Annotated in this window: 55 protein-coding genes (1 of these 55 cut by a window edge); 25 read left to right on the plus strand and 30 right to left on the minus strand. The window is 62.1% G+C overall.

Features of this window, described 5'->3' with window-relative positions:
* The 3 genes from rnd to AB8A33_RS11335 all read right to left on the minus strand — a co-directional run.
* Positions 1-1,023, minus strand: partial view of a ribonuclease D gene (gene rnd / locus AB8A33_RS11325; protein WP_439092816.1) — the 5' portion only. 126 nt of this gene lie to the left of the window's left edge; the window shows 1,023 of its 1,149 coding nt (coding positions 1-1,023); its start codon is at positions 1,021-1,023; the stop codon falls past the left edge of the window.
* 101 nt (positions 1,024-1,124) lie between these two features.
* Positions 1,125-2,600 (minus strand): protein adenylyltransferase SelO, encoded by a 1,476-nt coding sequence (locus tag AB8A33_RS11330; RefSeq protein WP_439092817.1) that lies wholly within the window; start codon positions 2,598-2,600, stop codon positions 1,125-1,127.
* Positions 2,601-2,650: 50 nt separating this feature from the next.
* On the minus strand, positions 2,651-4,330 hold the full coding sequence (locus AB8A33_RS11335; RefSeq protein WP_439092818.1) for a methyl-accepting chemotaxis protein: 1,680 nt from the start codon (positions 4,328-4,330) through the stop codon (positions 2,651-2,653).
* A 507-nt stretch (positions 4,331-4,837) separates the two neighbouring features.
* Between AB8A33_RS11335 and aspS the strand changes: the two genes are divergently transcribed.
* The 3 genes from aspS to AB8A33_RS11350 all read left to right on the plus strand — a co-directional run bounded on the left by aspS (position 4,838) and on the right by AB8A33_RS11350 (position 9,640).
* The gene (aspS, locus tag AB8A33_RS11340) at positions 4,838-6,610 is read left to right on the plus strand and encodes an aspartate--tRNA ligase (RefSeq protein ID WP_439092820.1); all 1,773 of its coding nucleotides are present in this window, start codon (positions 4,838-4,840) and stop codon (positions 6,608-6,610) included.
* A 67-nt stretch (positions 6,611-6,677) separates the two neighbouring features.
* Positions 6,678-8,987 (plus strand): NADP-dependent malic enzyme, encoded by a 2,310-nt coding sequence (locus AB8A33_RS11345; protein ID WP_439092821.1) that lies wholly within the window; start codon positions 6,678-6,680, stop codon positions 8,985-8,987.
* 197 nt (positions 8,988-9,184) lie between these two features.
* Positions 9,185-9,640 carry a DoxX family protein gene (locus AB8A33_RS11350; RefSeq protein ID WP_089263975.1) on the plus strand — a complete coding sequence of 152 codons (456 nt, stop codon included), beginning with the start codon at positions 9,185-9,187 and terminating at the stop codon, positions 9,638-9,640.
* A 7-nt stretch (positions 9,641-9,647) separates the two neighbouring features.
* On the opposite strand, the gene AB8A33_RS11355 is transcribed toward AB8A33_RS11350, so the two are convergent.
* The 4 genes from AB8A33_RS11355 to AB8A33_RS11370 all read right to left on the minus strand — a co-directional run bounded on the left by AB8A33_RS11355 (position 9,648) and on the right by AB8A33_RS11370 (position 13,528).
* Positions 9,648-10,208: a dihydrofolate reductase family protein gene (locus AB8A33_RS11355; RefSeq protein ID WP_439092822.1), complete on the minus strand. Its 561-nt coding sequence runs from the start codon at positions 10,206-10,208 to the stop codon at positions 9,648-9,650.
* Between the two features lie 22 nt (positions 10,209-10,230).
* Positions 10,231-11,175 carry a polysaccharide deacetylase family protein gene (locus AB8A33_RS11360; protein WP_439092823.1) on the minus strand — a complete coding sequence of 315 codons (945 nt, stop codon included), beginning with the start codon at positions 11,173-11,175 and terminating at the stop codon, positions 10,231-10,233.
* Between the two features lie 150 nt (positions 11,176-11,325).
* Positions 11,326-11,901: a glutathione peroxidase gene (locus tag AB8A33_RS11365; RefSeq protein ID WP_439092824.1), complete on the minus strand. Its 576-nt coding sequence runs from the start codon at positions 11,899-11,901 to the stop codon at positions 11,326-11,328.
* 97 nt (positions 11,902-11,998) lie between these two features.
* Entirely contained in the window at positions 11,999-13,528 is a 1,530-nt protein-coding gene (locus AB8A33_RS11370; RefSeq protein ID WP_439095911.1) for a L,D-transpeptidase family protein, read from the minus strand.
* Between the two features lie 346 nt (positions 13,529-13,874).
* On the opposite strand from AB8A33_RS11370, the gene AB8A33_RS11375 reads away from it, so the two are divergent.
* Positions 13,875-14,372, plus strand: a complete 498-nt coding sequence (locus AB8A33_RS11375; RefSeq protein WP_439095912.1) for a CreA family protein — start codon at positions 13,875-13,877, stop codon at positions 14,370-14,372.
* A 36-nt stretch (positions 14,373-14,408) separates the two neighbouring features.
* On the opposite strand, the gene AB8A33_RS11380 is transcribed toward AB8A33_RS11375, so the two are convergent.
* Complete coding sequence (locus AB8A33_RS11380) at positions 14,409-14,654, minus strand: hypothetical protein (protein WP_439092825.1); 246 nt, start codon at positions 14,652-14,654, stop codon at positions 14,409-14,411.
* A 333-nt stretch (positions 14,655-14,987) separates the two neighbouring features.
* On the opposite strand from AB8A33_RS11380, the gene AB8A33_RS11385 reads away from it, so the two are divergent.
* The 4 genes from AB8A33_RS11385 (at position 14,988) to AB8A33_RS11400 (ending at position 17,108) form a co-directional block, all read left to right on the plus strand.
* Positions 14,988-15,149 (plus strand): hypothetical protein, encoded by a 162-nt coding sequence (locus AB8A33_RS11385; RefSeq protein WP_439092826.1) that lies wholly within the window; start codon positions 14,988-14,990, stop codon positions 15,147-15,149.
* A 47-nt stretch (positions 15,150-15,196) separates the two neighbouring features.
* A complete protein-coding gene (locus tag AB8A33_RS11390) occupies positions 15,197-15,583 on the plus strand; it encodes a hypothetical protein (RefSeq protein WP_439092828.1) in 387 nt (128 codons plus the stop codon).
* 275 nt (positions 15,584-15,858) lie between these two features.
* Positions 15,859-16,272, plus strand: a complete 414-nt coding sequence (locus tag AB8A33_RS11395) for a nuclear transport factor 2 family protein (RefSeq protein WP_439092829.1) — start codon at positions 15,859-15,861, stop codon at positions 16,270-16,272.
* Positions 16,272-17,108 carry an SDR family NAD(P)-dependent oxidoreductase gene (locus AB8A33_RS11400; protein ID WP_439092830.1) on the plus strand — a complete coding sequence of 279 codons (837 nt, stop codon included), beginning with the start codon at positions 16,272-16,274 and terminating at the stop codon, positions 17,106-17,108. The genes AB8A33_RS11395 and AB8A33_RS11400 overlap by 1 nt, the downstream gene beginning before the upstream one ends.
* Positions 17,109-17,123: 15 nt before the next feature.
* Here the strand turns inward: AB8A33_RS11400 and AB8A33_RS11405 are convergent, their stop codons facing one another.
* The 3 genes from AB8A33_RS11405 to AB8A33_RS11415 all read right to left on the minus strand — a co-directional run bounded on the left by AB8A33_RS11405 (position 17,124) and on the right by AB8A33_RS11415 (position 19,149).
* Positions 17,124-17,369 carry a DUF6719 family protein gene (locus AB8A33_RS11405; protein ID WP_439092831.1) on the minus strand — a complete coding sequence of 82 codons (246 nt, stop codon included), beginning with the start codon at positions 17,367-17,369 and terminating at the stop codon, positions 17,124-17,126.
* Between the two features lie 13 nt (positions 17,370-17,382).
* Positions 17,383-17,535, minus strand: coding sequence for a hypothetical protein (locus AB8A33_RS11410; protein WP_165826841.1), 153 nt, complete (start codon positions 17,533-17,535; stop codon positions 17,383-17,385).
* Between the two features lie 120 nt (positions 17,536-17,655).
* On the minus strand, positions 17,656-19,149 hold the full coding sequence (locus tag AB8A33_RS11415) for a PLP-dependent aminotransferase family protein (RefSeq protein WP_439092832.1): 1,494 nt from the start codon (positions 19,147-19,149) through the stop codon (positions 17,656-17,658).
* A gap of 118 nt (positions 19,150-19,267) precedes the next feature.
* On the opposite strand from AB8A33_RS11415, the gene AB8A33_RS11420 reads away from it, so the two are divergent.
* On the plus strand, positions 19,268-19,975 hold the full coding sequence (locus AB8A33_RS11420) for a pyridoxamine 5'-phosphate oxidase family protein (RefSeq protein ID WP_439095913.1): 708 nt from the start codon (positions 19,268-19,270) through the stop codon (positions 19,973-19,975).
* 42 nt (positions 19,976-20,017) lie between these two features.
* Here the strand turns inward: AB8A33_RS11420 and AB8A33_RS11425 are convergent, their stop codons facing one another.
* The gene (locus AB8A33_RS11425; protein ID WP_439095914.1) at positions 20,018-20,800 is read right to left on the minus strand and encodes a cobalamin-binding protein; all 783 of its coding nucleotides are present in this window, start codon (positions 20,798-20,800) and stop codon (positions 20,018-20,020) included.
* A gap of 113 nt (positions 20,801-20,913) precedes the next feature.
* Here AB8A33_RS11425 and AB8A33_RS11430 point away from each other — a divergent pair, with 113 nt between their 5' ends.
* Both AB8A33_RS11430 and AB8A33_RS11435 read left to right on the plus strand, forming a co-directional pair.
* The gene (locus AB8A33_RS11430; RefSeq protein ID WP_439092833.1) at positions 20,914-21,312 is read left to right on the plus strand and encodes a PaaI family thioesterase; all 399 of its coding nucleotides are present in this window, start codon (positions 20,914-20,916) and stop codon (positions 21,310-21,312) included.
* 171 nt (positions 21,313-21,483) lie between these two features.
* Positions 21,484-22,113 (plus strand): GNAT family N-acetyltransferase, encoded by a 630-nt coding sequence (locus AB8A33_RS11435; protein WP_439092834.1) that lies wholly within the window; start codon positions 21,484-21,486, stop codon positions 22,111-22,113.
* Between the two features lie 105 nt (positions 22,114-22,218).
* On the opposite strand, the gene AB8A33_RS11440 is transcribed toward AB8A33_RS11435, so the two are convergent.
* Together AB8A33_RS11440 and AB8A33_RS11445 are read right to left on the minus strand one after the other, a co-directional pair.
* Positions 22,219-22,518, minus strand: a complete 300-nt coding sequence (locus tag AB8A33_RS11440) for a hypothetical protein (protein WP_089263988.1) — start codon at positions 22,516-22,518, stop codon at positions 22,219-22,221.
* Between the two features lie 126 nt (positions 22,519-22,644).
* The gene (locus AB8A33_RS11445) at positions 22,645-23,328 is read right to left on the minus strand and encodes a DUF2161 domain-containing phosphodiesterase (RefSeq protein ID WP_439092835.1); all 684 of its coding nucleotides are present in this window, start codon (positions 23,326-23,328) and stop codon (positions 22,645-22,647) included.
* 120 nt (positions 23,329-23,448) lie between these two features.
* Here AB8A33_RS11445 and AB8A33_RS11450 point away from each other — a divergent pair, with 120 nt between their 5' ends.
* Both AB8A33_RS11450 and AB8A33_RS11455 read left to right on the plus strand, forming a co-directional pair.
* A complete protein-coding gene (locus AB8A33_RS11450; RefSeq protein WP_439092836.1) occupies positions 23,449-23,928 on the plus strand; it encodes an MgtC/SapB family protein in 480 nt (159 codons plus the stop codon).
* A 264-nt stretch (positions 23,929-24,192) separates the two neighbouring features.
* Entirely contained in the window at positions 24,193-26,298 is a 2,106-nt protein-coding gene (locus AB8A33_RS11455) for a DEAD/DEAH box helicase (RefSeq protein WP_439092837.1), read from the plus strand.
* A gap of 137 nt (positions 26,299-26,435) precedes the next feature.
* On the opposite strand, the gene fabG is transcribed toward AB8A33_RS11455, so the two are convergent.
* The 3 genes from fabG to AB8A33_RS11470 form a co-directional block, all read right to left on the minus strand.
* The gene (fabG, locus tag AB8A33_RS11460; protein ID WP_439092838.1) at positions 26,436-27,116 is read right to left on the minus strand and encodes a 3-oxoacyl-ACP reductase FabG; all 681 of its coding nucleotides are present in this window, start codon (positions 27,114-27,116) and stop codon (positions 26,436-26,438) included.
* A 12-nt stretch (positions 27,117-27,128) separates the two neighbouring features.
* The gene (locus tag AB8A33_RS11465) at positions 27,129-28,346 is read right to left on the minus strand and encodes a multidrug effflux MFS transporter (RefSeq protein WP_439092839.1); all 1,218 of its coding nucleotides are present in this window, start codon (positions 28,344-28,346) and stop codon (positions 27,129-27,131) included.
* 259 nt (positions 28,347-28,605) lie between these two features.
* Positions 28,606-29,193 carry a TetR/AcrR family transcriptional regulator gene (locus AB8A33_RS11470; protein ID WP_439092841.1) on the minus strand — a complete coding sequence of 196 codons (588 nt, stop codon included), beginning with the start codon at positions 29,191-29,193 and terminating at the stop codon, positions 28,606-28,608.
* A gap of 199 nt (positions 29,194-29,392) precedes the next feature.
* Between AB8A33_RS11470 and AB8A33_RS11475 the strand changes: the two genes are divergently transcribed.
* From AB8A33_RS11475 to AB8A33_RS11490, 4 genes are all read left to right on the plus strand, one after another.
* Entirely contained in the window at positions 29,393-30,601 is a 1,209-nt protein-coding gene (locus AB8A33_RS11475; RefSeq protein ID WP_439092843.1) for an efflux RND transporter periplasmic adaptor subunit, read from the plus strand.
* A 126-nt stretch (positions 30,602-30,727) separates the two neighbouring features.
* A complete protein-coding gene (locus tag AB8A33_RS11480) occupies positions 30,728-33,958 on the plus strand; it encodes an efflux RND transporter permease subunit (protein WP_439092844.1) in 3,231 nt (1,076 codons plus the stop codon).
* A 193-nt stretch (positions 33,959-34,151) separates the two neighbouring features.
* The gene (locus AB8A33_RS11485) at positions 34,152-34,859 is read left to right on the plus strand and encodes a GrlR family regulatory protein (RefSeq protein WP_439092845.1); all 708 of its coding nucleotides are present in this window, start codon (positions 34,152-34,154) and stop codon (positions 34,857-34,859) included.
* Between the two features lie 82 nt (positions 34,860-34,941).
* The gene (locus tag AB8A33_RS11490) at positions 34,942-35,793 is read left to right on the plus strand and encodes a tetratricopeptide repeat protein (protein WP_439092846.1); all 852 of its coding nucleotides are present in this window, start codon (positions 34,942-34,944) and stop codon (positions 35,791-35,793) included.
* A gap of 13 nt (positions 35,794-35,806) precedes the next feature.
* Here AB8A33_RS11490 and AB8A33_RS11495 read toward each other — a convergent pair whose 3' ends face one another.
* The gene (locus AB8A33_RS11495) at positions 35,807-36,271 is read right to left on the minus strand and encodes a ClpXP protease specificity-enhancing factor SspB (RefSeq protein WP_439092847.1); all 465 of its coding nucleotides are present in this window, start codon (positions 36,269-36,271) and stop codon (positions 35,807-35,809) included.
* A 144-nt stretch (positions 36,272-36,415) separates the two neighbouring features.
* Between AB8A33_RS11495 and AB8A33_RS11500 the strand changes: the two genes are divergently transcribed.
* Positions 36,416-36,697, plus strand: a complete 282-nt coding sequence (locus AB8A33_RS11500; RefSeq protein WP_092143777.1) for a hypothetical protein — start codon at positions 36,416-36,418, stop codon at positions 36,695-36,697.
* 2 nt (positions 36,698-36,699) lie between these two features.
* On the opposite strand, the gene AB8A33_RS11505 is transcribed toward AB8A33_RS11500, so the two are convergent.
* The 7 genes from AB8A33_RS11505 to AB8A33_RS11535 all read right to left on the minus strand — a co-directional run bounded on the left by AB8A33_RS11505 (position 36,700) and on the right by AB8A33_RS11535 (position 43,696).
* Positions 36,700-37,317: a lysostaphin resistance A-like protein gene (locus AB8A33_RS11505; protein WP_439092849.1), complete on the minus strand. Its 618-nt coding sequence runs from the start codon at positions 37,315-37,317 to the stop codon at positions 36,700-36,702.
* Between the two features lie 162 nt (positions 37,318-37,479).
* Complete coding sequence (locus AB8A33_RS11510) at positions 37,480-38,508, minus strand: Bug family tripartite tricarboxylate transporter substrate binding protein (RefSeq protein ID WP_439092850.1); 1,029 nt, start codon at positions 38,506-38,508, stop codon at positions 37,480-37,482.
* A complete protein-coding gene (locus AB8A33_RS11515; protein ID WP_439092851.1) occupies positions 38,501-39,640 on the minus strand; it encodes a mandelate racemase/muconate lactonizing enzyme family protein in 1,140 nt (379 codons plus the stop codon). Before AB8A33_RS11515 ends, AB8A33_RS11510 begins: the two co-directional genes overlap by 8 nt.
* A 7-nt stretch (positions 39,641-39,647) precedes the next feature.
* The gene (locus AB8A33_RS11520; RefSeq protein WP_439092852.1) at positions 39,648-40,601 is read right to left on the minus strand and encodes a hydroxyacid dehydrogenase; all 954 of its coding nucleotides are present in this window, start codon (positions 40,599-40,601) and stop codon (positions 39,648-39,650) included.
* Between the two features lies 1 nt (position 40,602).
* On the minus strand, positions 40,603-41,508 hold the full coding sequence (locus AB8A33_RS11525; RefSeq protein WP_439092854.1) for a fumarylacetoacetate hydrolase family protein: 906 nt from the start codon (positions 41,506-41,508) through the stop codon (positions 40,603-40,605).
* A gap of 16 nt (positions 41,509-41,524) precedes the next feature.
* On the minus strand, positions 41,525-42,664 hold the full coding sequence (locus AB8A33_RS11530; protein WP_439092856.1) for a mandelate racemase/muconate lactonizing enzyme family protein: 1,140 nt from the start codon (positions 42,662-42,664) through the stop codon (positions 41,525-41,527).
* Between the two features lie 57 nt (positions 42,665-42,721).
* On the minus strand, positions 42,722-43,696 hold the full coding sequence (locus AB8A33_RS11535; protein ID WP_439092858.1) for a Bug family tripartite tricarboxylate transporter substrate binding protein: 975 nt from the start codon (positions 43,694-43,696) through the stop codon (positions 42,722-42,724).
* Positions 43,697-43,817: 121 nt separating this feature from the next.
* Here AB8A33_RS11535 and AB8A33_RS11540 point away from each other — a divergent pair, with 121 nt between their 5' ends.
* Complete coding sequence (locus tag AB8A33_RS11540; RefSeq protein WP_439092860.1) at positions 43,818-44,522, plus strand: GntR family transcriptional regulator; 705 nt, start codon at positions 43,818-43,820, stop codon at positions 44,520-44,522.
* Between the two features lie 9 nt (positions 44,523-44,531).
* Here the strand turns inward: AB8A33_RS11540 and AB8A33_RS11545 are convergent, their stop codons facing one another.
* Positions 44,532-44,990, minus strand: coding sequence for an MEKHLA domain-containing protein (locus AB8A33_RS11545; protein ID WP_439092862.1), 459 nt, complete (start codon positions 44,988-44,990; stop codon positions 44,532-44,534).
* Positions 44,991-45,100: 110 nt separating this feature from the next.
* The gene (locus AB8A33_RS11550) at positions 45,101-45,655 is read right to left on the minus strand and encodes a TetR/AcrR family transcriptional regulator (RefSeq protein ID WP_439092864.1); all 555 of its coding nucleotides are present in this window, start codon (positions 45,653-45,655) and stop codon (positions 45,101-45,103) included.
* 213 nt (positions 45,656-45,868) lie between these two features.
* On the opposite strand from AB8A33_RS11550, the gene AB8A33_RS11555 reads away from it, so the two are divergent.
* The 6 genes from AB8A33_RS11555 (at position 45,869) to AB8A33_RS11580 (ending at position 52,747) form a co-directional block, all read left to right on the plus strand.
* Complete coding sequence (locus AB8A33_RS11555) at positions 45,869-47,014, plus strand: efflux RND transporter periplasmic adaptor subunit (protein ID WP_439092865.1); 1,146 nt, start codon at positions 45,869-45,871, stop codon at positions 47,012-47,014.
* Positions 47,015-47,025: 11 nt separating this feature from the next.
* Positions 47,026-50,187: a multidrug efflux RND transporter permease subunit gene (locus AB8A33_RS11560; RefSeq protein WP_439092866.1), complete on the plus strand. Its 3,162-nt coding sequence runs from the start codon at positions 47,026-47,028 to the stop codon at positions 50,185-50,187.
* Between the two features lie 9 nt (positions 50,188-50,196).
* Positions 50,197-50,451: a hypothetical protein gene (locus AB8A33_RS11565; protein WP_439092868.1), complete on the plus strand. Its 255-nt coding sequence runs from the start codon at positions 50,197-50,199 to the stop codon at positions 50,449-50,451.
* Positions 50,448-50,777 (plus strand): DMT family transporter, encoded by a 330-nt coding sequence (locus AB8A33_RS11570; RefSeq protein ID WP_439092870.1) that lies wholly within the window; start codon positions 50,448-50,450, stop codon positions 50,775-50,777. The genes AB8A33_RS11565 and AB8A33_RS11570 overlap by 4 nt, the downstream gene beginning before the upstream one ends.
* A gap of 161 nt (positions 50,778-50,938) precedes the next feature.
* Positions 50,939-51,922, plus strand: a complete 984-nt coding sequence (locus tag AB8A33_RS11575; protein WP_439092872.1) for a Bug family tripartite tricarboxylate transporter substrate binding protein — start codon at positions 50,939-50,941, stop codon at positions 51,920-51,922.
* A gap of 30 nt (positions 51,923-51,952) precedes the next feature.
* Positions 51,953-52,747 carry a class II aldolase/adducin family protein gene (locus tag AB8A33_RS11580; protein ID WP_439092873.1) on the plus strand — a complete coding sequence of 265 codons (795 nt, stop codon included), beginning with the start codon at positions 51,953-51,955 and terminating at the stop codon, positions 52,745-52,747.
* 133 nt (positions 52,748-52,880) lie between these two features.
* Here AB8A33_RS11580 and AB8A33_RS11585 read toward each other — a convergent pair whose 3' ends face one another.
* The 3 genes from AB8A33_RS11585 to AB8A33_RS11595 form a co-directional block, all read right to left on the minus strand.
* The gene (locus tag AB8A33_RS11585) at positions 52,881-53,198 is read right to left on the minus strand and encodes an NIPSNAP family protein (RefSeq protein ID WP_439092874.1); all 318 of its coding nucleotides are present in this window, start codon (positions 53,196-53,198) and stop codon (positions 52,881-52,883) included.
* 33 nt (positions 53,199-53,231) lie between these two features.
* On the minus strand, positions 53,232-54,206 hold the full coding sequence (locus AB8A33_RS11590) for a Bug family tripartite tricarboxylate transporter substrate binding protein (RefSeq protein ID WP_439092875.1): 975 nt from the start codon (positions 54,204-54,206) through the stop codon (positions 53,232-53,234).
* 215 nt (positions 54,207-54,421) lie between these two features.
* The gene (locus tag AB8A33_RS11595; RefSeq protein ID WP_439092876.1) at positions 54,422-55,321 is read right to left on the minus strand and encodes a helix-turn-helix domain-containing protein; all 900 of its coding nucleotides are present in this window, start codon (positions 55,319-55,321) and stop codon (positions 54,422-54,424) included.
* Positions 55,322-55,653: the final 332 nt, after the last annotated feature.

A 55,653-nucleotide genomic window follows, 5' to 3' on the forward strand; every position in this document is an offset into this window, starting at 1 on the left:
ATTATCGTCGGTGGCGATCTGCTCGAGATCGTCGACGGTGGCGATGACCTTGCTGGCGACGGCGTGACGTTCCGACGTCATGCGTAGCAGCACCTTCAGCAGCTCGACGGTGGCCGCGCCGTTGGAATTGCCGCGCGGCTTCTCGATCTTCGGCAATGTGTTGGGATCGCGGGCGACACCACGCTGGACGGCGGCGACAATGTCGCTGCCCCACTTGGAGCGATCAAAGCCCTTCGGCAGCGAACGCAGATTGGCAAGCTTCTCCAGTGAGGTCGGTGCGTGGGTCGCGATATCGCCGACGGCATCGTCCTTCAGCACGCGCGAGCGCGGCACATCGCGGCTCTGCGCTTCCTGTTCGCGCCAGGCAGCGACTTCCATCAGCACCGCGAGCTCTTTCGGCTTGCGGACGCGGGTTTTCAGCCGCTCCCAGGCGCGCTCGGGATGGAAATCATAGGTCTTCGGCGAGGTGAGAATTTCCATTTCCTCGCTGACCCAGTCGCTGCGGTCGCGCTTCTTCAGATCGGCATCGAGCTTGGCGAAGACGTCGCGCAGATGGGTAACGTCGGAGACGGCGTAGTGCAGCTGTTCTTCGGTCAGCGGGCGACGCGACCAGTCGGTAAAACGGTGGGTCTTGTCAGGCCGGTGGCCGGTGACGCGTTCGACGAGCTGGTCATAGGCGATGCTGTCGCCATAGCCGAGCACCATGGCCGCGACCTGGGTGTCGAAGATCGGATGCGGCACTACGCCAGCGCGGTGCACGATGATTTCGATATCCTGCCGGGCAGCGTGGAAGACCTTCAGCACGGCCTCGTTGTTCATCAGGGCGAAGAACGGTGCGAGGTCGATGCCATCGGCCAGTGTGTCCACGACCACGGCATCCTCCGCGCTGGCCATCTGGACCACGCAGAGCAGCGGGTAATAGGTGGTCTCGCGGAGGAATTCCGTATCGACCGTAATGACGGGGTGCTTGGCAAGTCGCTCGCAGGCGGCGGTCAGCTGGGCAGTGGTCGTGATCAGTTCCATGGACGGTCCATAACGCTTTGGCCAAGGCGTTCGGCCGAAAAACCTGTTGAGTCAAGGTGTTTTGGCCAGATTGGAGGTTTGCCCATGTAGAATGGGGGTGATCACGTACCGCAAAAGGTGCGCAACACGCGCTGATCCGGCTCCGGCGGCTCAGCATAATCCGCCATCTCCGGTTGATCTTCATAGGGTTTCGCCAGCACGGCCATCAATTCCTCGAACGGGGCGTAGTCGTCGGCCATGGCCGCTTGGATCACCGCTTCGACGCGATGATTGCGGGGGATGAAGGCCGGATTGACCGCCTGCATGGCCAGATAGCGGGTATTTGCGTCCTGCGTCTCCTGGCCGAGTCGCTGCCGCCACTTCACCGCCCAGGCGTCGAACGCTGTCGGATCGATAAATAGGCCGCGCACTGCTTCATCGTTGTCGGCGTCAAGCGCGGCGGCGCCTAGGCGGCGGAAGGTCAGGGTGAAATCGGCCTGATTGGCGGTCATGGCGGTCAACAGATCCTGCGCCAATGCAGCATCGTCCGGCTGACTGGTGAACAGGCCGAGCTTCCGGCGCAGACCGGCTTGATAAGCCGTGTCGAAAATATCCGAGAATTCGCCAAGCGCTGCCTGTGCGATCTCGATGGCGGTCTTCTCGTCGCTGTCGATAAGCGGCAGCAGTGTCTCGGCGAAGCGCGTGAGATTCCATAGCGCGATGCGCGGCTGGTTCGCATAGGCGTAGCGCCCCATCTCGTCGATCGAGCTGTACACCGTCGCGGGATCGTAGGCGTCCATGAAGGCGCAGGGGCCGTAATCGATGGTCTCACCGGATACCGAGCAGTTATCGGTGTTCATCACGCCGTGGATGAAGCCGACATGCAGCCAGCGTGCGACGAGTTCGGCCTGACGCCGGATCACCGCATCGAGCAAGGCGCGAATGGGATGTTCGGCTTTCGCTGCGTCGGGATAGTGCCGGACGATCACATGATCGGCGAGTTGCTTCACCCCGGCGATATCCTCGCGCGCGGCGAAAAACTGAAACGTGCCGACCCGAATATGGCTCGAAGCGACGCGCGTCAGCACGGCGCCCGGCAGCATCGTCTCACGCTGAACCCGTTCGCCTGTGAGGACGGCGGCGAGGGAGCGTGTTGTGGGAACGCCCAAGGCCGCCATGGCTTCGCTGACGATATATTCCCGGATCACCGGACCCAATGCAGCACGGCCATCGCCGCGGCGCGAGAAAGGCGTCGGACCGGAGCCCTTGAGCTGGATGTCGCGGCGCACACCGTCGCGGTCAATGACCTCGCCGAGCAGGATTGCGCGACCATCGCCGAGCTGCGCCACGAAATGTCCGAACTGATGTCCCGCATAGGCCATCGCGAGGGGATCGGCGCCATCCGGCACACGCTTGCCGGCAAGGACTTCGACGCCCTCCGGACTGGCCAGCCAGTCCGGATCAATGCCGAGTTGTTCGGCGAGTGCGTGGTTCAGCTTGATCAGCCGCGGCGCTGCCACTGGCGTCGGCGTGACGCGGGCAAAGAAATTCGCGGGCAGGGCGGCATAGCTGTTGTCGAACGGGAAGTGGACTGTCATGGCCCCAAGATGGGGGGCCATGACGTGTTAGGCAACCGCTGAAAGCGATCTCAGGCAGCGCGAACCGTGTCGAGGAACCGGTCGACTTCGCCCTTCAGGCGATTGCTTTCGAGCGACAGCGACTGCGCTGCGGCCAGCACCTGGGTCGATGCGGAGCCAGTCTCGCTGGCGCCGCGATTGACCTCGGTGACCTCGCTGGCGACCTGGGTCGAGAGCTGCGCCGACTGCTGGACATTGCGCGCGATTTCCTGCGTCGCTGCGCCCTGTTCCTCGACCGCCGCTGCGATAGCCGAGGAGACTTCGGAGATCAGCGTGATGGTCGAGCCGATTTCCTTGATGGTCTCGACGGTTTCCGCACTGGCCGCCTGCATGCCGGCGATCTGCATGCTGATTTCGTCAGTGGCCTTGGCGGTCTGCGACGCCAGCGCCTTCACCTCGGCGGCGACAACTGCGAAGCCGCGGCCGGCTTCACCGGCACGCGCGGCCTCGATGGTGGCATTGAGCGCCAGCAGGTTGGTCTGTTCCGCAACGGCGGTGATGAGCTTCACGACGTCGTCGATGCGTGCCGTGGCCTGCGTGAGTTTGGTAATGCTTTCATTGGTCTTCTCGGCCTGCAGTACGGCGGTCGAAGCGATGCGGTTCGATTCATGAACCTGGCGGCCGATTTCGTTCACCGACGAGGTGATCTCTTCTGTTGCCGCGGCCACCGACTGAACGTTGCTCGACACCGTATGCGACGCAGACGCTGCCGAGCCCGACAGGGTCATGGTGATATCCGACGTGCGGGTCAGCGTGGTGGCGGAGGCTTCGAGCTCGGTCGAGGCCGATGACAAGGAGTTCACCAGTTCGCTGATCATTGACTCGAAGTTGCTGGTTGCCTTCGTGATGGTTTCCGCACGCGCAGCCTTGACGGCGGCTTCGGCGCCGGCCGCCTGATCAGCAGCGCGCTTGGCGATGAGGGCGTCCTTGAAGATCTGCAACGCAGTGGCGATGCGTCCGATCTCGGTGCTCTCGCCCTGATGCGGGATAACGGCCTCCAGCTGGCCATCGGTCAGTTCGCCCATAGGCTTCAGGATCGAGGCGATGCCGCCGGAGATGTCGCGCACCAGATACATGGCAGCGCCGAGGCCGAGGACGACGGATGCGCCAAGGATAGCGATCATCATCCAGATAGCGCCGGAATAGGTGGCGTTGGCGTTGTGGCCGGCGGCTTCGGCGCCCTTGTCGTTCAACTCGACGAGCTTCGCCAGCGTGCCATCCATGGCGCGGCCGGTCGGGACGACCTTCTTGGCATTGATCTCTTTGGCTGCCGTTACGTCGCCCTTGTTGGCGAGGGCCTGGACGTCGTTGCCCGCGGCGATGAAGGCCTTCCATTCCGCGTCGAGCTTGTCGGCCAGTTCGCGTTCGGCCGGCGACGACACCAGCGGGGCGTAGGCCTTCGCGGCCTTGTCGAAGTCCGACTTGCGGGCGGCGAGATTCTTGTCGACGTCCGGACGGTCGGCGTCGGCCACGATCAGGTGGTCGCGCAGCACTGCGCGGTAACGCGCCGACTGAACGCGCATCTCACCGATCCAGCGGACGCTGGGGAGCCACTGGGTCTGGATGTCCTGGGTTGCCGCGTTGATGGCTCGCATCTGTATGAATGCGAGGGTGCCGATGCCTGCAATCACGACGAAGAGAAAGGCGACAATGACAAAGAGCTTGGTACTGATCGAATATCTGGCGAGCACGAACGTATTCCTCGGCGGTTCTAAGGCTGCGACGCCGGTCAGCCGAAATGGCGGCTGCCTTGGGTTGCGGCTGGGCTGTAAGCAGCAATTTCCAGTTGAAGAGCCTGCCTTCAAAACGAGCAGGGTTCACGACACGACAGTGAAGGGCGGCCGTCAATGTTTCGTAAACTTTGAAACAAATACCGCTTTAAGTGATTGAGTTTGGTGCTGAAATACCGATGGCTCGCGCTTAGCTGCTTGTTTCGTGCGATCTAAGGTAGCTGATTATTTCTTGTACAATCATGCAGTTCCCGCGCTGCGGCAGATTTTCTTATCGATTGATTGCGATTCGAAATGGCTGCTTGAAAATTATCGTTTGGACCCGCCGGTGACGCTATGGCGGGCCGCAAATTCGGGCGATGAGATCGCCGAGCTTTGGTTGCCGCGTCGGGTGCGGTCGGGTAAACCCTGCGCTTCGCGCTTGATCGCGATCCCGATTCCGCCCTCTGACGTATTTCCAGGATACCCATGCATCGCTACCGGTCTCACACCTGCGGCGCGCTCCGCGACAGCCATATCGACCAGACCGTTCGCCTGTCGGGGTGGTGCCATCGTATCCGCGACCATGGCGGCGTGCTCTTCATCGATTTGCGCGACCATTACGGCCTGACGCAATGCGTTGCCGACCCGGACTCGCCGGCATTCAAGGTCGCCGAGACGCTGCGTTCGGAATGGGTCGTGAAGATCGACGGCAAGGTGCGTCGTCGTCCCGGCGGCACCGAGAATGCCGAACTGCCCACCGGCGATGTCGAGATCTATATCGATGCCATCGAGGTGCTCGGCCCCGCGGCCGAATTGCCGCTGCCGGTGTTCGGCGATCAGGAATACCCGGAAGACATCCGGCTGAAATATCGCTTCCTCGACCTGCGTCGCGAGAAGCTGCACCAGAACATCATGACCCGCGGCGCCATCGTCGACTCGATGCGCAAGCGGATGAAGGAGCAGGGCTTCTTCGAATTCCAGACGCCGATCCTCACCGCGTCGTCGCCGGAAGGCGCGCGCGACTTCCTGGTGCCGTCGCGCATCCATCCCGGCAAGTTCTACGCGCTGCCGCAGGCTCCGCAGCAGTACAAGCAGTTGCTGATGATGTCGGGCTTCGATCGCTACTTCCAGATCGCGCCATGTTTCCGCGACGAGGATCCGCGTGCCGATCGTCTGCCGGGCGAATTCTACCAGCTCGATCTCGAAATGAGCTTTGTCGAGCAGGAAGACGTATTCGCCGCCGTGCAGCCGGTCATCACCGGCGTGTTCGAGGAATTCGCCAAGGGCAAGCCGGTCAACAAGGACTGGCCGAAGATCCCTTACGCTGAGAGCCTTCGTAAGTACGGCACCGACAAGCCGGACCTGCGCAACCCGATAGAAATGCAGAACACGGCAGAGCACTTCCGCGGCTCTGGCTTCAAGGTGTTCGCGCGCATGCTCGAAGACGACAAGAACCAGGTCTGGGCGATCCCCGGCCCCGGCGGCGGCAGCCGTGCATTCTGCGACCGCATGAATTCCTGGGCGCAGGGTGAAGGCCAGCCGGGCCTCGGTTACATCATGTGGCGTGAAGGCGGTGAGGGCGCTGGTCCCTTGGCCAACAACATCGGACCGGAGCGCACCGAAGCGATCCGTCAGCAGCTGGGCCTTAAGGCTGGCGATGCTGCCTTCTTCGTCGCGGGCGATCCCGAGAAATTCTACAAGTTCGCCGGTCTCGCACGCACCAAGGTCGGCGAAGAGCTGAACCTGATCGACAAGGAGCGCTTTGCGCTGGCCTGGATCGTCGATTTCCCGATGTACGAGTACAACGAGGACGACAAGAAGGTCGACTTCTCGCACAACCCGTTCTCGATGCCGCAGGGTGGCATGGATGCGCTGGTCGGGCAGGATCCGCTGACCATCAAGGCGTTCCAGTATGACATCACCTGCAACGGCTATGAGATCGCGTCGGGCGGCATCCGTAATCACAAGCCGGAAGCCATGGTGAAGGCATTCGAGATCGCCGGTTATGGCGAGGAGACGGTGGTCGAGCGATTTGGCGGCATGTATCGCGCCTTCCAGTATGGCGCACCGCCCCATGGCGGTATGGCAGCGGGCGTCGATCGTATCGTGATGCTGCTCTGCGGTACGAACAACCTGCGCGAGATCTCGCTCTTCCCGATGAACCAGCGTGCTGAAGATTTGTTGATGGGCGCACCGTCAGAGGCTTCGCCGAAGCAGTTGCGTGAAGCGCATATCCGTCTCAATCTGCAGGACAAGTAGCCCGGCAAACCAACAAGAAGAAACGCCCTTCTACCTAACTTTTGTTTTATGACGCGCGGGAGCACGCATGTCTTCTTCATCTTCTGACGATCTCTCGCGCGCGGCGCTTGCCTATCATCGCCTTCCCAGGCCGGGTAAGCTGGAAATCCAGGCGACCAAGCCGCTTGCCAACCAGCGCGACCTCGCACTGGCCTATTCGCCGGGCGTAGCCGCGCCGTGTCTCGCGATCGCAGCCGACCCCAATGAAGCGGCGTCGCTGACCTCGCGCGCCAATCTCGTTGCCGTCGTCTCCAACGGCACGGCTGTCCTCGGTCTCGGCAATATCGGTCCACTGGCCTCGAAGCCGGTGATGGAAGGCAAGGCGGTCCTCTTCAAGAAATTCGCAGGCATCGACGTGTTCGACATCGAAATCGCCGCCGACACCATCGAGCGCGTGGTCGAGGTTGTCTCGGCGCTGGAGCCGACCTTCGGTGGTATCAACCTTGAGGACATCAAGGGTCCGGAATGTTTCGAGATCGAGGCGCAGCTTAAAGAGCGCATGAAGATCCCGGTGTTTCACGACGACCAGCATGGCACCGCCATCATCGTCGGCGCCGCAATCAAGAACGCGCTGCTGCTCAACGGCAAGAACATCAAGAACGTCAAGATCGTCTGCTCCGGCGCTGGCGCCGCGGCGATCGCCTGTCTCAATCTTCTGGTGTCGCTCGGCGCGCAGAAGAAGAACATCTGGGTCTGCGATATCGACGGTGTCGTGCATGAGGGGCGCAACACGCTGATGGATCGCTGGAAGGCGGTCTATGCGCAGAAGACCGACGCGCGCGTGCTGGGCGATGTCATCGCCGGCGCCGATATTTTCTTGGGCGTCTCCGCTCCTGGCGTGCTGAAGCCCGAGATGGTCAAGGCGATGGCCGACAAGCCGCTGGTGATGGCGCTGGCCAATCCGACGCCGGAGATCATGCCGGACGAAGCGCGCAAGGCGCGCCCGGATGCGATGATCTGCACCGGCCGGTCGGACTTTCCGAACCAGGTCAACAACGTCCTTTGTTTCCCGTTCATCTTCCGCGGCGCACTCGATTGCGGTGCGACGGCGATCAATGAGGCGATGAAGATCGCTGCCGTCGATGCGATCGCGCAGCTTGCGCAGGATCCGCCGTCCGATGCGGTGACTGCCGGCTTCGAGACCGAAACCCAGGGCTTCGGTCCGGGCTCGCTGATCCCGTCGCCGTTCGATCCGCGCCTGATCCTGCGCATCGCGCCGGCCGTCGCCAAGGCGGCGATGGAATCCGGCGTGGCCTCGCGCCCGATCGCCAATTTCGAGGAATACGCCGCGGGTCTTGAGCGTTTCGCGTTCCGCTCCGGTCTGGTCATGAAGCCGGTCTTCGCGAAGGCAAAGACCCAGCCGGTGCGCGTGATTTATGCCGAAGGCGAAGACGAGCGCGTGCTGCGCGCCGTGCAGGTGGTGCTGGAAGAGAAGCTGGCGCGTCCGATCCTCGTTGGCCGTCCGTCGGTCGTCGAAGCCCGCATCAAGCGGTTCGGTCTGGCGATCCAGGCCGGCCAGGATTTCGACCTGATCAATCCCGAGGACGATCCGCGTTATCGCTCTTACGTGCAGTCCTATATCGACGTGGCCGGCCGTCGCGGCGTGACGCCGGATGCGGCGCGCACGGTCGTCCGCACCAATGCGACGGTGATCGCCGCGCTCGCCGTGATCCGCGGCGAGGCGGATGCAATGATCTGCGGCGTCGAAGGCCGCTACATGAGCCATCTGCGCCATGTGCGCGAGATCATCGGCTTCCTGCCGGGCGTCAGCGATTTTGCAGCGCTGTCGCTGATGATCACCAGCAAGGGTGCGCACTTCATCGCTGATACGCAGGTGCGTCCGAATCCGAGCGCGGAAGAACTCGCGGAAATCGCGGCGCTCGCTGCCAACCACGTGCAGCGCTTCGCCATGAAGCCGAAGATCGCTTTCGTGTCGCATTCTGACTTCGGCAGCTACGATACGGACTCTTCGCGCAAGATGCGCCGCGCCGCAGCATTGCTGCGTGAGAAGCATCCGGAAATCGAGTCCGATGGCGAAATGCAGGGCGACACCGCGCTGTCGGAAGCGGCCCGCAAGATCGTGCTGCCGCATTCGAAGCTCGAAGGCTCGGCGAATGTCCTCATCATGCCGACGCTCGATGCCGCCAATGTCGCCTATCAGATGATCAAGACGCTGGCCGATGCGCTTCCGGTCGGCCCGATCCTGATCGGCCCGGCGCGTCCGGCACATATCCTGACGCCGGGGGTGACGGCGCGTGGTATCCTCAACATGACGGCGGTGGCCGCCGTTGAAGCGCAGGAGCGTGCAGGGCGTCCGCAGGCGAGCCTGTTCGGCTAGCGCGTTCAGTCAGCCTCGCGCTGGCTGGATGCTTACCGGCCATTGCGTTTTTGGATAGTTCGCCAATCTGAAAAGCATCGCGACAAATGGATGACGCCAACGAGGTCATCCATTTGTTCGTTTGAAAAATGTGATGGAATGATCATATTCGTCACGTATTTCGACAAGTATTCATTGCAGTCCAGCGAGGCCGACCAATGCCAGCGTTTATTACTTTCGGGCGCATTCTCTTTGCCGTGATCTTCATTGCGTCCGGCGCATCCAAGTTTCTCGATCTCAGCGCAACTGCGGATGCGATCGCGAACAAGGTTATCCCGACGATCCCCGCAGTCGTGACGCCCTATGCGACGCAGCTCGAAGGGCTGGCGGGCATGGAATTGAAGCAGATTCTCGCAATCGCCGTTGCAACACTGGAACTGGTCGGCGGTATCCTCGTCGCGCTGAACCTGGGCGCGCGCTTCTTCGCTCTGGTGCTGGTGCTGTTCGTAATGGCCGCAACGTTCTACTTCCACGACTTCTGGAACCTGACCGGTCCTGAGGCCAAGAACCAGATGATCCACGCGCTGAAGAACCTGTCGCTGATCGGCGGTCTCTTCATGATCGCCGGTATTGGCCGCAGCGCGCGGCTGCCGGGCGGCTACAACGAAGTGTAGTTGTCGTTCAGGACACCCGCCGCCAGGCCGTCACTGTGACTTCATGTGTGGTGTCGAGGATCTGGACTTCGCTCGCTCGCAAGCCGTGACCGGAGAGAATGTCCTGCGGCGATCGTTGGGGGACGCCGGGGAAGCATCCTTCGCCGCCGGGCAGGCGGACATGCGGGGCCTGCGACAGCCAGAATACGTCGATGCGGTCCAAGAACATCTCGAATACGCTGGGGCCGCCGATGATGGCGACGGTGCCGGCATGAACGCCCGCATGATGGGCACAAGCGTCTTCGAAAGATGCGCCGGCCGGATTCCACAGCGTGGCTTTGTTGTTTTCGGGATCGGGGCCTATGGCAGCGATGCTGCGGCTGACGATGATGCGCTTGCGCTTCGGTGAGTTCGGCTGATCCTCGAACGAATGCCTGCCGTGCACGATCAGGTCGGCGCGGTCGAGACCAGCGGTGAAAAAGGCGAGGTCGCCGGGAAACTTGAGGGTATCGGGCATCACGCCACTGGCGTCGGCGAGCATGCCGTCCGCCGAGACGATGACGTAGCCGTTGAAACGAAATGCGGGCATCAGGGGCGTCGACGAGTCCTCATTATTCAGAGATCGTCTGGACGACGCTGTTCACCGGGCGCGAGCTCACGGTCGGCAGCTTGGCGTCCTTGACGATGGCTTCGTCATAGGAGGCGATGGTCTGCACGGGCGCCTTGGCACGCATATGCACGACCTTGTAGCCACCAGCCTTGAGTTTGCGCAGCAGGGTCGGCAGCGCTTCGGCGGTGTGCTTCTGGAAGTCGTGCATCAGGATGATACCCTTGCCGAGTTTATCGAGCTTGGTCATCACATTGGTGATGACCTGTTCGGACTTGCGCGTCTTGAAGTCGAACGAGTCGATGTCACAAGAGAAGATCGCCATGTTGCGCGTGCCGAGATAGGTGACGATTTCCGGCGGGTGCTGCAGCGCCGGAGCGCGGAAGAACGGTGCGGGGGCTGAGCCCAGCGCCCACTTCACCGCGCTGAAGCCCTTCTCGATTTCATCAATGCGCTGCTGCTGGGTGAGTTTCTTGTTGGTCAGCGCGATATGAGCCCAGGTGTGTCCGCCGATGGTATGGCCGGCCGCAGCGACCTGCTTGAGCACTTCCGGATAATAGGTGGCGTGCTTGCCGATAGGGAAGAACACTGCCTTGACGCATTCGTCGGCCAACGTCTTCAACACGGTCGGCGTCGTCGTCTGCCACGGGCCGTCGTCGAAGGTCAGCACCACTTCCTTGTCGCGCAGGAAGTCGAGCTGCTTGAAATGTTCGAAGCCGAAGCCCGGACCGCCCGTCGTGTCGATCTCGACCACACGGCTGACGCCGAGCGCATCAGGATTGGCGCAGGTCGATTTGGCGGGAGCAGGTGGAGCCGCGGGCGCCGGCGGCGGCGCGGGCGTTGCCGCGGGGGCGGGCGCTGGGGCACCGGCTTTGGGCGCCTGCGCCTGTGCGCCTGCTGCCCACAATGAAACCGCGCTCGCAAAAATCAGACCTGCCGCACTGCGCATCACGTCCCCCTTGAACTGCGACCAGCGTCGTCAGCGAGGTGGCCGGGCTGATCCAGATGGTCGTGACCGCAATTCTAGCGCGATTTCAGGTGGTACCGCTATGGCAACGGCCCTTATCCCCAGTCAGCGCCTGGATCGATATTGAACCGCTCAAGGCGCGGTCAGGGCTCGTCCGACGGCGGTCTTGATGCGTGTGTCGGTTGGTTCGAATTCGGAGGCAAAGGAGTCGGTGAGGTAGCCGTCGCGTCCGACCAGATATTTGTGAAAATTCCAGCGCGGCAGGTCGCGCGGCCGGTCCTCTGCCGCCCATTTATAGAACGGGTGTGCGTTCGGTCCCTTCACGACGGTCTTGGCGGCCATCGGGAAGCCGATGCCGAAATGCCCCTCGGCAATGTCGCCGATCTCCTTGGCCCCGCCCGGCTCCTGTCCGCCGAAATCGTTGGAGGGCACGCCGATGATCATCAAGCCGCGCTCGCGGAACTCGGTCCATAGCGTCTGAAGCCCGGCATATTGCGGAGTGAAGCCACATTGCGAGGCAGTGTTGACCACCATGATCGGCCGGCCGGCGTAATCCGCCAGCTTGATCTCGCCACCCTTGAGACCGGGAAACGAGAAACCATAGGCGGTCATGCGGCTCACGGCGCCTTGCGCCGATGCGTAACGCGATAGCGCCGTAGCACTTGCCGCGCCCAATACCGTTGTCAGTATCTGCCTGCGATCGATCATCGCCATCCGTCGTAGCCCAGCGTGTTTCACGAGCAGAGTAGCGTCATCTCCGAGATGACGCACTCAACAAGCTGTTACAGCGCCGAAGTGAACGAGGCTAGCGCAGCGGCACCACGAATTCGGTGCCCTGGCCGGTTTCGCCGCCGGCGGCAATGCCCTGATCGGACACCACGATGGAGCCGCCGCTCGCCAGCGCTTCGGTGATCTGGGCCATGGCATCCGCCGGGATGCTCAGGCGGTCGAGCGCCTCTGCGGCGCTGTTTGGCAGCGGGCGGGTTTTTACCTCAACCGCGCCGGTGGACTTGCGGCGACGCGAGATGTTGTCGTCCTCGTCGGCGCGACGCGGGACGGCAGGCAGTGACACCGCGGTCCAATGAAACGCCTTGGCGTCATCCTTGTCGGTGCGGGCGGTGAACACGTGGGTGCCGAGCGGACGGTCGCTGGGCTTGATCGCAATCGGTGTCTCGAACAGCGGCGCGAAATTCTGCCGCACATAGAGCTTGCCGTCCTTGCCGCTGACCAGCACGGCAATCTGGCCGGATCGCTTTGGCGTCGCATCAGCGGCAGGCGCCGCAGGCATCTCGGCCTTGGCTGAATCGGCGGGGCGCGTTTCGTCCTTTTTGGCTTCGAGCGCAGGGGCGATGACCGGCGCGGCGTCAGCCTTTGCAACTTCCGCTTTCGAGGCGTCCGTCTTGGCAGGCTCAACCTTGGCTGGCGCTTCCGCGACGGTCTCAGCCGATTTGATCTCGGGTGTCGGCAGGTCGACGACTTTGGCAATGGCGGCGTCGAGATCGCGGCGCGTCATGATCTCGGGCTCGGCGGCTTTAACGGCGCTTTCGACCTTTGCAGGTGTGGCGTCCGACATCACAGTCGCTGGCGCCGGTTTTGCCATCGCATTGCTGGCATCGGCGGTCTGGGTCTTGTCCTGAGTCTTGCCGCGGTCGGCGGCGGATGGCCTCAGACCGAGGTCTTGGGGCTTCGCATCTGCCGATGCCTTATCAGCCTTTGGCGATGTCTGGACGTCTTGAGGCGCCGCTGCCGCGACGGGACCCGGCACGATTTTCTGAGCGGCGAGTAGCGGATGCGAGATTTCCGCAGGAGAGATTTCACCTGGCGCGATGATCACGCGGGCGCCCATGCGGGTCCAGCCCCAGATCTTGGTCGCAAAGGCCATCGGCATGCGGATGCAGCCGTGGGACGCCGGATAGCCTGGCAGCGCGCCGGCATGCAGAGCAATGCCCGACCAGGTGATACGCTGCATGTAGGGCATCGGCGCGCCGCTATAGATGTTGGAGCGGTGCCATTTGTTCTTCTGGATGATGCTGAACACGCCCATGGGCGTCGAATGGCCGCGCATGCCGGTAGAGACCGGCGTTTCCGCGAACAGGCCGTTGGCGTCGAATACCCGCAGGGACTGTCGCTCGATCGAGATGGCGATGACCAGCGGGCCGACCGGCTTGGCGTGTTCCTTGACCTGTTTCTCAAGTTTGGCGCCAAGGCGCTTCAGCTTTTTCTGGCGCTGCTGGGGTTGCGGCGCCGGCGGTTCGATCTCCCGCATGATCATCGGGTTTTCGTCGGTCCAGAACACCGCCGCATCGGCAGGCGCCGCCACAGTCACGCCGGCCATGGCGACCAGCGCGATCCGCAGGAGGCTGCCGGAAAAAATCGTGCTGCTCAGAAAACGGCTTTTGTCCCCTGGTTCACGCGACAATTGAAATGCACCCACGTCCAATATCCTCGAATCCATCTGAAAACATTAGTCTCGCAGGCGCGAGATGGGTTCACCAGCATGAGTGATCTGGCTACCGCTGAGTCGGGATCAGCCTAGCAAAAAAGCCTCACATTGAATTAACAGCGGCCCATCGCGGCTTCCGAATCCTGTTGGAATGCCTACATGTTTCAGATCGCTCACGGAGAGTTGCATGACTTTTGATGGATCTGGTGCGCTGACCAAGGCGCTGCGCCGCGGCGTCATGGTGCTTTCGGCACTCGCGGTATTCGCGTCCATCCCGGCGCAGGCTGCGGATGAACCGGATCTGATCTTCCGGCGCTCCACCGTGTTCAAATGGCTCAGCCCGAACGACAAGCTGGCGACCTACGGTGTCGATGACCCCGAGGTCGAGGGTGTGGCCTGTCACTTCACAGTGCCTGAAAAGGGCGGCTTCAAGGGTTGGCTCGGTCTGGCCGAGGAGGTCTCGGACATCTCGCTGGCCTGCCGGCAGATCGGCCCCATCACGTTCAAGGCCAAGAGCGATCAGGGCGAGGACATGTTCCGTCAGCGCCGGAGCCTTTTCTTCAAGAAAATGCAGATCGTCCGCGGCTGCGACGCCAAGCGAAACGTGTTGGTCTATATGGTCTATTCGGACCGGATCATCGAGGGCTCGCCAAAGAACTCGACGTCATCAGTTCCGATCATGCCCTGGGGGCAGGCAGATGCCGCCATTCAGAAGTGCGGAGACTTCATCAAATAAGCGAGCTATCAGCCGCTAGAACTTAGCCACGCTTCGCTATTCAGCGGAGTGGGTGACGACGCGTTTTGTGCGCAAGCGGTCCCATGACTGTTGCGGCTGCGGGTCACGATAGCCCACGAGCTGGACCAGCTGCTGCGGATAGCACTCGTTGCCGTGCGAGCCGTAGCCCTGCTGCGACATTGCGCCCTGGCATCGGGCGTGCGGGCGGACCGTGGGGATCAGGGGCCGTCCGGATGCGCCGATCGGGGTGTCCTTGCCAACTTCGTTGTTGCCGGTTCCCACGACTGCATTCCTTCTCTTCCAGGTGAACAGAAACGCGCAGTCGCCTGAAAAGGTTGCATACGCTCTTCTGAAGTCGCTTTAGCCGCCTTTCGGTTCAGTTTTGTTAAAGGCATGCGACAGTCAGACGAACTTTCGGGACATCCTTTCCAAGGCGTTCTTTTCAAGCCGTTCGCATAGTAACCGCCCGGATTGTGTCGTCGGATGGGCGCGACGAAACAATTGAGCAGGCCGACGAAACCATTTTTTGCTTGGGCCGCAGACGTGCCGAAACCGCCATTGGCTATTCCTTTGCCAACGACACGGCGGACAGCGTTGTTCAACTGGAGACGTCATATGCGGACCATCAGTTTCATCCTCGCGCTCGCCTTCATTCTGGCAGGGCCTTCGGTGGCCGGTTCCGTTGACGGCGGTTTGCCGGGTATCGGTACCTTCGCCTTTGCCGGTTCGCCCGTGATCAGTGCCGCTGCGCCGATGGTTGTGGCCTACGCACGCTGATTTCGATCGCGGGTGGACACCTGAGAAACAACAAGAAAAGTTTTGAAATGACCCGACCACGTGTTCTGACCGCCATTATCGTAGCTGCCACCCTTGCAGGTTCCATCACAGGAAGTGCAGCGCAGGCGCAGATCTGGTCATGGCGGAAGTTGCCGGACCAGCGCGGCGAATTCGTGCGCTTGTGCTCGCCGCATATGGTCGGGCGTTGGGCGCATCCGGAAGAAGTGTGCGGTTGCCTGCATGACCATGCTGTAGCAACCGTGGAAGACACCGATTTGCGCGAGGCACTGCTGCGGGGCATCAGCGAGCGCGGCGTGCCTACAATCGAGAAAGACTGGGTTCCGGCATCCAAGCAGTCGATGATCAGCGCGACCTTCACGCAGATCGCCAAGCCGACCCTGCAATGCATGTATGATCCGGCGCCGCTGGATTAGTGCCGGAAGCCATATCCAGAGCTTTCATATGCAAGTCTTTTAAATTCAGGTCTTTGATACAAAAGCATCTGATATCCGAGTGACCGCTTTGCGCTGCACCGTCGCGCCGAAATGATAGCGGATTAGTATCTTTCCCTCTCGTCATCCTGTCACAGCCGATGATAGCGTTTGGCTTCGCCACCGTTAGTTCGGCGAGATTCGCCACCGTTAGGTCGGCGGGAACCGAGGGGTTTTATTTTATGCGATTTGTTTCGATAGGCTTTGCTTGTGTATCAATGTTTCTGTCCGGCGCGGCGTTGGCCGCAGACACCAGCAACCAGGAAGCCAACAAGAAGGTTGTCGTCGAATTCTACGAAAAGGGCCTCAACCAGAAAGACTTCGAGGCGGCGTCCAAATATTTCGGTCCACGTTATGTTCAGCACAATCCCAACGCGGCTGATGGTATCGAAGGCTTCAAAGGCTTCATTGGTTTCCTGCGGGAGAAATTTCCGGACTCGCATAGTGAGATCAAGCAGGTCTTCGCCGACGGCGATTATGTGATCCTGCATGTCCATGCCGTGCGCGAGAAGGGCACCCGCGGCAATGCGATTGTCGACATCTTCAAGCTCGAGAACGGCAAGATCGTCGAGCATTGGGATGCGGTACAGCCGATCCCGGAAAAATCCGCCAACAGCAATGGCATGTTCTGATGGATACACCCCGACCTCATCGTGACGACCGATTGAAGGGCAAGGTGGCCATCATCACCGGTGCGGGTTCCCGCGGTGATGGCATCGGCAACGGACGTGCCGCAGCCGTGCTGCTGGCACGGCACGGCGCGCGTGTCGCTCTGGTCGATACCGACGTAGATGCTGCCGAGGAAACAGCGCGTTTGATCGCCGCGGAAGGCGGCGTCACGCAGATCTATGACGGCGATGTCAGCGATCGCGCGTCATGTGAGGCAATCGTCGAACGCACTGTCGAAGGCTTCGGCCGGCTGGACATCCTCGTCAACAATGTCGGCCTCACGGGGCCGCGCGGCGACGCCATCGAAGTCGATGAAGTCGCCTGGGACGGCGCCATGCGTATCAACGTTGCCTCAATGATGCTGATGGCGAAATATGCGATTCCGGAAATGATGAAATCCGGCGGCGGCTCGATCATCAATTTGACATCGATTGCCGGCCTGCGCGGTGGCCATCCGAGCCTGCTGTACCCGACATCGAAATCCGCAGTCATCGGCCTCACGAGGGCCATGGCGGCTCATCACGGCCGCGCCGGCATTCGCGTCAACTGCATCGCGCCGGGCACAGTCTATACGCCGATGGTGGCGTCGCGCGGCATGAGTGATGAGATGCGCAAGGCGCGCGCAGCGGGCACGCTGCTCGGCACCGAAGGGACCGGCTGGGATATCGGTTATGGCGTGTTGTTTCTTTCCAGCGACGAAGCGCGCTGGATCACGGGGATCACACTGGCGATCGATGGCGGCGCGAGTGTGGGCCAGACGGGTTCACCGGTGCCGCCAAGCGAACCGCTGCGACATTGATAGGCGTGTCTCGGGCTAGCGTGTCTTGGTGCCTGCGCGGGGGACGCATTTGCGAACGCGCGTCACACCGGACGTGCTGAGCGTCGTGCCGGAGACTTCCTTGATCTGCCCGGTGGGGCAAGAGCCGTCATCGACCTGAATGCGCTGCCCGAGGCGAAGCTCGACGATGTCCTGTTCGCGGGCAACTTGATCGATCGCCAGCGCCGGCGTCGCCAGCGCAACCGAAACCAGAAGTCCTGATAGCCAAATTGCCGAGCGCATTGTGCGACCTTTGTTACTTGTTCTGGATCTTGAGACCGTCGGGGCCGACATTGATCTGCAGCCCGCTGGGTTCTTTCTTGGTCTGGTAGAGATTGTAGCCAAGGACGCCGATGCCAACGATGAGCGCGCCGATGATGAGATAGAGCACGTTGCGATTGCCGGACATGAGGTCTCCGTTGGGCCAGATCTGCGTGTCGGGCAGTTTGTTTGCCCGGATTGTAGGGATGCGCGTCCGATTCTAGAAGCGCAGTGGTCGCCGGCCTTGAGTGCCAGCCAGCCTTAAGTTCTAGCCCCCATTGCGGGTTCCACACGTCTTTGCCGCAGACTTGCGGCGCGCGCGCAAACTTGCCGCCGAGGCCTTCGCCAGTCGTTCTGCCGATGCGACAAGCTGACGAATGGGATGGCCGGCGAAGCCGAGCACGAAGCCCGGGGCCGGGCGCGCGCGCAGATAGGTGTCGGCAAGCAGCCAGCCCTCGACTCCGGCCGCCGCCTTGGCCTCTGCGGCGATCTCGAGCGGCGTCGCGGGCGCGAATTTCGCGACCAGGTGCAAGCCCTGTGATGGCACCGGAACTGTGAGTTGACCGTCCGACGCATCCGTCAATCTTGCCGCGAGCACGTCGCGAGCCTCGCGATAGACATTGCGCATCTTGCGCAGGTTTGCCGCGAAGGCACCGGAATTCAGCATGTCGGCGACGGCGCCTTCCATCAGCGTGCCGGGAAAGCGGTCCATCGCTGCACGTGCCGCTGCGACCGGGCCGATCAGGCGCTCGGGCAGGGCGCAATAGCCGATGCGCAGACCGGGGAATAGCGTCTTCGCAAACGTGCCCATATAGATCACGCGCTGCAGGTGATCGATGCCGGCGAGCGAGAGCAGCGGCGCGCCATCATAGCGAAACTCACTGTCGTAATCGTCCTCGAAGACCCAGGCGCCGGCGTCTTTCGCCCAGTCGAGCAGTTCTAGACGCCGCGGCATCGCCATTTGCACACCAAGCGGAAACTGGTGCGAGGGCGTGACATAGGCCGCGCGCGCAGATGGCGCAGTGGCACGGCCCCTGGCGACGATGATGCCGAAGTCATCGACCGGCACCGACACCGGCCGCGCGCCGCAATGTTCGATCGATTTTCGAGCGGCAGGATAGCCGGGGTCTTCGCACCAGATCTGTTCACCCGGCTTGAGGATCGCACTCAGCACGATGCGCAGCCCATGCTGCGTGCCCGATGTCAGCATGATCTGATCGGGATCGCAGCGCAGCCCGCGCGCTGACAGAAGATGATTGGCGATGGCGGTGCGCAGCTCGAAGCTGCCGCGCGGATCGCCGTAATGCAGATGCTCGGCGCCGAAAGCGCGCAGACGGCGGCCGGCGAACGCGCGAAAACGGCGCAGCGCCTGTTCGTCGATATGGGTGCAACCAAGAGCAAGCGTGCCGCGCTGCGGTGCGTCGATGGCGATGGTCTTCGTCGGCTTGCTGCTGGTCCGCGTCGGTATACGCGCCGCGACGAAAGTGCCAGAGCCGACACGTGCGACGGCAAAACCATCGGCGATCAGTCGTTCATAGGCATTGGTAACGGCGTTGCGCTGAATGCCGGTCTGTTTGGCGAGAATACGGGACGGCGGCAAAGCTTCGCCGGGCTTGGCGACGCCGCCGGTGATGGCATGGCACAGCGCCTGATAGAGCCGGTCCTGCGAGGACGATCCTTCGGTGATATGCGCGCCCGTGAGATCGAGCGCCAGCTCGGGTTTCGGAATTGGCCTCGCCAAATTGGTCGGAATTTTTCGCATGGAATTGGCACTATCGCAGACCAAATGCAGCGGTACAACATATTCGAACGCTTCCAATTGATGGGGAATTGCCGTGACCGCAGCTGAACTGAAGACCGATGAACCGACGAACGCAGACATCGCGTCCTATCCGCTCACGGCGCGCAATCGCGTGAAGCGACGCCACGATCGGGGCTTCTACGACCACGAGACCGTGCATAAAATTCTCGACGCATCGATGATGTGCCATGTGTCCTACGTGATCGATGGTCAGCCCTATTGCACGCCAACCTTCTTCTGGCGCGAAGGCGCCAGGCTGTACTGGCACGGCAGCAGCGCCAGCCGCATGCTGAGGAACCAGACTGCGCAACAACGCGTCTGCCTCACGGTGGCCTTTCTCGACAGCCTCGTGCTGGCACGTTGCGGCTTCAATCATTCGGCCGACTACCGTGCGGTGATGGCATTTGGAAACGCCTATCTCGTCACCGATCCCGACGAGAAGGAGCAGGCCGGCATCGCGATGGTCGACCGTTTCTTTCCGGATCGTACGGCCAGTCTGCGCGAGACCACGGCACAGGAGATGAAGGCGACGTCCTTTATCGCCATGGAGATCGAGGAGGCATCAGCCAAGATCCGCGCCAAGGGCGTCGCCGATGACGACGAGGATTACGAGCTGCCGATCTACGCCGAGCGTATCCCGGTGAAGACCGTGCTCGGCGCGCCGGAGCCTTGTTCGCGGTTGCTACCGGGTGTTGAGCGTCCCGCGACGCTGCGGGCTTACAGCGAAGGCAGGTTGCTCGAAGATGCACTGACAGATGCCTATTTTCTGCAGTACCCGAAGGGGTGAGGGGCGAGCATCTCAGGATGACGGCATCGGTGCTCGTGCCGATTACGGCCACAGCGCCGTAACGATCGCGTCGAGTCCATCCGTCAACGCTGCTGGTCCTGGCTGCAGGATCAGCGGCGATTTGATTTCGACGATGCGATCATGGCGCACCGCCGGAATCTCGTTCCAGCCCGGTCGCTGCCGGATTTTATCGGGTACGACTTTCTTGCCGCACCACGAGGCGAGGATCACATCGGGGGCCGCGGCAATCACGTCGGCTGGTGTGACGATGCGATCCTTTGCCGCTTTCCGGAAGCGCATCTGCGGAAAGGTATCTTCGCCTCCGGCGATCTCGATCAGTTCGGACACCCAGCCGATCCCGGTAATCAGCGGGTCATCCCATTCCTCGAAATAGACGCGTGGCTTGTTCTGCCGCAAGTTTGCTGCATCATTGACGCAAGAAAGTCGCAGCTCAAACTGCGTTGCGAGCTGATTTGCGCGCTCACCTGCGCCGACCATGGCGCCGAGCGTTCGGATCATCGCCAGAATGCCGGCGATGTCGCGCTGGTTGAATACATGAACGGCGATGCCGGCGCGCGTCAGGTCTGCGGCGATTTCAGCCTGCAGATCGGAGAAGCACAGCACCAGGTCAGGATCGAGCGCCAGGATCTTAGGCAGGTCGGCGGAGATGAATGCGGAGACGCGCGGCTTCTCGCGTCGCACTTGCGGCGGTCGCACTGCATAGCCGGAAACGCCGACGATGCGGTCCTGTTCGCCGAGCAGATACAGCGTCTCCACGGTCTCTTCCGTAAGGCAGACGATCCGGCGTGGCGGGAAGTGGCGCATGATGCCGATATGCCTGTTAACAAAGGGCTTGTCACGGCATGCCGTTGTGTCGTGAAATTTCATCAAGCCCGCACCACGATGGGCGAGACAGACTGCAGGGAGACGATGACAGCATGACGCCACTCGACAGGATCCGCAGCCTCGCGATGCCGTTTTCGGTCTCGATGGGCGTGACCTTTACCGAGGCCGATCTGGAGCGCGTCGTCGCCACGATGCTGGTGCGCGAAGATCTGTGCACGCTCGGCCATACGATCCATGGCGGCGCGGTGATGGCGCTCGCCGATGCCGTTGGCGCGGCGGCGACGGTCATCAATCTGCCGGAGGGCGCCAAGGGAACGACGACCATCGAGAGCAAGACCAATTTCACAGGTGGCGCAAAAGCGGGAAGCACCGTGCGCGCCGTCGCAACGCCGGTTCATCGGGGACGCAGAACGCAGGTTTGGCAGACCCGGATCGAGACCGAGGAGGGCAGACTGGTGGGCGTTGTGACGCAGACCCAACTGGTGCTGTAAGGCGGAATGCTCAGCCTTAAGTTTTTGTTAATATTGGATAATTGCATGGCTCACCTGCAGTGGGCGCTGGCGGGTGCGGCATCTGCACCCTTGTATTCTATGGTGCGTCGCACAATATGGGGTGTCTAGGGAATCGACGCTTTCCTCGAGGGCAACTTGAGGATTTTGACCATGTTAGACGCAGCCACCACCATCGCCATTTCAACCCGGGCTCCGGCCCGCGGATATGTGCGTGTCCTTGCAGCCCGCGAGCTGCCGCTATTCCGCGAACATCTTTTGAGACTGGACCGTGAAAGCCGTCGCGATCGTTTCAACGGTTCGCTCGACGACGAATGGGTTGCGCGTTACGCCGAGAAATCGGTCAATACCGGCACCGTCATCCTGGCTTACTTCGAGGATGGCATCGTGCGCGGCGCCGCCGAATTGCATCAGGCCGATTTGTCGTCGGACTCGCTGCCAGAGATTGCGTTCAGCGTTGAGTCGTTGGTGCGCCGCAACGGCGTCGGCAGCATCCTGTTCACCAAGCTGATCGCGAAGGCGCGGTCGATGGGCTACGCGAGATTGCGCATCACCACCGGCGCGCAGAATGACGCGATGCGTGCGCTGGCCAACAAGTTCGGCGCGCACCTCTCCTTCCGGCACGGCGAATCTACAGGCGTTATAGATCTCCGCGATCCCATGGGCGCAGGGCTCGTGGCCGAACCGAAGACCTCGGCGCTCGATGTGGTGCGCGCGGTGGCCGACTATAACCGGGCCTATTGGGGTCTGTGGCTCAAGCTGGCCGGTTGGGGCAAGTCTTGAACAGCAAATCGTCCTGAGCGACCAACCGCCGCAATAACGAAAAAGGCCTCGCGATGAACGAGGCCTTTTTCTTGTCTATAGGGAAGGGCGCCTTACGCGCCGAAATCAGATGCGCTTGTCGTTGCCGAATTTGCGGGTGACGCGACGCTCCACGACCACCGAACGCTGGGCGCCTTGCTCACCTGCGATGACGCGGGTCACGCGCAGCGTGCCGGTCGAGCGATTGGCCTTCTTCACTTCGGCCTGCACGGCGTCGAATGGCATGCCCATCAGCGAAGCGGCGATCTCAGCCTGCTGATCGAGATCCTCGGTGATACCCATCGCGGCGAAGATGGCTTCTTCCAGGGTCGGGGGATCGCGTCGTACACGCCGCGTTCCGTATTTCGTGTTCCAGTCTTCGCTCATCGCTCGCCTCAGTGTTGATTTGCGATACCTAAGGGAGCGGTTGTTGCATTGCAATATGGAATTACCGCGGCAAAGCAGCCATGCAAACTTGTTCCCGGAAAACGAGAACGAATTCGGTCATTAGCTTTATGACAAAGCAGACGGAGGGGCGGTATCCCGCTGAGGCTGCGGCCAGCGTTTGAGCGCCGCGTGTCCGGCATCGGTGAGCGCGTAGGTGCCGCGCGCCGGACTTTCGAACCAGCCATAGACATTGCGATGCAGGATCTTCTGCGCATCCGGATAATCCGGCGTGAGCTCACGCACCTTGCGCGGACCGACGACGAGCATCGCAGCGCAAGCGAGCGCCTGCTGACGATAGGCAGTCATGATCGGCGCGCGCGTGCTGCCGCCAAGGGCAGGATCGCCCTGGCGCTTCTTGTGTTCGGTGATGAGGCGTGAGCGCTTCTTCGGATTGCGTCGTGGCGCGACAGTGGCGGGTGCGACCAGAACCTCGACGCCGCCGGCATCGGTGATTCCCAGCATGCCGAAACCAAGCCTGCGGCAGAGGTTGCGGTAGCGCGCATCGCTTTCACGGCCCTTGCCCTTGATCGAAAGCTTGGCCGCAACCCAGACTTCATCGCAGGCGCCCGCGCGATCAACAGCCTGCAGGATCAATTCGAGATTGAAGCTGAGCTTGAGCTCGCCGATCACGACGATGGGCGGATCGTCGCCATTCAATGCCACGAGATCGCAGCCGCCAATTTCGCCTTTGACAGTAAAGCCAAGGCCTTCGAGGAAGCGTTTCACTGGCAGGTAGAGCGAGGTTTCCAAAGCGCAGTCCAAGGCATGAGACGATGCGTCGCTGCAACTGCGACTCACCGGCGGAGTTTATCCGGGTTGGCCCGCGGCGACACCCGAGGCGCCTTATCCTTGTGCGATCGGAGACCCGCGGTGACGACCCTTCTTGAAATGTCGGACAGCTTTCGTCTGTTGCCGCATCTGATCGCCATGTCGATCGCCTATGTTCTGGCGCTGCCGATTGGCTGGAATCGTGAGCGTGCCGAGCGCAGCGCGGGACTGCGGACGTTCCCGCTGGTCGCGCTCGCCACTTGCGGCATCGTTCAGGCCACCGAGGGGTTTCTGAACGGTCACCCCGAAGGCACAGCGCGCATCATCGAAGGCCTGATGACCGGCATGGGATTTATCGGCGGCGGCGCCATTTTGAAGGACAACGGCTCGGTGCGCGGGACCGCCACGGCAGCCAGTCTGTGGGCGACCGGCGCCACCGGCGCAGCCGTTGGCCTCGGGGCCTATGACGTGGCGGTCGTCATCTCGCTGTTCACCTTCCTGACGCTGTGGCTCCTGGTGCCGTTCAAGCAGGAGGGGCCAAAGACCGAAGAGGATACCACCAAGCCTCGCAGCGAAATATGAGCGACAAAATACCGGTGCTGGCGCAATTCTGTGAGGGTTAACCTCAATTCGCCCGATTTCGCCGGCACATGGCAGCAATGATTGGCGTTTTGCTGCGAAGCAGCGTAAAGCTCCGTCGATCCCGATACGCACCGGACTCCTGGACCCGACGTGACCGCCAACTGAAGGGCGGCAGATTCGTTTCCGTTTGGTCCAAGCTATTGATCCCAAGGATCCTGATGAGTCCGACCGCGACGCGGTCCGCTGTAACCAAGGTATATATCCGTGACATTTCTCTCGACTGGTCCGTCGCTCGCCCGCGCGTTGGCTGAGCGCAACTACAATGAATCCACCCCCGTCCAGGCCGCCGTCCTCGCTGACGATGCTGTTGGCCGCGATCTTCTGGTGTCCGCACAGACCGGCTCCGGCAAGACCGTCGCCTATGGTCTGGCGATCGCCGACAATCTGCTGGAAGGCGCAGAGAAGCTGCCGAAGGCGGGATCGCCGCTGGCGCTGATCGTGGCGCCGACGCGTGAGCTTGCGCTGCAGGTGCACGGCGAACTGACCTGGCTCTATCAATATGCCGGCGCGCGCGTCGTCTCCTGCGTCGGCGGTATGGACCCGCGCAAGGAACAGCGCGAGTTGGCTGCCGGCGCGCACATCGTTGTCGGTACGCCCGGACGTCTGTGCGATCATTTGCGTCGTAACCGTCTCGACATTTCCGAACTCAAGGCTGTGGTGCTCGATGAAGCGGACGAGATGCTCGACATGGGCTTTCGCGAGGACATGGAGTTCATCCTCAAGACCACGCCGGCGACCCGCCGCACGCTGCTGTTCTCGGCAACGCTGCCGCGCGGCATCGCCAATCTGGCCAAGCAGTATCAGCAGCAGGCGTTCCGCGTCGAAGTCGCTGGCACCGAAGGCGGCCACTCCGATATCGAATATCGCGCGATCCGGATTTCGCCGAACGATGTCGAACACGCCGTCGTCAACGTGCTCCGCTATTTTGAATCGCCAAGCAGCATCGTGTTCTGCAACACGCGCAACGCGGTGAATCATCTGCAGACCGTGCTGCTTGAGCGCGGCTTCTCGGTCGTCGCACTCTCCGGCGAACTATCCCAGAACGAGCGGACCCATGCGCTGCAGGCACTGCGCGATGGTCGCGCACGTGTTTGCGTCGCCACCGACGTTGCTGCGCGCGGTATCGACCTTCCCAATCTCGGTCTCGTCATTCACTCCGATTTGCCAAACGATCCCGAGGTGATGCAGCATCGCTCGGGCCGTACCGGTCGTGCCGGCCGCAAGGGCGTCAGCGTTCTTCTGGTGCCGCCGTCGCGCCGTCGCCGCGCCGAGATGCTTCTGAATCTTGCCGGCACCGATGCAGTCTGGGGCTCCGCGCCGACCGTCGAGGAAATTCGTGTGCTCGATCAGCAGCGCATGCTGCAGGACACACTGTTCACTGAAGAATCCACCGAGGACGATCTGACGCTGGCGCGCGCGATGCTTGCCGAGCGCTCCGCAGAAGAAATCGCATCAGCACTGGCGCGGCTGTATCGTTCGCGTCTGCCGTCGCCGGAAGATGTGCAGGATCCCGGCACGTATCGTGGCCGTGAGGATCGCGCGGGAAGCCGGAACCGTGGCGAAGACGGTGCGCCGGTCCGCAAGACGCCGAAGAAGAGCGAACCGATGGGCGAGGGCGCCAAGTGGTTCCGTGTCGCCATTGGCCGGCAGAAGAATGCCGAAGCGCGTTGGCTGCTGCCGATGATCTGCCGTCGTGGCGGCATCGAGAAGGCCGACATCGGCGCAATCAAGATCTATGACGGTAATTCGGAATTCGAGATTTCGGCAGCCGCGGCCGAGAAGTTCGCGACCATGATCAAGCGCCCGGACAAGGAAGACAATATCCACATCGAGCCGCTGGCCAACGGTCCGGAAGGCGCGGTCGCATCGAGCCGCACGGCGCCGGAAGATCGTGACTATTCCAACAAGCGCCCGCGCAAGCCCAGCTTCAAATCCGATGGCGATCGTCCGGACTTCAAAGACAAAGGTGCCTATAAGGAGAAATCCTGGAAGGACAAGCCGAAGAGCGACAAACCTTATCAGGGTGACAAGCCCCGGTATGAGGGTAAACCGCGTTTTGACGACAAGCCGAAATATGAGGGCAAGCCCAAGTTTGACGGCAAGCCGAAGTACGATCCGGTGCGCGCCGACAAGCCGGCTTACAGCAAGCCACGCAGTGAAGACACGCGCTACGAAGGCAAGCCGAAATTCGAAAAGAAGTTTGACAAGCCGCGCGCGGAAAAGGCGCCTTATGTCGCCAAGGCGAAGCGTGACGGTGCTTCGCCCGCTGCCAAGCCGGCTTTCGGGAAGAAGAAAAAGAACTGGGCGTAACGTCCGTCTAGTTTTCAGACCATCGGCACATTCGGTCGCAATTAGAACTCGTCATGCCCGGCCTTCGTGCCGGGCATCCACGTCTTTGCCCCACAGAAAGGCGTGGATGACCGGGACAAGCCCGGCCATGGCGACGTCTACACCCGTCCGCTCACCGGCAATAATGCGCCAGTGACGGCGCTGGCGGCATCGCTGGCGAGGAACAGGATCACGCTGGCGAGTTCGTCCGGCGTGACCCATTTCGAAAAATCCGCATCGGACATGTCGCGTCGGTTCGCCGGCGTATCGATGGTCGAGGGCAGCACGGCATTGACCGTGATTTTTCCCTTCAGCTCGGCGGCGAGCGACTCCGTCAGCCGGTGCACGCCAGCCTTGGAGGCCGCATAAGGGCCCGTGCCGGAGCCAGCCTGTAGTGCGCCCATCGCACCGATATTGATGATCCGTCCGGCTTTCGACGACGTCAGATATGGGATCGCCGCGCGGGATGCGTTGAGGGCGGTGAGCAGGTTGAGCCGGTGCATCATCTCCCAGCTCTTGTTGTTGCCGTCAGCAATATTCTCGAAAGTGAACGCACCGGCGATGTTGATCAGCACATCGATCTTGCCGAATTGTTTGATCACTGCAGCGATAGCGGTGTCGGCTTGTGCGGCATCGGAGAGGTCGACGCCGCCGATCTGCAAACGATCCGGCGTAGACGCTGGCGTCTTGGCGGAATGGTCTATCGCGGCCACCGTTGCACCGCTCGCAACGGCGCGTTCGAGCACGACCTGACCCAGCGCACCCGACGCTCCGGTGATGACGACGATCTTTCCGTTCATGGGGAACTCCTGTTACGCGCGATGATCCTGCCCGGAATTGGCCCTGGGTAATAGCCACAGATAGATCGCGCCGGCGGCGAGCGCCATGCCGGCCATCAGGCCGGTCATCACCAGCGCCGGATGCCCGAACGGTTCGAACACCGCGATCATGGCGCTGGCGAAGGCGCCCATGACCATCTGCATACAGCGCATCACGCCGGCTGCCGCGCCTGCCACATGCGGCAGGTTCTGCAAGGCTTCGTGATTGGTGCTCGGTGCGAGCAGGCCGAAGGAAAAGATCGTGAGCGCCATCAGCGGCATCAGCGACAGCGTCGTGACGGCGCCTGCAGGCACCAGAGCGACCGCTGCAACGGCGCTTGCGATCATCGTCAGCAGACCGGCCATGATGATCTTGCGTGAGGCCACATGGCGGCGGCTCAGGCTCCCGCTGATCAGCGAGGCAACCAGCACGCCGCAGGAGGTCAGCCCGAACAGCAGCGCAAACATCGTGGTGGAGAGGCCGAGGCTGCCGATCAACACGGACGGTGCGCCGGAGATGAAGGCGAACATGCAGGCAAAGGCGAACGCGTAGAGCAGGGAGAAGCCGGCGAAGATGCGATCGGACAGCACCATGCGATAGCTCTCGATCAATTGCGCGGGATTGAGCGAGCGGCGTTTCTCGACCGGCTGCGATTCCTCGAGACTGATGGCGCCGACGATCAGCAGGATGAGGCCGACGGCGGCCTGCACCGCATAGATTGTTCGCCAGTCGCTGACGGTCATCACCCAGCCGCCCAGTACCGGCGCGATCATCGGCGCGATGCCGAGCACGGCGGCGATCTGCGACAGTTTATGGCGCGCGGTGCCGTGTTCGAACAGGTCGCGCACGATGGCGAAGGGCAGGATGGCGCAGGCGCCTGCAGCCAGGCCCTGTAGCAACCGAAAGGCAAGCAGCACGGTGAAGGATGGCGCGAGCGCGCAGGCGCCGGCCGCGATCGAGAACAGCAGCAGCCCGTCCAGCAAGGTTGCGCGACGGCCAAAGCGATCCGCGAGCGGACCGCAGATCAGAGGTGAGATCGCAAAGCCCGCCAGAAACAGGCTGAGCGTCAGCGGCCCGCGTCCTGCGGCATCGGCGAAGCTTGCCTCGATCGCGGGAAGGCCCGGCAATCCCATGTCGATCGACAGCGGTGGCAGTGCGGTCAATGTGCCCAGAAAGGCGGTGAAGGCGAAACTGTCGCGCCTGAGTGCCAAAATCGATTCCTTGAATATGCGAGAAGGCGCTGATGCGGTCGCGGCGTTTGTCTCTACCGGAGCATGATCTTATCCGAAAAGCGGCATCCACTTTTCGGGATCATGCTCTATTCTGCCGGACTGATCTGCGCCGGCAAGATCCGGCGGTCAATGAAACTGCTCAGCGTGAGCCCGAGCCCGGCCGTGGCGACGAGCGCGGCGAGCAGCGGAAGCTGTGCACGCTGACCGTACGATCTCAGCGCGAATGCAGGCGGACGGCTCAGACCGGAGGCCAGCTGCGCATGGCCATGTCGGCGAGTTTTCGCAATTGCGCGCGCGGTGCCCCGCCTGCGGCTTGCACGGCCATGCCCTGCAGGATAGCCGACACGTAGCGCGCGAGATCGCCGGCATCCGCATCGGCTGGCAGATCGCCTTCGGCGATGGCACGTGTGAAGCGAAGGCGCAGATCGTCCTCGCTCTTCGACCGGCGCGCCATCAGTTCCTGTTTGATTGTCTCCGCGGCATCACCGCAGCAGAGCGCGCCCTGCACCGCGAGGCAGCCGGGATTCTTGGGATCGGTCACCGCCTCGATCGATTCGTACAGGATATGCTCGACCGCTTCGCGGGCCGTGGGCTTGTCCAGGCCAATCCGGAAATAGCCGCCGGGGCCATCGACGTAGCGATCGAGCGCCTTGCGGAACAGATCTTCCTTGTTGCCAAACGCCGCATAGAGACTGGGCTTGGTAATGCCCATGGCTTCGGTGAGGTCGGCCATCGACGCGCCTTCGTAACCCTTGCGCCAGAACACATGCAGCGCGAGGTCGAGGGCCGTGTCGGTATCGAATTCACGAGGACGTCCCAGTGCCACGACGGGCTCTCCAAAGTTTTCTACCGTTCAGTAGATAAGTCTCTTGACAGTGGATGTCGATAGTCCATCTATACCGGACGTTACGAATGTGTGCGTTGCAGCGAAATGCCCGGCGGGAACCCGGCAGGCGCCAATGTACCGCTTAGCTACTGAAATGACAGGGCTTTACAAGGCCCACGCAGATTAAATGGGGTTCATAATGGCACATAATCTCCCTCGCAAGATCGCTTTTGGCGCTGGAATCGCGTTGGTGGCGGTCGCCGTTGGCGGCGGTGCGGCGCTGATGAATCTGTCCAGCGTGGCAGCTCAAGCCGAGTCCGGCGCGGTTGTTCCCGCCGCCGTTCAGGCTTCGGTTGCGCTGGTCGAAGCCAAGGCCACGGCGGCGTCGGATGAGTTTTCGGGCCGCCTTGAGGCCATCGAGCGGGTGGAAATCAGATCCCGCGTCGCAGGCGCGGTTCAGGAGATCCACTTTCGCGAAGGCGCGCTGGTGAAGAAGGACGACCTTCTGGTGCTGATCGATCCGGCGCTCTATGCCGCCGATGTCGACCGCGCTCAGGGGCAGGTGTCCGCGTCGCGGGCCCGCTTGATCCTTACCAAGGCCGATTTCGACCGCGGTCAGCAACTGACCAGCTCCAGCATTACCCAGCGCGATCTCGACAATCGTATCAATGCGTATCGTGAGGCCGAAGCCAACCTCAAGGCTGCAGAAGCCGCGCTCAAGACCGCCGAACTCAATCTCGGCTACACCGAAGTGCGCGCGCCGGTCTCGGGCCGTGTCGGCAAGGTGGAGATCACCGTCGGCAACCTGATTTCGGCCGGCCCGACCGCGCCGCTACTAACGACGCTGGTCTCGGTCAATCCCATCTATGCGAGCTTCAATGCCGACGAACAGTTGGTGTCGCGCGCGTTGAAGACGCTGGCTGACGAGAAGACGCCGGGCGATATCGACCGCATCCCGGTTCACATGACCACCATCACCGACAGCGCACCGGTGAAGGGCCACATGCAGTTCGTCGACAACCAGGTCGATCCGCGTAGCGGCACGGTGCGGGTGCGCGCCATGTTCGACAATGCCGACGGTCGCCTGATGCCCGGCCAGTTCGCGCGGCTCACCATGGGTCAGCCGAAGGCCGAGCAGACGCTGCTGATCAGCGAGCGGGCAGTCGGCACCGACCAGAACAAGAAGTTCGTTATGGTGGTCGATGCCAAGGACAAGGCGCAATATCGCGAAGTGATCCTGGGGCCCTCGGTCGATGGCATGCGCGTGATCCTCAACGGCCTGAAAGCCGGTGAACGGATCGTCGTGAATGGACTGCAGCGCGTGCGGCCGGGTGTGACCATCAAGCCGGAGATGGTGGCGATGAACGCCGCGTCTCTCGCTTCGGTCAAGGCCGTCGCGCAGAACTGATAACGACCGCCCTGTCCGCAGGCGGGCAGGGCGTACTTCCCAATATACAGCACGTCATCGAGGTCGAGCGATCGGCCGCGCAGGGCCGTTGCACCCTGCAGGTCCGGATCATCACGGAATAGCGCCATGAACTTTTCAAAATTCTTTATTGATCGCCCGATCTTTGCAGGCGTGTTGTCGACGGTGATTTTTCTCGCCGGCCTGTTATCGATGCCGGTGCTGCCGATCTCCGAATATCCGGAAGTTGCGCCGCCGACCGTGGTGGTGACAGCGAATTATCCCGGCGCCAATCCAAAGGTGATTGCGGAAACGGTCTCGACGCCTATCGAAGAGCAGATCAACGGCGTCGAGAACATGCTCTATATGAGCAGCCAGGCGACCACCGACGGCAGGATGACTCTTAACGTCACCTTCCGCCTCGGCACCGATCCCGACAAGGCGCAGCAGCTGGTGCAGAATCGCGTTTCGCAGGCCGAGCCGCGTCTCCCTGCGGAAGTCCGTGCGCTTGGTGTGACCACAATCAAGAGCGCGCCTGACCTGACCATGGTCGTGCATTTGCTGTCGCCGAACGACCGCTATGACATGACCTATCTGCGCAATTACGCCGTGCTCAACGTCAAGGATCGCCTCGCGCGCATCGAAGGCGTCGGTCAGGTGCAGCTGTTCGGCTCGGGCGACTACTCTATGCGTGTCTGGCTCGATCCGCAGAAGGTCGCCGAGCGCGGTCTGTCGCCGGGCGATGTCGTGCGCGAAATCCGTGCGCAGAACGTGCAGGCAGCAGCGGGGCAGGTGGGCGGTTCGCCCAATGAGCCCGGCCTGGATCTGCAGCTCTCCATCAACGCGCAGGGGCGCTTGCAGAGTGAGGAAGAGTTTGGCGAGATCATCGTCAAGAACGGCGACAACGGCGAAGTGGTGCGGTTGCGCGACATCGCGCGCATCGAGCTCGGCGCCGCAGACTATGCATTGCGTTCGCTGCTGAACAACAAGTCTGCAGTGGCAGTGCCGATCTTCCAGTCGCCGGGCTCCAATGCGATCCAGATCTCCGACAATGTCCGCAAGACCATGAAGGAGCTGAAGGAGAACATGCCGGACGGTGTCACCTACGACATCGTCTACGACCCCACGCAATTCGTTCGCGCCTCGATCGAGGCGGTGATCCATACGCTGCTTGAAGCCATCGCACTGGTGGTGCTTGTCGTCATCCTGTTCCTGCAGACATGGCGCGCCTCGATCATTCCCCTGATCGCGGTGCCGGTGTCGGTCGTCGGTACTTTCGCCGTGATGCATGTGTTCGGCTTTTCGGTGAATGCGCTGACGTTGTTTGGTCTCGTGCTGGCGATCGGCATCGTGGTGGATGACGCCATCGTCGTGGTGGAGAATGTCGAGCGCAATATCGAACGCGGGCTCGATCCGAAGAGCGCGGCCTATCAGGCCATGCGCGAAGTGACCGGCCCGATCATTGCGATCGCGCTGGTGCTGGTCGCCGTGTTCGTGCCGCTGGCCTTCATCACCGGACTGACCGGGCAGTTCTACAAGCAATTCGCGCTGACGGTGGCGATCTCGACGGTGATTTCGGCCTTCAATTCGCTGACGCTTTCGCCGGCGTTAGCTGCGCTGCTCCTGAAGGGCCATGACGCGCCGAAGGATGCGTTGACACGCTTCATGGACAAGACGCTCGGCTGGTTTTTTGTGCGCTTCAACCGCTTCTTTGCCAGAAGCTCCGACGCCTATAGCGGCGGCGTGAAGCGCGTCGTCTCGCGCCGCGCGGCAGTGATGGGAATCTACGTTCTGCTGATTGGTGTCACCGGGTATCTGTTCCACGCCGTCCCGGGCGGTTTCGTACCCGGTCAGGACAAGCAGTATCTGGTCGGCTTTGCCCAGCTCCCCGACGGCGCCACGCTGGATCGTACCGAAGAGGTGATCCGTCGCATGGGCGAGATTGCGCAGAAGGAGCCCGGCGTCGAGAATTCGATCCAGTTTCCGGGCCTGTCGATCAACGGCTTCACCAATTCGTCCAACTCCGGCATCGTCTTCATCGGCCTGGATGCGTTTGACAAACGCAAGGATCCGAGCCTGAGCGGAAATGCCATTGCGCTGTCGCTGAACAAGAAGTTTGCCGGCATTCAGGATGCCTTCATTGCCATGTTTCCGCCACCGCCAGTGTCGGGTCTTGGTACGATCGGCGGCTTCAAGCTGCAGATCGAGGATCGCGCAGGTCTCGGCTATGAGGCGCTGAACGACGCCACCAAGGCTTTCATCGGCAAGGCAATGCAGCAGAAGGAATTGGCCGGCCTGTTCTCGAGCTATCAGATCAACGTGCCGCAGCTCTATGCGGATGTCGATCGCACCAAGGCGCGACAGCTCAACGTGCCCGTCACCTCGGTGTTCGACACGATGCAGATCTATCTCGGCTCGCTCTATGTGAACGACTTCAACAAATTCGGTCGTACCTATTCGGTGCGCGTCCAGGCTGACGCCAAGTTCCGGGCGCGGGCCGATGATATTGGCCAGTTGAAAGTTCGCTCCGACAGCAACGAGATGATCCCGCTCTCGACGCTGCTGCGCGTCAAGGAAAGTGCAGGGCCGGAGCGCGCCATGCGCTACAACGGTTTCCTGTCGGCCGATATCAATGGCGGCGCGGCGCCCGGCTATTCCACCGGCCAAGCGCAGGACGCCGTGGCGCGTGTAGCCAAGGAGACGCTGCCCAAGGGCATCGACTTCGAATGGACCGAACTGACCTATCAGGAAATCATCGCCGGCAATTCGTCGCTGATCGTGTTCCCGGTGGCGATGCTGCTGGTGTTCCTGGTGCTTGCCGCGCAATACGAAAGCCTGACGCTGCCATTGTCGATCATCATGATCGTGCCGATGGGCTTGCTGGCGGCGATGTTCGGCGTCTGGTTGACCAAGGGTGACAACAACGTCTTCACCCAGATTGGTTTGATCGTCCTGGTGGGTCTGTCGGCGAAGAACGCCATTCTGATCGTGGAGTTTGCCCGCGAGTTGGAATTTGCCGGGCGGACGCCGATCCAGGCCGCGATCGAGGCCAGCCGTCTGCGGTTGCGGCCGATCCTGATGACGTCGCTGGCCTTCATCATGGGCGTCGTGCCGCTGGTGACGTCCACTGGCGCAGGCTCGGAGATGCGTCATGCCATGGGTGTCGCGGTGTTCGCCGGCATGATCGGCGTCACGGCCTTCGGCATCTTCTTCACGCCGATGTTCTATGTGCTGCTGCGTGCCATGGTAGGCAACCGTCCGCTGACCCAGCATGGCGAAGCGACGGTCGATCAGGCTGCGCCGCTGGCACCAGGATCGCATGAAGCAGAATCGCGCCCGCATGCCACGTCGCATTCGTAACGCCCGGGACGGGTAAGGAGACGCCTGACGAGGGCTGCTGGTCCACGGATGCGCCGTTTCGACCCATTCCAGGGCGAGGAATTGCGCAACCTGCGTCCAAGACTGTTGGAATCGCACCCAATTGGCCGGGTGCGCTTTCCTCCACTGCACATCTTCCGCTACAATGCGAAAGGCGCTGCAGGGGAATGACGGGTTGCGGACGGGTTTCTACAAATGCGAATACCGGGTTGATGAGGCGGTCGGCCGCAGCGTGATGTTTGTCGAGCATGGCAGCATGCTCGGCGGCAATTCCGCTTTTGCCCATATCGGCAGTTATGAGCTCCGGGGTGACGAGGTGGTGGCCGAGATTGAGAGCCGCCGCCACATGAACGATCCCAACTATCCCTCGCTGCTTGGCCAGGATGTGGCTACCATCAGCGTCACCGGCCGGCCCTATGGCGACACCTATCGTTTTCAGGGGGCGTCACCGCAGATGCCGGGCGCGAAATTCGAGTCGGTCATGACGACGATCGATGACGGCGAGATGCCTCCGGCCGGACCGATCGGTGCGGGTGGCATCGCCAACGGGCTGTATTCGATCCATCTGCGCACACTCGACGGCATAGATGGCGGGCTCAACGGCGTGATGCTGCTCCATGACGGCCGCATCCTCGGCGGCGACGCGTTCTTCTATTATCTCGGCGCCTATTCCTCCGCGGACGGGCGCTGGAAGGGCGAGATGCTTAATCAGGAGCACACGCCGGCAAAAGGCGAGAACCCGGTCTTCGGCGGCTATGAAATCGGTATCGGCTTTTCCGGCACTTGCGACGAAACCGGCGCCGAGCTGGAAGCCACGGCGCTGGCAGGCAAGCGGAGCCTGCGGCTGCAGGCCGTGCTGAAGCTGATCCGCAAGGCTGTGTGAGTTCCAGGCAGGCGCGCTGCTTGATGGGGTGCGCGCCTGTCCCTAATGTTGCCGGCGAATGACACAGATGGCGACAAGACCCATGACACAGCGTATCGGCGCGACGGCTCTGACCTGTTTGCTCGGCATTGCCGCAGGATTGGCTGTGTTGTCCGTGCCGTCGGGTGTGCAGGCCCAGTCTGCCGATCTGGTCCTGTGCGATCGGCTCGCGGCCGATCCCGCCGATCCCGACAAGCCGGCGGATGTGAAGGGTGTGGCCGATATCGCGAAAGCCGATATCGCCACCGCCATCAAATTCTGCCGAACCGCGTCTGGCGGGGCGCGGCGTGCAATGTTCCAGCTTGGGCGTGCCTATGCAGCAAATGCGCAGGTTGCGGAGTCGCTCGCAGCGTGGCGCAAGGCGGTGGACAAGGGCAGCACCTCGGCCATGGTTGAGCTCGGCGTCGCCTATGGCAACGGCACGGGCGTTGTGCGCGACGAGGCGCAAGCGCGAAAACTGTTCGAGCGCGCGGCCGAAGCCGGCAATCCGCGCGGTGTCAGCAATCTTGCAGCGCTGTCGGGCGGCGCAGGCGCGGGTTCTGACCCGATGCGCGCGCGGCAATTGCTGGCGAAATCTGCAGAGACCAATGCCGAGGCTCAGTATCAGCTCGGCATGATGCTGTCGGAAGGTATCGGCGGCGCGAAAGACGATGTTGCGGCACGCGGCCTGTTCGAGAAGGCGGCAGCACAGAACCATGCGGGCGCACTGGAGCGCATGGGCGCGTTCGCGCAAAGCGGCCGTGGTGGCGCGTCGGATAAGGATGCCGCGAAGGCCTATTATGAGAAGGCCGCAGCCCTTGGCGATGAAGATGCGAAGAAGGCGTTGGAACGCATCAAGTGTCCCTATGTGGTCAAGGACAAGCGCGGCAACGTCGTCACCAATATGTGCTTCTGATCAGCCTGGCTGACTACGGCTTGTCGCAGGTACGCGCGTTCGTCCCCGGGTCGAATTCGCGCCGGTTATTCACCGAGGGATCGACGAAATAGGTGACAGCGTTGAACGGCACCGTGACGCGCGACTTGACCCCCTTGAACCACAGGTCGACGCTGAAGCGATCCGCGGTGACGTTCAGTCGTTCGAACTGGTGCTGCAGCACGAACGTCATGTCTTCGGGATATTTGGCGCGCTGGGCATCGGGCACGATGACGCCGTCGAACGATGTCCTGAACGTGATCTCGTAATAGTGCCGGCCGCGCAGACCGCGTCTGGCGACGTCGGCGAGCGTGGATCGCACCTCGGCATATTGTGCGAGCGGGTCGGTGGTGCAGGGCTGCTGTGCTGCCGCATGCGACGTGAGTGCGGCGAGCATCATCACGACAGCGGCGAATAGTGTGATGAGTGTACGGAGGGGGCGAGGCCAGGAAGGTGTCATGATCCTTTGTCGCGGCGGGCACAGGCGGGTTCATCAAGCCCACAACAGCGATTTCCTGTCGCACCATTCGGCAACCATTTGTTTCAAATTGGACGCCTAAGCTCCCGGCGCTGAGTCGCCTTTTGCGATTTCCTGGAGCCGTCCGTGAACGAAAGCCTGATTGCCATCTGCCAGTTGTTTCTGGTGCCGCTGACCATCCTGTTTGCCGCGGTGGGCGTGGCCAACGCGCGCTTCGTCAAACTGCTGGTCTGTCTGCTCGGCGTCGGTCTCGCCGGACTTTGGCTCTATCGCATCTATCTGTGGACCGGCCTATCGGTGATCGACCGTCGGACCGCCTATGGCCTCGCGGGTTCCTTCGCACTGTGCTGGGTGCTGACGCTGCTGCATCAGATCAAGAGCAGCTTTGGCGGCGGATACGACCGCTAGCCTCAGGCGATGCCGAGCGAGAATGCCAGCGTGCCGATAGCGGCATGCGACAGGATCACCGGCCAGATGTTGCGCATCCGCAGATAGGCGAAACCCCAGACGATGCCGACCAGGAAGGTGTTGAGCAGCAGCACGTTGTCGCCATAGGCGATGTGGATCAGCGAGAACACCGCCGAGGAATAGATCACATAGGTCCAGGGCCTGACCTCCAGCCGATCGGTCATCAGTTTCGGTATAGACCGGCACACGACTTCCTGGCAGGGGCTGGACACCAGGACATAGAAGGGCGCGAAGCTGAGCCAGACCGGCGGCTTGTGGTCGAAGGTGAGAAAGCGGGTCTGAGCCACCATGATCGCAGCAATGCCCGCCGTGATCGCGGCACAGAATAGCCAGTGGCTGATGTCAGAGGGACGGCTGAGGCCAAGTTCCGCGACAGAGAAGCCGGCCAGCAGGCATAGCGCGATACACAGCACCGAGACGAACAGCAAAGCGGGGATGCGATATTCGAACGGCAGAAAGCCCCAGTGAATGGCGAGGCCGGGCGCCAGCAGCAGCGCGGCAAAGCCCGGAAGCGGGGCGATCAGTCGCCATTGGAATCGCTGCTGTCTTAAAACTGTCATGATGTTCTATAGCGGACATCATGCGGTGTTTTAATGGCAGAGCAGTCGTGCAAGCCGCCATAGACGAAAGCGTGATCGGCAACATGGTGAAACGCGTCGGTCGAAGCGGCGCGTTTTGAATGTCGGTCTATGGCAATGCGGGCGGCGGATCACTGCGCCCGTCTATTCCGGTTTGATCGCGGCGTCTTTCACGACCCTGGCCCATTTCTGGATCTCGGTCTTGATCTGATCCGCGAATTGCGCGGGCGTGCCGCCAACGGGTTCTACGCCCTGGTCGATGAAGCGACGCCTGACGTCGTCCTGTTTCAGGATCGCATTCATCTCGCCATTGAGCTTGCGCACGATCTCCTCGGGCATGCCCGCGGGACCGACGACGCCAAACCAGACATTGACCTCGTAGCCGGCCACGCCGGCGTCCGAGACGGTTGGAACGTCGGGTGCGAGTGTTGATCGCGTCTTGCTGCTCACTCCAAGGGCACGAAGCTTCCCGCCGTTCACCTGCGGCAGCACATTGGGCGTGTTGTCGAAAGCGACATCGATATGGCCGCCGAGCATGTCGTTCACCATCGGCGCGCTGCCCTTGTAGGGAACGTGCACGATGTCGATGCCGGCAAGACTCTTGAAAAGCTCCATCGACAGATGGTTCGACGAGCCGATGCCGGTGGAGCCGTAGCTGACCTTGCCGGGATTCTTGTTGGCGTAGTCGATCAGATCTTTGACCGTATTGATCGGCAGGGACGGTTTGACCACGAGCAGGTTCGGGGTCTGTCCTGCAAAGACCAGCGGCGTGAAGTCCTTCACGGTGTCATAGGGCAGGTTCTTGTAGATGCTCGGATTGGAGCCGAACGGGAAGGCGACGCCGAGCAGCGTATAGCCATCGGGGGCGGACTTGGCGACCGCTTCGGTACCGATCAGGGTGCCGCCGCCCGGTCGGTTCTCGACCACAACAGGAACGCCCCAGGCGTCCTGCAGTTTCTGTGCGAAGATTCGTCCGAGCGTGTCGTTGAAGCCGCCGGGCGGATAGGGGACGATATATTTGATGGTCTTGCTGGGATAGGTCTCGCCCGCTGGCGGGGACGCCTGCGCATGAACGCAGGCGGTGCCGGCCAGCAGTAGAATGAGCGCGCGGCAGGCGAAGTGAACGAGACGCGAGGCGCGCAGTACAACTTCAGCCCGACGCGGATCAGACATAGCAGGGACCCTCGATCAGCGGATGGGCATTAATGAAGGCTTCGTCGATCTCGACGCCGAGGCCTGGGATCTCTGACGGCGCGACGCAGCCATTGGCGTCGAGCTTGTAGGGAATGCCGCCAACTTCATCCCGGAACGGATTGTGCTTGGCGACGTCGCCTTCGAAATAGCCGGGGTCTTCGACTGCGGCGAGGACGTTGATCGTCGCCGCCATGTTGATGCCGGTCGCCGAGGTGTGCGGATTGAAGGAGAGCTTCCACGCCTGGGTCATGCCGGCAATGCGCATGGACTCGGTGACACCGCCGGTCTTCGACAGGTCCGGCTGCACGAAACTCACGGCGCGATCCTCAATCAGTCGGTTGAACTCGAAGCGCGTGAAATGGTTTTCGCCGGCTGCGAGCGGCGTCGAGCCCATCGCGGCGGCGGCCTGATAGGAACGATAGTCGAGCGCGGGGAACGGTTCCTCGAGCCAGCCGATCTGCAGATCGTCGTAGGCCGGCATCACGCGGCGGACATCGTCCAGCGTGTAGCCGGTGTTCGCGTCCACGAGGATTTCGATGGCATCGCCAACAGCCTTGCGGACGGCCGTGGCGCGGGCGACGTCGTCACGCGGATTGTCGCCGACACGCAGCTTCACCGCGCGGTAGCCTTTCGCGATGTAACCCTGCGCTTCCTCGGCCAGCGACTCCGGCGCCTGCCAGCCCAGCGAGATGCCGCCGGCATAGGCCTTGATCGGCTTCGACGCGCCGCCAAGGAGCTTGTAGAGCGGCCATCCCGCTGCCTTGGCGCGGATATCCCACAGCGCGAGGTCGAGACCGCTCAGCGCCATGGCCGCAGCATAACCCATGCCGTGGCTCGACAGCTGCATCTGATAGACGCGGTGCCACACGCCGACGACGTTCATCGCGTCCATGCCGATGACGAGTTCAGCGATAGTCGTGTCGATGAGCTTGGCGATCGCACCCGGGCAGCGGCCGTGATGCGCTTCGCCCCAGCCGGTAACGCCTTCATCGGTCGTGACCTTGACCAGCACGGCGTCACGCTTGACGGCACGGCCGATGCCGAGGCGGACGTTCTGTCCCTGCGGGACGCGGTAGGAAATCGGAACGGCTTTGATCGCAGTAATCTTCATGGGAGCCTCACGCTGCCTTGTGACCGGGATTGACGAGATTGAGCGGTTGTTCGCCGCGCAGGATGCGCAGCATTTCTTCGGCGGCACCGACTGCCATGCCGCGGCTGCTGCTCGCGGTGATCGCCGCCGAGTGGGGAGTCAGCAAAAGGTTGGGGCAATCGAACAATGCGTCGTCTGCGGGGAGCGGCTGGATGTCAAACACATCAAGCGCCGCACCGCCGAGTTTGCCTGATTTCAACGCTGCGATCAGCGGTGCATTCTCGACGACGGCGCCGCGCGAAACGTTGACCAGAACGGCATCGGGCTTCATCTGGCCGATGCGCGCGGCATTGACGAGGCCGCGCGTTTCATCGGTCAGTGAACAGCAGATCACGAGGGCATCGCTGCGCGTGAACAATTGATCCAGCGAGACTTCCTCGACATCGGCGGGAAGCGATCCCTTGCGCCGCGATGTGCCGATCACCTTCATGCCAAAACCTTGCCTGGCAATCTGCGCGACGCGGCGGCCGATCGTGCCGACTCCGAGAATACCGAGTGTTGAGCCGTTCAGTTCAGTAAAGGTCTCGGCTGTCGCGCGCGACGCGCCCCAGCCCTTATCACGTATCAGCCCGTTCATGAGGTGGATCGGACGCCGCAGATGCAGCAGCGCCGACATCGCATATTCCGCGACGGCACTCGTATTGCTGCCCGGCAGATTGGCGACAGCGACGCCGCGCGCCGTGGCCGCATCGACGGGGATGAAATCGAGGCCGACGCCGTGACGGACCATGCCCTTCAGGCGCGGCGCGTGATCGACGATGTCGTCGGGCAGTTTTGCGCGCACGATGATGCCGTCGGCGTCTTTCGCCCATGCGCGCAGCGTGTCCGGCTTGGTATCGGGCGCCGTGATCAGCCGCGCATGCGGCGACAGGATCGCTTCGCCATCGGCATGCATTGGATTGGTCAGGAGAACTGTGGGCATGTCAGGCATCGAAAGCCGGTCCTTCGGTAATGGGATTGGCGAGCTGGCCAAGTCGCTCGACACTGGCGGTCACGGTCGAGCCGGGTTTCAGCCAAGCCGGTGGCTTGTGCATGGCCGCGACGCCGGCTGGCGTTCCGGTCGCGATGACATCGCCGGGTTCGAGCGGCCCGCGATGTGACAGCCAGGATACGAGGTCGGCGACGCCGAAGATCATGTCCCTGGTCGATCCCTTCTGCAGCACCTTGCCGTCGACCGTCAGAGACACCTGCAGCGCCTGCGGATCGGTGATCTCGTCAGATGAGGCGAGGAACGGCCCGAACGGGCCGAAACTCGAGATATTCTTGCCGCGGTCGAAATGGCCGTCGGCCTTGATCATTTCGCTGGCGCTGATGTCGTTGAAGCAACCATAAGCCGCGACGCATTCGAGAGCTTGTTCCTTCGAGACGTTCACGGCGCGCTTGCCGATCACAGCGGCGAGTTCGGCCTCATAGGTGACGCCGCCGATCCCTGCGGGCAGGATGATTGATCGGCCTGCAGCAATGACCGTGCGCGCCGCTTTCATGAACAGCACGGGCTCGGTCGGTGCGACGATGCCACGCTCGGCAATCGCATCGTGATAGTTGTGCGCGATCCCGAAGATGCGGCGTGGGGCAGGAAGCGGCGCGAGCAGCGTCACGCGATCCGCGCTTAGCCTGGCTGCGTCAGCCAGACCGTGAGCGGTGATGATACTGACGACCTTGCCAAGACCTGCATCCAGAAAGGCCTGAATTTGCGGCGCGATGCCGTTCAGGCCTGCCCGCATCGTGGGGTGAGCCAGATCGACGACGACATCGGTCGGACGTGTGGCGTCGCCGACCAGGACGCCGGCACGCGTCAGGCCGGACTCGACGAAGGTGACGAACTTCATGACTGCGGCCTCGCCATCACGCGACGCGATACTTGTCGATGACCGCGCGATCGACCTCGATACCGAGGCCAGCGCCATCAGGCACGGCGATGACGCCATTGACCTGCTGGATCGGCGTTTTCGCGAGATGATCGCGGAATGGGTTTTCCTCCTGTTCGAATTCCAGCATCGGCGGCATCGGAAACAGGCTGGGCGGCTGGTTCGGGATCGAGGCGAGGAAGTGGATCGTTGCAGCTAGGCCGACCACCGAGCCCCAGGCATGCGGTACGCATTCGACGCCATGGGTGCTGGCGAGTGCGGCGATCTTCTTGCATTCGGTGATGCCGCCGGCGGCACAGACGTCCGGCTGCACGATGTCCATCGCCTTGCGCACGATAGCGTCGCGAAAACCCCAGCGGGTGAATTCGTTCTCGCCGCCGGCGACCGCCATGTCGAGCGCCCGGGTGACTTCGATGTAGCCGTCGATATCCTCCGGCGAAATCGGCTCCTCGAACCACTCGATGTCGAGCTCTTCGAGTTTGCGGCCGAGCTTGATGGCTGCGGGCACGGTGAGGCAATGATTGGCGTCGACCATCAGCTTGATGTCCGAGCCGATCGCCTCACGCACGGCCTTGACGCGCTCGTAGTCGCGCTTGATCGAGCCGAGGCCGATCTTCATCTTGATCGCCTTGAAGCCGGCCTTCTTGTAACCGACGGCTTCCTCAACGGCTTCATCGACCAAGCGATCCATGTCGGTGAAATAGAGACCGGTCGCGTAGCAATCGACTTCGGTGCGGAAGGCGCCGCCGATCAGTTTGTGGACCGGCTTGTTGCAGACCTTGCCGATGATGTCCCAGAGCGCGATGTCGATGCCGCTGATGGCCGCGATCGACATGCCCTTCGGGCCATAGTCCTTGATGCGGTTGTAGAGATCTTCCCAGATCACTTCGACATCGAACGGATCGCGGCCGATGACGCGCGGCGCAAGCTGGGTGTCGATGAAGGCCTTGGCGACAGCGGAGGGGCCGTAGCACTCGCCCCATCCGACGATGCCGTCACTCGTTTCGATCTCGACGAGGCAGGTGCCGCGCGTCTTGTAGAGCCAGCCGCGTGACGACGTGAACGGACGCTGCACGGGAGCGGCGACGACATGGCAGGTGATTTTCTTGATATTCAATGGTGTGTCCTCGTCGAGATCGATCAGGTGGATGCGGCCGGCGGGTGCCGGTCGCGTTTATTCTTTCGGGAAAGTTTGCGCGGCGACCTTGCCGATCGCGGCGGCGACGCCGTCGACTTCCTTGGTGAGCGCGTCGCCGGTCACGTCGTCGACCAGGAAGACGTTTTTCTTGGCGAATTCCTTGAAGCGCGGGTCCTGGATGGCGGCGCGGAATGCGGTGGTCAGCTTGGTGCGGACATCGTCAGGCAGGTTCGCCGGGCCGACCACATAGGCCATCTGCACGACAGGGCCGTATGGGAAGACGTCGATGCCTTTTTCCTTGAAGGTCGGGACATCAGGAAACATCTCGAGCCGTTCATTGGCGAAGATGCCGATCGGCTTAAGCAGGTTGTCCTGAATTTGGCCCAGCGTTTCGGATGGTTTGAGCACGCCGGAATCGACATGTTGTCCGATCAGATCGGCAACGACTTTTGAGCCGCCGGTATAGGGAACGTTGACATAGTCGACGCCGGCCGCGCGCGCGGTCATCGAGGCGAAGATGTGGTTGAGGTTGTAGTTGCCGGGCGTGCCGATGGTGACCTTGCCGGGCTTCGCCTTCATGTTGGCGATGTAGTCGGGGAGCGCCTTGATCGTGCCGGTGGAAGGCACAAGCAGCATCAGGGGATCGGTTGAGACCCGTGCGATGTGAGTGAAGTTGCTGTTGGTGAGTCCGTTCGCCTTGTTCTGGGCGATCAGCGCCAGCGTCGAACTGGTCCCCATGCCGATCGTGTAGCCATCCGGCGCGGAACTCGCGACGCGTTTCATGCCGATGACGCCGGTGGCGCCGACGACATTCTCGATCACGATCTTGATGCCGTGTTCGCGCAGGATCGGGTCCAGCGCACGTGCGGCCACGTCGTTGGAGCCGCCGGCATTCCACGGCACGATGAAGGTGATGTCCTTCTGCGGAAAGTTGGATTGTGCGTGAGCAGGCAGGGACCAGCATCCCAATACCAATCCGAGCGCGGCAAAGCTGACGCGTTGAACAAACATTGTTTTCCTCCCATTTTTGGTGTTTGTTATAACAAACATCTTTATGGGTCAATGGAACAAATAACCGCGGTTGCGGGACATGAATTTGCGGGACTCAATGGGGTGAGGTAGCGAGCACAGAATGACCGCACTGAAACGGATCGAACGCGAACCGCTCTGGGACTTGGCGCATGCGCAGCTCCGGGACGCGCTGCTGGCTGGCCGTTTCGCGCCAGGCACGGTGCTGACCTTGCGCGCGCTCGCGGAGAGCTTCGGCACGTCGATCACGCCGGTGCGCGACGCAGTCACCCGGCTGGTCGCACAGGGCGTGTTGCAGCAGGGCCCCCGCAATGCTGCGATCGTGCCGCATCTGACGGCGCGCGAGCTCGCCGATCTGACCGTGGTGCGCTGTGCGCTGGAGGGGCAGGCGGCGCGGGAAGCCGCGGCCCGGCGCAACGCGGCGGGACTCGAACGTCTGAAGTCACTGCTGGCGACGATGCAGTCGCTGATCGCCGCAAAAAATCTCGAAAGCTATCTCGATTATCACCGCCAGTTTCACTTCGAGATCTATGCGATGTCGGGCGTCCCTATCCTCGTCGAGACCATCGAGAATATGTGGCTGCGCTGCGGCCCGGTGCTGTCTTTCGTGATCCCCGAATATGTCGTGCTGCTGAAGGGCTGGGATCACCACACGGCAGCGCTCAAGGCCATCGTCGCAGGCGATGCCGATGCCGCCGAGCGCGAGATCGTCGCCGATATCACCGAGGCCGCGGACTATCTCGCAAGCCTTGCCGATGCCAACGGACAGTTGCGCCGGCCACTGCGTGAGGCGCTGGCGACGTCGTAGCTGCCGCGCTCACACATCCGTCCATGATGTGAACAGCGCTGCCTGACCGTGTCGCTCGCCGTTCTCGTCTCTCAGTTCCCAGACAATGCCGCCTTCGATCCAGAAGCGCCGGCCGGATTTTGCGATCCGCAACCCGCGATAATTGTCGATGAAGCCGTTGCGCGCGACGGCATCGAGCAGGCGCTGGCGCTCGTCGCGGTTCGGCGCTTCTGCCGAGAGGCGCGACGGGATGGTGATGAATTCATCCCAGCCATATTCGAAGCAGCGCTGTGCGGTTTTGTTGGCATAGACGAAGACCGGATCGGCGGCAGTATTATGTGCGAGCACCGCGAATGGTGCGTCGCTGTAGAGCCACGCTGCATCTTGCCCAGGCGCCAACAGGGGCTTCCCGACAGTGCGGAGATAACTCCCGGTGAGGAGCTTGAAGAAGGATGGATAGAGCGCGGTAGCGGGCGATTTATCAGTCACGGGAATCTCGCGTCGTCGGGTGATGCGGAGATAGAAGATGCGTTCGTATCTAACATCGTCACCAAACGCGGTGCTGAACTACCTTGGATGCATATGTTGGCTGGTGAGATCTATTGCGTTGCCATTGCGATCAGACGGCTGCGCAGCTTCTCCCGGTCCATGCGTAAATCCGCAGGCAACTGCTGTAGGTCAGCAAGCCAGACGCCATCGGCAGCGTAGCGGACGATCTCAAGCTGCGGCGCTGCATCCGTGTCGTGATGGCGCGCGAGGCGCGCGCGCAGCCAGTCGGACCATTGCTTGCGTGCGACCGGCTCGGTGAGCAGCGCGACGCAAGTGGATTCGAGGGCAGGTGCAAACTCCGCCATCGCGAATGTCGCGACGATATAGGCACGGGTGAAGCAACCGTAACCTTGGCCATCCTGTGCGAGCGTTGCTTCGATGGCGGCGTCGAATTTGTCGATCTGATCCTTGAGGACCGCGTCGATCAGTTTCTCCTTGCTGGGGAAGTGATGAAACAGACCACCCTTGGTGACACCGGCCGCATCGGCAACGGCCTGCACCGTGACGGCCTGTAGGCCGCGTTCGATGGCGAGGCGCGCGGCGCAATCGATCAGTGTGCGTCGGACCAGTTCAGGTTGTTTCTTGCGTTCATAGGCTTCGTTCATGGGATCATCTGGCCGAGCGGTATCTGCACTGGCAAGCGCAATCCGCGGCTCAGCGGGCTCTGCTGCGATGCAAAATATCTGGTTGTAAAGAAACCGACCGCGCGGTATGTTCTAAACCTGACTCCGCGAGTCGAACGTGTTTTGGGGCCGTCCGTGCCGCTACGGGATGCCGGTCCGATCCAATCAATGGTGACATAAGTGTTTGAGAAGTCGATGTTTTATGTCCGTTCCGTCGTAGCATTGGCGCTGGTCTTGGTGCTGACGGGCTGCGGCGAAGGCAAGCAGACAGGATCTGACCAAGCAGCGCCAGCAACGGTAGTCAGTGTCGTGACCGTGGCGCCCGAGACGTTGCGGATCGTCAATGATCTGCCGGGCCGTATTGCGCCGACACGGATTGCCGAGGTGCGGCCCCGGGTTGCGGGCATCCTGATCGAGCGCGTGTTCAAGCAGGGGACGATCGTGCGCGAGGGCGATGTGCTGTATCGCATCGATCCAGCGCCCTTCCGCGTACGTGTGAACAGCGCCAAGGCAGCGCTGCAGCGCGCCGAAGCTACCCGCGTGCTCGCGAAACAGCAGGCCGAGCGACAGACGCAGCTCAAGGAGCGTGACGTCACCACCGGCCAGCTCTATGACCGCGCCGTTGCCGAGCTTGCGCAGGCCGAGGCCGATGAAGCTTCCGCCCGTGCAGGGTTGGAAGCTGCGCAACTGGATCTGCAATATACGGAAGTCCGCGCGCCAATCACCGGACGCATCGGGCGGGCCCTGATCACCGAAGGAGCGCTCGTGACCGTGGGCGGCGCCGAGAGCCTTGCCACGATCCAGCAACTCGAACCCGTCTATGCCGACTTTACGCAATCTGCGAACGAACTTCTGACGTTGAAGCGTGCCGCGCAGGCGAGTTCTAGAGAGCAGGGTGTTGCCGCGGCAGATGTCCGGCTCAAATTCGACGATGGCTCGGAATATGCCCAACAAGGTCGCCTGCTGTTCTCCGAAGCTGCGGTGGATGCAACGACGGGGCAAATCACCCTGCGCGGTGAATTCCCCAATCCCGATGGCGATCTGCTGCCCGGCATGTATGTGCGCGTGCAGATCGTACAGGGCGAGCAGAAGGACGCACTGTCGGTGCCCGAGCGCGCGTTGCAGCGCGATCCCGGCGGTCAGGCGCAGCTTTATGTGATCAATGCCGAGCGAAAGGCCGAACTGCGCAGCGTGACACCGTCGCGTCTCGTCAACGGTCGCTGGATCATCAAGAGCGGCCTCAATGCGGGCGACAGCGTTGTCGTGGAAGGCTTCCAGACGCTGGCGCCTGGCGCGTTGGTCGACCCAAAGCCGTGGCGCAGCCAGACGGCAGCGAAGTAAGGCGCGCGCAGATGTCCGATTTCTTCATCGCGCGGCCGATCTTTGCTTGGGTGGTCGCCATCTTCATCATGATCGCCGGTGCGCTGGCGATTCCGAATTTGCCAGTCGCGCAATATCCGAACATCGCACCGCCGCGCATCGCGATCTCCACCAATTATCCCGGCGCGTCGTCTGAGGAGATCTACCAGGGCGTCACGCGGCTGATCGAGGATCAGCTCAACGGCATTCCCGGCCTGATGTATTTCGAGTCGACTGCGGATGCGACCGGCGCGATTCAGATCGATGTCACGTTCCAGCCGGGCACGACCATCGCGCAGGCGACGGTGGACGTGCAGAACCGTATCCGTCGCGTGGAGTCGCGGCTGCCGCGCGCGGTGACCCAGCAGGGCATCATCGTCGAGGAAGGTTCGATCGCGTTCCTGTTGTTCATCTCCATGCAGTCCACCGATGGCTCGATCGACAGTATCGGCCTCGGCGACTACATCACGCGCAATGTGCTCAGCGAAATCCGCCGTGTGACGGGTGTCGGCAAGGCGCAGCTATTCGGCACCCAGCGCTCGATGCGCGTCTGGCTCGATCCGGACAAGATGCTCGGCCTCGGTCTCACATCGGCGGACATTGCGGCCGCGATCACGGCGCAGAATGCACAGGTATCGGCAGGGCGCATCGGCGCGACGCCGAACCCGATCTCGCAGGAAGTCTCGGCGCCGGTGCTGGTGAAGGGACAACTCGGCACGCCCGACGAGTTCGCTGCCATCGTGCTGCGGGCCAATCGCGACGGATCGTCGGTGCGGTTGCGCGACGTGGCGCGGGTCGAGGTCGGCGGCGAGGACTATAATTTTGCCAGTCGTCTGAATGGCAAGGCGGCAGCGGCCATCGGCGTGCAGATGTCGGCAACCGGCAACGCGCTGGCGACCTCCGAGGCGGTCAATGCCAAGATGAAGGAGCTCGCGAAGTTCTTTCCGAAGGGGCTGACCTACGAGATCCCCTATGACACGACGCCTTTCGTCAAGGCGTCGATCGAGAAGGTGCTGCACACGCTGGCGGAGGCGATCGGTCTCGTCTTCATCGTGATGTTCCTGTTCCTGCAGAACATCCGCTACACGCTGATCCCGACCATCGTGGTGCCGATCGCGCTGCTTGGTACTTGCGCGGTAATGTTCGCGACGGGCTTCTCGATCAATGTGCTCACCATGTTCGCTATGGTGCTGGCGATCGGCATTCTGGTTGATGACGCCATCGTCGTGGTGGAGAATGTCGAGCGGCTCATGGCGCAGGAGGGCCTGTCGCCACGAGAGGCGACGCGCAAGGCCATGAAGCAGATCAGCGGCGCCATAGTCGGCATCACGCTGGTGCTGACGGCGGTGTTCGTGCCGATGGCGTTCTTTCCGGGCGCGGTCGGCATCATCTACCGGCAGTTCAGTCTGACCATGGTGGTATCGATCCTGTTCTCAGGCTTCTTGGCACTGACGCTGACGCCGGCGCTATGCGCCACGTTCCTGAAGCCGATCGCCAAGGGGCATCACGAGAAGGGCGGCTTCTTCGGCTGGTTCAATCGCAGATTTGACACGCTGGCGGGACGTTATCGGTCGTCTGTCGCGTGGGCGACCGGTCGCACCGGACGCATCATGGTGGTCTATCTCGTGCTGCTGGTCGGGCTCGGCTGGGCTTATGTGCGGCTACCGTCCGGCTTCCTGCCGACCGAGGACCAGGGCTATGTGATCGTCGATATCCAGGCGCCACCGGAAGCGAGCCAGACGCGCACGCTGGAGTCGGTGAAGCAGGTCGAGACTGTGTTCATGAAGGAGGAGGGTGTCGCCAGCGTATTCTCGGTGCTGGGATTCAGCTTCTCCGGTAACGGCCTCAGCTCCGGCATCGCATTCCCGACGCTGAAGGACTGGAGCGAGCGCGCGACGAAGGATGCCGCACCAGCCATCGTCAACCGTACCAATGCCGAATTCGCCAAGATCGGCGATGCGACCGCGTTTGCGCTGTCGCCGCCGCCGATCGAGGGCCTCGGCAATTCCACCGGCTTCACCTTCCGCCTGCAGGACCGCAGCAACCGCGGCTCCGCCGCGTTGTCCGCTGCGGCCAGCCAGTTGATGGCGGCGGGAGCCAAGAGTGCCGTGCTGGTCGGGCTTCGCATCGAAGGCCTGTCCAATTCGGCGCAACTCAATCTCGTCATCGACCGCGAGAAAGCTAACACGTTCGGCGTCTCTTTTGCCGATATCAACACGACGGTCTCGGCCAGCCTCGGCTCGTCCTATGTCAACGACTTCCCCAATGCAGGCCGCATGCAGCGCGTCACCGTGCAGGCGGAGGACAACCGGCGTATGCAGGCCGACGATCTGCTGAAACTGAACGTCCGCAATGCCAGCGGCGGCATGGTGCCGCTGTCGGCCTTCGCGCGCACCGAATGGGCGAAGGGGCCGGTGCAGGTGGTCGGGTTCAACGGTTATCCGTCGATCCGCATCGCCGGCGATGCCGCGCCGGGTCATTCGTCCGGCGACGCCATCAAGGAGATGGAGCGGCTGGTCGCGCAACTGCCCGATGGCTTCGGCTATCAATGGGCGGGGCAGTCCCAGCAGGAGATCGAGTCAGGCAATCAGGCGCCGTTCCTGCTTGGGCTCAGCGTGCTGTTCGTGTTCCTTCTGCTCGCTGCGCTCTATGAGAGCTGGTCGATTCCGCTGTCGGTGATGCTGGTGGTGCCGCTCGGTATCATCGGATCACTGCTCGCGGTGATGCTGCGGGACATGCCGAACGACATCTATTTCAAGGTCGGCCTCATCGCCATCATCGGTTTGTCAGCGAAGAATGCGATTCTGATCGTGGAATTCGCCAGGGAGTTGCATGCCGAGGGCAAGTCGCTGCGCGAGGCGGCGATCGAGGCAGCATTCATCCGCTTCCGGCCGATCCTGATGACCTCACTGGCTTTCATTCTCGGCGTGACGCCGCTGGCGATCGCGACCGGCGCCAGCGCCGGTAGCCAGAACGCCATCGGCACGGGCGTGCTTGGAGGAATGATCTCGGCCACCGTGCTCGCGGTGCTGTTCGTGCCGGTGTTCTACGTGTTCGTGCTGAAGCGCATGCCCGCGAAATCGGCCCGACGCGGTTCTGAGGATGAAGAGGCGGCGGCGCCCCATGACGGCACGCCGCGTCCGACCACGATGTAGGAGTCGAGCATGCGCCGCATGGCTTACGAACGGGATCTCGAGCCGGCCTGGCTCAACTACGGCGATCGCGTGCGCATGAATGCGTTCGGGCTGGAGCGGCACCCGACCTATGGTAGCCGCGAGGGCATCATCGTCGGCATGGGTACGCCAAGCAGCGTGCGCGTGAAATTCGATGACCGTGTCACCGTCCAGGCGATTCATCGCGATTATCTCGAACGCGTGTCCGGTAAATCCGGAGCGGCCAGCACCGGGCGTGCGTCATGACCTATGCCTATCTCACCATCGCCATCCTGTGCGAAGTGGTTGCCACCAGCTTCCTCAAGCTCTCCGATGGCTTCAGCAAACCGGTGCCGTCGCTGGTGACGGTGGCGGGCTATGCCGTGTCATTCTATTTTCTGTCCATCGCCTTGCGCGACATCCCGACCGGCGTTGCCTACGCGATCTGGTCCGGCGTCGGCGTCGTACTGGTGACCGGAATCGCCTGGGCTTTTCAGGGGCAGAAGCTCGATCCGGCAGCGCTGTGCGGTCTCGGCCTGATCGTCTCCGGCGTGATCGTGATCAACCTGTTCTCGAACGCCACGGTGCATTGATTCACCGGGACGGCAACGTCCCGTTGGTCGATTGCGCGTCCCGTGTAATCCGATAGCTGCCCGGCTTATTTAGTCGTCGCATCGGCTGGGCTCTTGTTTTAGCCTCTCCCGAAAATGCCGTTCCAGGTGCAAGCCCAATGGACCGGCGCAAGGGAGAAAACGTGAGCAACAACAAGAAGGGGCGATGGGTTTCCATCGCTGCGGCCTTTGCCGCATCGCTGTTCGCCGCAGCACCAGGGCAGGCGCAGCAATATCCCGATCGCAACATCACGATGGTCGTGCCATTTCCGCCCGGCGGAACGACCGATATCGTCGCGCGCATCCTCACTGAACAGCTCAGCACCGAACTCGGCAAGCAGGTGATGATCGAGAACCGCGGCGGCGCCAGCACCTCGATTGGTGCGCAAGTCGTGGCCGGTGCCGACAAGGATGGTTACACGCTGCTATTCGCCAGTGCGACGACCTTCACGACGAACCCGCACCTGTTGGCCTCCATCAAATACAAGCTGGAGGATTTCGCGCCGGTTGCGATGGTGGTGAAGGTGCCGTTTGCCTTCGTCGTGAAGAAGGACTTTCCGGCCGCCGACGTCGCGGCGTTTCGTGCCTATGCGCTGGCCAATCCGAGCAAGGTCAACAACGCCACCAACGGACCGGGCAGCACGGTGCACCTGATGGGGGAGATCGTGGCCCGCGGACTCGGCGTGAAGCTGCAGCATGTTCACTATCGCGGTGCTGCGCCGGCGATGAACGACATGCTTGCGGGCATCGTCGACAGCAATGTGGAAGCGTTGACCAATACGGTGTCGAACCACAAGGCCGGTATGTACCGCGCGCTGGCCGTCTTGTCCGAGGAGCGCCTTCCACAATTGCCTGATGTGCCGACCTTCAAGGAGCTCGGATTTCCCTCGATCGTCGGCGCGACATGGTTCGCGGTTTTCGCGCCCGCGGGTACGCCGCAGCCTGCACTGGACAGGCTGAGCGCCGCCATCACCCGCATCGTCAGGACGCCGGAATTTGCAAGGAAGATGGAGCCGATCGGCAATCAGCCGTGGCCGATGACGCCGGCGGAACTCGAAACTCATGTGAAGAGCGAGCGCGACCGCCTGGGCAAGCTCATTCGCGAAGCCAACATCACGGTCGACTGACCGCTTGAACAAGATCAAGGGAGAACATCAATGAATGCAGCCGTCAGCTCACCCGCAGTGAAGGTCGTCCGTTCGGTGCAGGATCAGGTCAGCCCCGAGGAATGGCAGTCGCGCGTCAATCTCGCGGCCTGCTATCGCCTGACGGCGATGTACGGCATGACCGAGATGATCGCCAACCATATCTCCTGCCGCGTGCCGGGAACGGAAGATCAGTTCCTGATCAATCCCTATGGCATGCTCTATGAAGAGATCGATGCGTCGAGCCTTGTGAAGATCGACCTCGATGGCAACACGCTGTTCAACGCGTCCGACTACGCCGTGAATGCCGCGGGCTTTGTGATCCACAGTGCCATCCACATGGCGCGTCACGATGTCGATTGCGTCGCGCATACTCATACGGTGGCCGGCATGGCTGTATCGGCGATGGAATGCGGGTTGCTGCCGGTGGCGCAGACCTGCATGCGCTTCCTTCATGTCGCCTATCATGACTTCGAGGGCATCGCGGACAATCCAGAAGAGCGGGACCGACTGATCGCGCATCTCGGCAATCACGAGGCGATGGTGCTGCGTAATCACGGCCTGCTGGTGGTCGGCAAGACCATCGCCGCCGCTTTCAACGTGCTGTTCCGGATGGAGCGGGCCTGTCAGGTTCAGGTTGCAGCGCTGTCGTGCAATACCAAGCTGATCACGCCGTCGCAGAAGGTCCTGCAGGATACCTATGACCGCATGAAGCCGCGCGACAATGTTCCGGGCCTCAGCGGCGAACTGGCGTGGCCGGCGCTGCTCCGCAAGCTCGACCGGGTCGATCCGTCCTATCGCAACTGAGCTTGCGCTGCCGGGCTCGGCGCCTGCCGGGCTCGCAGGCGTGGCATCCACCTGATGAACAGAAGGGATGCGCAGCATCAGGAATGCGGCGCATCATAGGTTCGGCAGTCAGACGCCGCGACTGCAGGTCCGCCTACGGCTTGAAGAACGACACCGGCGTCATCAGCTGGTTCTCCTGGCTGATGAGATAGGCGGCTTCGGCGCTGATCTTCAGGTAGCCGGCCCAGGCTGGGTCCTTCTGCAGCGCCTGGCGCTTGGCCTCGCGATCGGCCGCGCTGTCATAGACCCAGATGTGCATGTAGCTGTTGACATTGCCGGTCTCAATTTGCGCGTAAACGAGCGGCTTGCCCAGATGGCGGCTCTGGATCTCGTAGCCATGCTCGGCATACAGCGCGAGGTGTTTCTTGATGGTGCCGGGGCGGCAGGTGTAGGTGCGAACGTCAAGCAGCATAGGATTTCCTCAAGCGGTGGCGGAACAATGGAGTCATTCGGCGGTGGCGCCGGATTGTTTGACAAGCACGGCCCAGCGCGCCACCTCGTCGTTCACGTATTTCTGGAATACCGCCTGATCGTCGCCGACCGGGTCTGCGCCGAGACCTTTGAGCCGCTCCTGGACAGCGGGGTCGGATACGCTCTGAACGATGGTCTGCGAAAGCTTCTCGACGATAGCGGGGGGCGTGCCGGCCGGTGCGAACAGGCCGAACCACGAGCGTAGGTTCATGCCGGGATACGGCGTTTCTGAGAAAGCGGGCACGTCCGGCAAGGCGGCGTGACGCGTGCTGCCCGTCACCGCCAGCGCCTTGAGCTTGCCACTCTGCACCAGAGAGAGAACTTCGGGCAGGTTGGCGAACATGATCTGCACCTGTCCGCCGATCATATCGTTGAGCGCCTGCGCGCCGCCCTTGTAAGCGACGTGCGTGATCTTCGCACCAGCCAGTGTGCTGAACTGCTCGCCGGACAGATGGGACGCGGTGCCCACGCCGCCCGATGCATAATTGACGCTCGCGGCATTGGCCTTGGCGTAAGCGGCGAGTTCGCTCACCGAATTGACCGGCACCGACGGGTGCACCACCAGCAGCAGAGGCACCGACGCCAGGTTTGACAAGGCCGCGAAATCGCGCGTGAGGCTGTAGCTGAGCTTCTGGTAGAGCGACGCGTTGATCGCGTGGCTCGACGTGGCCATCAGCAGCGTATAGCCGTCGGGCTCCGAGCGCGCCGCCGCGGCGCCGCCGATATTGCCGTTGGCGCCGGCCTTGTTTTCCACCACGATCGACTGGCCGAGCCGTACCGACATGGCTTGCGCCACGGTGCGCGCGATCACGTCGGTGGCACCACCGGCGGCGAACGGCACGATCACGCGCAGGGGACGTTCCGGATAAGCGGCCATCGCGCTGACTGAGGTGAGGGCCAATGCTGCGGCCACGACGAGGCTCCGCAACGGAATGATTGCTTTGTACATTTTGTTTCCTCAGCCTCGTTTTTATGTCCTGCCGACGGCGCGCTCCGCAGATGGGGGCGGTCGTGGCGGTGGGCGTCATGCCATGCCGACATGCGCATACGAACGCGCACGTGGCGACAGCAGCGCCCGGTCAGGCGTCCATGCCGAACACTTTATGCAGCCGTACGGCGGCGGCGCTAGGACGGATCAGACGTTGTGTTGGACTTTTCCGCGTGTCAGTCCAGCGGACGGCAATGCTTCCTCCGGAAGTCGCCCGGCGTGAGGCCGGTCTGCTTCTTGAAGAAGCGCGCGAAGTAAGCCGGATCCTCGATATTGAGGCGGAACGCGATCTCGGCGATGCCCGTTTCAGTGTTGCTGAGCCAGCGCTTGGCTTCGAGCATCACGCGTTCCTGCACCACCTGGCTGGCTGTGCGCGCCACAGTTCGCTTGACTGCATCGTTGAGCTGACGCTCGCTCACGCAGAGCGCCTCGGCATATTGGCCGATGGTTTCGAAGCGGAGGTAGTGCGTTTCCACCAGTATCGCGAAACGGCGCGCGAGCGCCTGGTGCGGACCAATGCCGCCGGCGGGCTCATTGTCGGGGCACAGACGACTCAGGCGCGTGAGCAGGATCAGCAGGCAGGCCCGCACCACATCGGGGAATCCCGGCTGGCGATCGCGTGCCTCGCATTCCATCTCGCCGAGCAGCGGTAGCATGCCGTCATGCTGAGCCTGCGTGAGATAGAGCACGCTGTTGCCGCGCGCAGGTTGGAAGAACGGAAGTTTCGCGACATCGTCGGCGCGCGGAAACATCCGCGCGAAGAAGTCGGTGCTGAAGTTCAGCACGTAGCCGTGTGGCTTGACCGATGACGTCCAGGCATGGACCTGGCCTGGCGAAAGAAAGAAGACGGAATGGTCGCGCACGTCGAAATGCGCGAAGTCGAGTGTGTGCGTGCCGCTCGCGCGGGTCATCCAGAGCAGATGGTAGTAGTTGTGCCGGTGCAGGAAACCGCGCGGGATGTCGTCGCGGTCCTCCAGTCGTACGAGATCGAAGTAGAACGAGCCTTCGCCCGCGAAATCCGAGGTTTCAAAGGTTGGAAACTCGCCGGAGCGGGCGGAGAGGAGAGCTTCGGGCAAGTGAAGTGTCCTTGCTGTTTCGGGGCACGGTTATCAGCGTCATCCTATCGCAAAAAGCCGGGGAGTACCGGGAGTTGGCGAATGCGACGCCGGACGGTCTCTCCGGGGAGTTCGGCAAGCTCTATAAGAATTTTGGGTACGGCTCCATCGCACCCGGGAAGTTGCGTCGGGGGCCTGCTCCTGCAGGCATTTTAGGGCGTTCGCTCGGAAGGGGACCTGGTGGAACGGACGCAGACGGCGGGTCGTCGCAACTGAGCTTGCGCTGGATCAATTGCAAAACGGATTTCGGGCGATGGCGGTTGCCGAGCTGGCCGCCGTCGCCTACATCAGGG

It is taken from the genome of Tardiphaga sp. 813_E8_N1_3, from assembly GCF_051811025.1.
Classification (GTDB): Bacteria; Pseudomonadota; Alphaproteobacteria; order Rhizobiales; family Xanthobacteraceae; genus Tardiphaga.

Excerpts from the sequence above, each read along its gene's own strand:
- AB8A33_RS11345 (WP_439092821.1), top strand. The coding sequence starts at position 6,678 with ATGTCTTCTTCATCTTCTGACGATCTCTCGCGCGCGGCGCTTGCCTAT.
- AB8A33_RS11505 (WP_439092849.1), bottom strand. The coding sequence starts at position 37,317 with ATGACAGTTTTAAGACAGCAGCGATTCCAATGGCGACTGATCGCCCCG.
- AB8A33_RS11375 (WP_439095912.1), top strand. The coding sequence starts at position 13,875 with ATGGTGCTTTCGGCACTCGCGGTATTCGCGTCCATCCCGGCGCAGGCT.
- AB8A33_RS11370 (WP_439095911.1), bottom strand. The coding sequence starts at position 13,528 with ATGGCCGGCGTGACTGTGGCGGCGCCTGCCGATGCGGCGGTGTTCTGG.
- AB8A33_RS11590 (WP_439092875.1), bottom strand. The coding sequence starts at position 54,206 with ATGTACAAAGCAATCATTCCGTTGCGGAGCCTCGTCGTGGCCGCAGCA.
- AB8A33_RS11430 (WP_439092833.1), top strand. The coding sequence starts at position 20,914 with ATGACGCCACTCGACAGGATCCGCAGCCTCGCGATGCCGTTTTCGGTC.
- AB8A33_RS11565 (WP_439092868.1), top strand. The coding sequence starts at position 50,197 with ATGCGCCGCATGGCTTACGAACGGGATCTCGAGCCGGCCTGGCTCAAC.
- AB8A33_RS11495 (WP_439092847.1), bottom strand. The coding sequence starts at position 36,271 with ATGACACCTTCCTGGCCTCGCCCCCTCCGTACACTCATCACACTATTC.
- AB8A33_RS11405 (WP_439092831.1), bottom strand. The coding sequence starts at position 17,369 with ATGCGCTCGGCAATTTGGCTATCAGGACTTCTGGTTTCGGTTGCGCTG.
- AB8A33_RS11365 (WP_439092824.1), bottom strand. The coding sequence starts at position 11,901 with ATGATCGATCGCAGGCAGATACTGACAACGGTATTGGGCGCGGCAAGT.
- AB8A33_RS11385 (WP_439092826.1), top strand. The coding sequence starts at position 14,988 with ATGCGGACCATCAGTTTCATCCTCGCGCTCGCCTTCATTCTGGCAGGG.
- AB8A33_RS11425 (WP_439095914.1), bottom strand. The coding sequence starts at position 20,800 with ATGCGCCACTTCCCGCCACGCCGGATCGTCTGCCTTACGGAAGAGACC.
- AB8A33_RS11355 (WP_439092822.1), bottom strand. The coding sequence starts at position 10,208 with ATGCCCGCATTTCGTTTCAACGGCTACGTCATCGTCTCGGCGGACGGC.
- AB8A33_RS11350 (WP_089263975.1), top strand. The coding sequence starts at position 9,185 with ATGCCAGCGTTTATTACTTTCGGGCGCATTCTCTTTGCCGTGATCTTC.
- AB8A33_RS11525 (WP_439092854.1), bottom strand. The coding sequence starts at position 41,508 with ATGAAGTTCGTCACCTTCGTCGAGTCCGGCCTGACGCGTGCCGGCGTC.
- AB8A33_RS11400 (WP_439092830.1), top strand. The coding sequence starts at position 16,272 with ATGGATACACCCCGACCTCATCGTGACGACCGATTGAAGGGCAAGGTG.
- aspS (WP_439092820.1), top strand. The coding sequence starts at position 4,838 with ATGCATCGCTACCGGTCTCACACCTGCGGCGCGCTCCGCGACAGCCAT.
- AB8A33_RS11480 (WP_439092844.1), top strand. The coding sequence starts at position 30,728 with ATGAACTTTTCAAAATTCTTTATTGATCGCCCGATCTTTGCAGGCGTG.
- AB8A33_RS11555 (WP_439092865.1), top strand. The coding sequence starts at position 45,869 with ATGTTTTATGTCCGTTCCGTCGTAGCATTGGCGCTGGTCTTGGTGCTG.
- AB8A33_RS11580 (WP_439092873.1), top strand. The coding sequence starts at position 51,953 with ATGAATGCAGCCGTCAGCTCACCCGCAGTGAAGGTCGTCCGTTCGGTG.
- AB8A33_RS11475 (WP_439092843.1), top strand. The coding sequence starts at position 29,393 with ATGGCACATAATCTCCCTCGCAAGATCGCTTTTGGCGCTGGAATCGCG.
- AB8A33_RS11390 (WP_439092828.1), top strand. The coding sequence starts at position 15,197 with ATGACCCGACCACGTGTTCTGACCGCCATTATCGTAGCTGCCACCCTT.
- AB8A33_RS11535 (WP_439092858.1), bottom strand. The coding sequence starts at position 43,696 with ATGTTTGTTCAACGCGTCAGCTTTGCCGCGCTCGGATTGGTATTGGGA.
- AB8A33_RS11540 (WP_439092860.1), top strand. The coding sequence starts at position 43,818 with ATGACCGCACTGAAACGGATCGAACGCGAACCGCTCTGGGACTTGGCG.
- AB8A33_RS11410 (WP_165826841.1), bottom strand. The coding sequence starts at position 17,535 with ATGTCCGGCAATCGCAACGTGCTCTATCTCATCATCGGCGCGCTCATC.
- AB8A33_RS11435 (WP_439092834.1), top strand. The coding sequence starts at position 21,484 with ATGTTAGACGCAGCCACCACCATCGCCATTTCAACCCGGGCTCCGGCC.
- AB8A33_RS11360 (WP_439092823.1), bottom strand. The coding sequence starts at position 11,175 with ATGCGCAGTGCGGCAGGTCTGATTTTTGCGAGCGCGGTTTCATTGTGG.
- AB8A33_RS11520 (WP_439092852.1), bottom strand. The coding sequence starts at position 40,601 with ATGCCCACAGTTCTCCTGACCAATCCAATGCATGCCGATGGCGAAGCG.
- AB8A33_RS11585 (WP_439092874.1), bottom strand. The coding sequence starts at position 53,198 with ATGCTGCTTGACGTTCGCACCTACACCTGCCGCCCCGGCACCATCAAG.
- fabG (WP_439092838.1), bottom strand. The coding sequence starts at position 27,116 with ATGAACGGAAAGATCGTCGTCATCACCGGAGCGTCGGGTGCGCTGGGT.
- AB8A33_RS11550 (WP_439092864.1), bottom strand. The coding sequence starts at position 45,655 with ATGAACGAAGCCTATGAACGCAAGAAACAACCTGAACTGGTCCGACGC.
- AB8A33_RS11570 (WP_439092870.1), top strand. The coding sequence starts at position 50,448 with ATGACCTATGCCTATCTCACCATCGCCATCCTGTGCGAAGTGGTTGCC.
- AB8A33_RS11490 (WP_439092846.1), top strand. The coding sequence starts at position 34,942 with ATGACACAGCGTATCGGCGCGACGGCTCTGACCTGTTTGCTCGGCATT.
- AB8A33_RS11395 (WP_439092829.1), top strand. The coding sequence starts at position 15,859 with ATGTTTCTGTCCGGCGCGGCGTTGGCCGCAGACACCAGCAACCAGGAA.
- AB8A33_RS11560 (WP_439092866.1), top strand. The coding sequence starts at position 47,026 with ATGTCCGATTTCTTCATCGCGCGGCCGATCTTTGCTTGGGTGGTCGCC.
- AB8A33_RS11440 (WP_089263988.1), bottom strand. The coding sequence starts at position 22,518 with ATGAGCGAAGACTGGAACACGAAATACGGAACGCGGCGTGTACGACGC.
- AB8A33_RS11415 (WP_439092832.1), bottom strand. The coding sequence starts at position 19,149 with ATGCGAAAAATTCCGACCAATTTGGCGAGGCCAATTCCGAAACCCGAG.
- AB8A33_RS11330 (WP_439092817.1), bottom strand. The coding sequence starts at position 2,600 with ATGACAGTCCACTTCCCGTTCGACAACAGCTATGCCGCCCTGCCCGCG.
- AB8A33_RS11510 (WP_439092850.1), bottom strand. The coding sequence starts at position 38,508 with ATGTCTGATCCGCGTCGGGCTGAAGTTGTACTGCGCGCCTCGCGTCTC.
- AB8A33_RS11515 (WP_439092851.1), bottom strand. The coding sequence starts at position 39,640 with ATGAAGATTACTGCGATCAAAGCCGTTCCGATTTCCTACCGCGTCCCG.